Annotated in this window: 59 protein-coding genes and 1 tRNA gene (2 of these 60 only partly in view); 34 read left to right on the top strand and 26 right to left on the bottom strand. The window is 66.9% G+C overall.

The genetic code is table 11. The features are described 5' to 3' along the window. Positions 1-469, bottom strand: partial view of a ComF family protein gene (locus tag J2W23_RS12740; protein ID WP_307648987.1) — the 5' portion only. The gene continues 248 nt to the left of window position 1, outside the view; only the first 469 of its 717 coding nucleotides appear in the window; its start codon is at positions 467-469; its stop codon lies off the left edge, out of view. Between the two features lie 23 nt (positions 470-492). Between J2W23_RS12740 and J2W23_RS12735 the strand changes: the two genes are divergently transcribed. From J2W23_RS12735 to J2W23_RS12700, 8 genes are all read left to right on the top strand, one after another. Continuing rightward, a complete protein-coding gene (locus J2W23_RS12735; RefSeq protein ID WP_307648986.1) occupies positions 493-1,407 on the top strand; it encodes a biotin synthase in 915 nt (304 codons plus the stop codon). Positions 1,408-1,595: 188 nt separating this feature from the next. Further along, the gene (locus J2W23_RS12730) at positions 1,596-2,072 is read left to right on the top strand and encodes a DUF2244 domain-containing protein (RefSeq protein ID WP_176659830.1); all 477 of its coding nucleotides are present in this window, start codon (positions 1,596-1,598) and stop codon (positions 2,070-2,072) included. Between the two features lie 61 nt (positions 2,073-2,133). Further along, the gene (gene coxB, locus J2W23_RS12725) at positions 2,134-3,312 is read left to right on the top strand and encodes a cytochrome c oxidase subunit II (RefSeq protein WP_176659213.1); all 1,179 of its coding nucleotides are present in this window, start codon (positions 2,134-2,136) and stop codon (positions 3,310-3,312) included. Positions 3,313-3,355: 43 nt separating this feature from the next. Further along, positions 3,356-4,993 carry a cytochrome c oxidase subunit I gene (ctaD, locus tag J2W23_RS12720; protein WP_176659214.1) on the top strand — a complete coding sequence of 546 codons (1,638 nt, stop codon included), beginning with the start codon at positions 3,356-3,358 and terminating at the stop codon, positions 4,991-4,993. A gap of 13 nt (positions 4,994-5,006) precedes the next feature. After that, positions 5,007-5,123: a cytochrome oxidase small assembly protein gene (locus J2W23_RS12715; RefSeq protein WP_013543420.1), complete on the top strand. Its 117-nt coding sequence runs from the start codon at positions 5,007-5,009 to the stop codon at positions 5,121-5,123. Between the two features lie 29 nt (positions 5,124-5,152). After that, complete coding sequence (locus J2W23_RS12710) at positions 5,153-5,779, top strand: cytochrome c oxidase assembly protein (protein ID WP_176659215.1); 627 nt, start codon at positions 5,153-5,155, stop codon at positions 5,777-5,779. Next, positions 5,779-5,994, top strand: coding sequence for a DUF2970 domain-containing protein (locus tag J2W23_RS12705; protein WP_176659216.1), 216 nt, complete (start codon positions 5,779-5,781; stop codon positions 5,992-5,994). Before J2W23_RS12710 ends, J2W23_RS12705 begins: the two co-directional genes overlap by 1 nt. A gap of 60 nt (positions 5,995-6,054) precedes the next feature. Further along, positions 6,055-6,936 (top strand): cytochrome c oxidase subunit 3, encoded by an 882-nt coding sequence (locus J2W23_RS12700; RefSeq protein WP_307648985.1) that lies wholly within the window; start codon positions 6,055-6,057, stop codon positions 6,934-6,936. A 77-nt stretch (positions 6,937-7,013) separates the two neighbouring features. Here the strand turns inward: J2W23_RS12700 and J2W23_RS12695 are convergent, their stop codons facing one another. Next, a complete protein-coding gene (locus J2W23_RS12695) occupies positions 7,014-7,244 on the bottom strand; it encodes a twin transmembrane helix small protein (RefSeq protein ID WP_176659831.1) in 231 nt (76 codons plus the stop codon). Positions 7,245-7,271: 27 nt separating this feature from the next. Here J2W23_RS12695 and J2W23_RS12690 point away from each other — a divergent pair, with 27 nt between their 5' ends. The 6 genes from J2W23_RS12690 to J2W23_RS12665 are packed head-to-tail and all read left to right on the top strand — an operon-like array spanning position 7,272 to position 12,401. Continuing rightward, complete coding sequence (locus tag J2W23_RS12690; protein WP_176659218.1) at positions 7,272-8,114, top strand: SURF1 family protein; 843 nt, start codon at positions 7,272-7,274, stop codon at positions 8,112-8,114. Continuing rightward, positions 8,098-8,781 (top strand): hypothetical protein, encoded by a 684-nt coding sequence (locus J2W23_RS12685; protein WP_307648984.1) that lies wholly within the window; start codon positions 8,098-8,100, stop codon positions 8,779-8,781. Before J2W23_RS12690 ends, J2W23_RS12685 begins: the two co-directional genes overlap by 17 nt. Before the next feature lie 7 nt (positions 8,782-8,788). Beyond that, positions 8,789-10,018 carry a COX15/CtaA family protein gene (locus J2W23_RS12680; protein WP_307648983.1) on the top strand — a complete coding sequence of 410 codons (1,230 nt, stop codon included), beginning with the start codon at positions 8,789-8,791 and terminating at the stop codon, positions 10,016-10,018. Next, complete coding sequence (gene cyoE, locus J2W23_RS12675) at positions 10,015-10,920, top strand: heme o synthase (protein ID WP_176659221.1); 906 nt, start codon at positions 10,015-10,017, stop codon at positions 10,918-10,920. The genes J2W23_RS12680 and cyoE overlap by 4 nt, the downstream gene beginning before the upstream one ends. 19 nt (positions 10,921-10,939) lie before the next feature. Beyond that, a complete protein-coding gene (locus J2W23_RS12670) occupies positions 10,940-11,545 on the top strand; it encodes an SCO family protein (RefSeq protein ID WP_307648982.1) in 606 nt (201 codons plus the stop codon). Positions 11,546-11,558: 13 nt separating this feature from the next. After that, a complete protein-coding gene (locus J2W23_RS12665) occupies positions 11,559-12,401 on the top strand; it encodes a DNA alkylation repair protein (RefSeq protein ID WP_307648981.1) in 843 nt (280 codons plus the stop codon). 43 nt (positions 12,402-12,444) lie between these two features. Here J2W23_RS12665 and rpoH read toward each other — a convergent pair whose 3' ends face one another. Beyond that, a complete protein-coding gene (rpoH, locus tag J2W23_RS12660; RefSeq protein ID WP_307648980.1) occupies positions 12,445-13,386 on the bottom strand; it encodes an RNA polymerase sigma factor RpoH in 942 nt (313 codons plus the stop codon). Between the two features lie 98 nt (positions 13,387-13,484). After that, complete coding sequence (locus tag J2W23_RS12655) at positions 13,485-13,949, bottom strand: Mpo1 family 2-hydroxy fatty acid dioxygenase (RefSeq protein ID WP_307648979.1); 465 nt, start codon at positions 13,947-13,949, stop codon at positions 13,485-13,487. Between the two features lie 188 nt (positions 13,950-14,137). Between J2W23_RS12655 and J2W23_RS12650 the strand changes: the two genes are divergently transcribed. The 3 genes from J2W23_RS12650 to J2W23_RS12640 all read left to right on the top strand — a co-directional run bounded on the left by J2W23_RS12650 (position 14,138) and on the right by J2W23_RS12640 (position 17,229). Further along, a complete protein-coding gene (locus tag J2W23_RS12650) occupies positions 14,138-14,848 on the top strand; it encodes a response regulator transcription factor (protein ID WP_176659226.1) in 711 nt (236 codons plus the stop codon). Between the two features lie 18 nt (positions 14,849-14,866). Further along, entirely contained in the window at positions 14,867-16,702 is a 1,836-nt protein-coding gene (locus tag J2W23_RS12645; protein WP_307648978.1) for an ATP-binding response regulator, read from the top strand. Positions 16,703-16,947: 245 nt separating this feature from the next. Next, positions 16,948-17,229: a hypothetical protein gene (locus J2W23_RS12640; RefSeq protein WP_307648977.1), complete on the top strand. Its 282-nt coding sequence runs from the start codon at positions 16,948-16,950 to the stop codon at positions 17,227-17,229. A 137-nt stretch (positions 17,230-17,366) separates the two neighbouring features. Here J2W23_RS12640 and ftsY read toward each other — a convergent pair whose 3' ends face one another. Next, a complete protein-coding gene (ftsY, locus tag J2W23_RS12635; protein WP_307648976.1) occupies positions 17,367-18,608 on the bottom strand; it encodes a signal recognition particle-docking protein FtsY in 1,242 nt (413 codons plus the stop codon). Between the two features lie 29 nt (positions 18,609-18,637). Here ftsY and J2W23_RS12630 point away from each other — a divergent pair, with 29 nt between their 5' ends. Together J2W23_RS12630 and J2W23_RS12625 are read left to right on the top strand one after the other, a co-directional pair. Then, on the top strand, positions 18,638-20,089 hold the full coding sequence (locus J2W23_RS12630; RefSeq protein WP_307648975.1) for a M16 family metallopeptidase: 1,452 nt from the start codon (positions 18,638-18,640) through the stop codon (positions 20,087-20,089). A 20-nt stretch (positions 20,090-20,109) separates the two neighbouring features. Beyond that, positions 20,110-21,453, top strand: coding sequence for a M16 family metallopeptidase (locus J2W23_RS12625; protein WP_176659231.1), 1,344 nt, complete (start codon positions 20,110-20,112; stop codon positions 21,451-21,453). Between the two features lie 3 nt (positions 21,454-21,456). Here the strand turns inward: J2W23_RS12625 and J2W23_RS12620 are convergent, their stop codons facing one another. Next, positions 21,457-22,365, bottom strand: a complete 909-nt coding sequence (locus tag J2W23_RS12620; protein WP_307648974.1) for a LysR family transcriptional regulator ArgP — start codon at positions 22,363-22,365, stop codon at positions 21,457-21,459. Positions 22,366-22,441: 76 nt separating this feature from the next. Between J2W23_RS12620 and J2W23_RS12615 the strand changes: the two genes are divergently transcribed. From J2W23_RS12615 to pcp, 7 genes are all read left to right on the top strand, one after another. Next, positions 22,442-23,077, top strand: coding sequence for a LysE/ArgO family amino acid transporter (locus J2W23_RS12615; protein WP_307648973.1), 636 nt, complete (start codon positions 22,442-22,444; stop codon positions 23,075-23,077). Positions 23,078-23,115: 38 nt separating this feature from the next. Then, positions 23,116-23,772, top strand: coding sequence for an RsmD family RNA methyltransferase (locus J2W23_RS12610; RefSeq protein ID WP_307648972.1), 657 nt, complete (start codon positions 23,116-23,118; stop codon positions 23,770-23,772). A 43-nt stretch (positions 23,773-23,815) separates the two neighbouring features. Further along, a complete protein-coding gene (coaD, locus tag J2W23_RS12605; RefSeq protein ID WP_042582798.1) occupies positions 23,816-24,319 on the top strand; it encodes a pantetheine-phosphate adenylyltransferase in 504 nt (167 codons plus the stop codon). A 6-nt stretch (positions 24,320-24,325) separates the two neighbouring features. Continuing rightward, entirely contained in the window at positions 24,326-24,988 is a 663-nt protein-coding gene (gene pxpB / locus J2W23_RS12600; RefSeq protein ID WP_307648971.1) for a 5-oxoprolinase subunit PxpB, read from the top strand. Next, on the top strand, positions 24,985-25,983 hold the full coding sequence (locus tag J2W23_RS12595; protein ID WP_307648970.1) for a 5-oxoprolinase subunit C family protein: 999 nt from the start codon (positions 24,985-24,987) through the stop codon (positions 25,981-25,983). The genes pxpB and J2W23_RS12595 overlap by 4 nt, the downstream gene beginning before the upstream one ends. Before the next feature lie 67 nt (positions 25,984-26,050). Further along, complete coding sequence (pxpA, locus tag J2W23_RS12590) at positions 26,051-26,791, top strand: 5-oxoprolinase subunit PxpA (RefSeq protein WP_176659237.1); 741 nt, start codon at positions 26,051-26,053, stop codon at positions 26,789-26,791. A gap of 41 nt (positions 26,792-26,832) precedes the next feature. After that, on the top strand, positions 26,833-27,489 hold the full coding sequence (gene pcp, locus J2W23_RS12585) for a pyroglutamyl-peptidase I (protein ID WP_307648969.1): 657 nt from the start codon (positions 26,833-26,835) through the stop codon (positions 27,487-27,489). A 14-nt stretch (positions 27,490-27,503) separates the two neighbouring features. Here the strand turns inward: pcp and J2W23_RS12580 are convergent, their stop codons facing one another. After that, a complete protein-coding gene (locus J2W23_RS12580; RefSeq protein WP_176659239.1) occupies positions 27,504-28,214 on the bottom strand; it encodes an alpha/beta fold hydrolase in 711 nt (236 codons plus the stop codon). Positions 28,215-28,370: 156 nt separating this feature from the next. Here J2W23_RS12580 and J2W23_RS12575 point away from each other — a divergent pair, with 156 nt between their 5' ends. Together J2W23_RS12575 and J2W23_RS12570 are read left to right on the top strand one after the other, a co-directional pair. Then, positions 28,371-29,024: a Yip1 family protein gene (locus J2W23_RS12575; protein WP_307648968.1), complete on the top strand. Its 654-nt coding sequence runs from the start codon at positions 28,371-28,373 to the stop codon at positions 29,022-29,024. 31 nt (positions 29,025-29,055) lie between these two features. After that, a complete protein-coding gene (locus tag J2W23_RS12570; RefSeq protein ID WP_307648967.1) occupies positions 29,056-29,751 on the top strand; it encodes a histidine phosphatase family protein in 696 nt (231 codons plus the stop codon). Positions 29,752-29,761: 10 nt separating this feature from the next. On the opposite strand, the gene J2W23_RS12565 is transcribed toward J2W23_RS12570, so the two are convergent. Together J2W23_RS12565 and J2W23_RS12560 are read right to left on the bottom strand one after the other, a co-directional pair. Beyond that, a complete protein-coding gene (locus J2W23_RS12565) occupies positions 29,762-31,138 on the bottom strand; it encodes a tetratricopeptide repeat protein (protein ID WP_307648966.1) in 1,377 nt (458 codons plus the stop codon). Positions 31,139-31,178: 40 nt separating this feature from the next. After that, positions 31,179-31,577, bottom strand: a complete 399-nt coding sequence (locus J2W23_RS12560; RefSeq protein ID WP_176659243.1) for a tautomerase family protein — start codon at positions 31,575-31,577, stop codon at positions 31,179-31,181. Between the two features lie 111 nt (positions 31,578-31,688). Here J2W23_RS12560 and J2W23_RS12555 point away from each other — a divergent pair, with 111 nt between their 5' ends. Both J2W23_RS12555 and J2W23_RS12550 read left to right on the top strand, forming a co-directional pair. Beyond that, on the top strand, positions 31,689-32,558 hold the full coding sequence (locus J2W23_RS12555; protein ID WP_307648965.1) for a LysR family transcriptional regulator: 870 nt from the start codon (positions 31,689-31,691) through the stop codon (positions 32,556-32,558). A gap of 49 nt (positions 32,559-32,607) precedes the next feature. Continuing rightward, positions 32,608-33,231, top strand: coding sequence for a YitT family protein (locus J2W23_RS12550; protein WP_307648964.1), 624 nt, complete (start codon positions 32,608-32,610; stop codon positions 33,229-33,231). Here J2W23_RS12550 and J2W23_RS12545 read toward each other — a convergent pair. From J2W23_RS12545 to J2W23_RS12515, 7 genes are all read right to left on the bottom strand, one after another. Then, a complete protein-coding gene (locus J2W23_RS12545) occupies positions 33,216-34,634 on the bottom strand; it encodes an amidase (protein WP_307648963.1) in 1,419 nt (472 codons plus the stop codon). The genes J2W23_RS12550 and J2W23_RS12545 overlap by 16 nt on opposite strands. Positions 34,635-34,657: 23 nt before the next feature. Continuing rightward, positions 34,658-36,145, bottom strand: a complete 1,488-nt coding sequence (locus J2W23_RS12540) for an ABC transporter substrate-binding protein (RefSeq protein ID WP_307648962.1) — start codon at positions 36,143-36,145, stop codon at positions 34,658-34,660. A gap of 222 nt (positions 36,146-36,367) precedes the next feature. Then, positions 36,368-37,861, bottom strand: coding sequence for an ABC transporter substrate-binding protein (locus J2W23_RS12535; RefSeq protein WP_307648961.1), 1,494 nt, complete (start codon positions 37,859-37,861; stop codon positions 36,368-36,370). Between the two features lie 109 nt (positions 37,862-37,970). Continuing rightward, complete coding sequence (locus tag J2W23_RS12530; RefSeq protein ID WP_307648960.1) at positions 37,971-38,801, bottom strand: ATP-binding cassette domain-containing protein; 831 nt, start codon at positions 38,799-38,801, stop codon at positions 37,971-37,973. Beyond that, positions 38,798-39,787 (bottom strand): ABC transporter ATP-binding protein, encoded by a 990-nt coding sequence (locus J2W23_RS12525; RefSeq protein ID WP_013543373.1) that lies wholly within the window; start codon positions 39,785-39,787, stop codon positions 38,798-38,800. Before J2W23_RS12525 ends, J2W23_RS12530 begins: the two co-directional genes overlap by 4 nt. A gap of 5 nt (positions 39,788-39,792) precedes the next feature. After that, positions 39,793-40,671, bottom strand: coding sequence for an ABC transporter permease (locus tag J2W23_RS12520; RefSeq protein WP_307648959.1), 879 nt, complete (start codon positions 40,669-40,671; stop codon positions 39,793-39,795). Continuing rightward, positions 40,668-41,618 (bottom strand): ABC transporter permease, encoded by a 951-nt coding sequence (locus J2W23_RS12515; protein ID WP_176659251.1) that lies wholly within the window; start codon positions 41,616-41,618, stop codon positions 40,668-40,670. Before J2W23_RS12515 ends, J2W23_RS12520 begins: the two co-directional genes overlap by 4 nt. Positions 41,619-41,722: 104 nt before the next feature. Here J2W23_RS12515 and J2W23_RS12510 point away from each other — a divergent pair, with 104 nt between their 5' ends. After that, complete coding sequence (locus tag J2W23_RS12510; RefSeq protein ID WP_176659252.1) at positions 41,723-42,013, top strand: YfhL family 4Fe-4S dicluster ferredoxin; 291 nt, start codon at positions 41,723-41,725, stop codon at positions 42,011-42,013. On the opposite strand, the gene J2W23_RS12505 is transcribed toward J2W23_RS12510, so the two are convergent. The 8 genes from J2W23_RS12505 to J2W23_RS12470 all read right to left on the bottom strand — a co-directional run bounded on the left by J2W23_RS12505 (position 41,999) and on the right by J2W23_RS12470 (position 48,549). Beyond that, positions 41,999-42,493 carry a hypothetical protein gene (locus J2W23_RS12505; protein WP_307648958.1) on the bottom strand — a complete coding sequence of 165 codons (495 nt, stop codon included), beginning with the start codon at positions 42,491-42,493 and terminating at the stop codon, positions 41,999-42,001. The two genes, J2W23_RS12510 and J2W23_RS12505, sit on opposite strands and share 15 nt — an antisense overlap. Before the next feature lie 35 nt (positions 42,494-42,528). After that, entirely contained in the window at positions 42,529-43,161 is a 633-nt protein-coding gene (pth, locus tag J2W23_RS12500) for an aminoacyl-tRNA hydrolase (protein ID WP_176659254.1), read from the bottom strand. Positions 43,162-43,234: 73 nt separating this feature from the next. Next, entirely contained in the window at positions 43,235-43,909 is a 675-nt protein-coding gene (locus tag J2W23_RS12495) for a 50S ribosomal protein L25/general stress protein Ctc (RefSeq protein WP_176659255.1), read from the bottom strand. A gap of 90 nt (positions 43,910-43,999) precedes the next feature. Further along, positions 44,000-44,974 (bottom strand): ribose-phosphate pyrophosphokinase, encoded by a 975-nt coding sequence (locus J2W23_RS12490; RefSeq protein WP_042582779.1) that lies wholly within the window; start codon positions 44,972-44,974, stop codon positions 44,000-44,002. A 176-nt stretch (positions 44,975-45,150) separates the two neighbouring features. Then, positions 45,151-45,227, bottom strand: a tRNA-Gln gene (locus J2W23_RS12485). Positions 45,228-45,296: 69 nt separating this feature from the next. After that, positions 45,297-46,187 carry a 4-(cytidine 5'-diphospho)-2-C-methyl-D-erythritol kinase gene (gene ispE, locus J2W23_RS12480; RefSeq protein ID WP_176659256.1) on the bottom strand — a complete coding sequence of 297 codons (891 nt, stop codon included), beginning with the start codon at positions 46,185-46,187 and terminating at the stop codon, positions 45,297-45,299. Then, entirely contained in the window at positions 46,184-46,561 is a 378-nt protein-coding gene (locus J2W23_RS12475) for a lipoprotein insertase outer membrane protein LolB (RefSeq protein ID WP_307648957.1), read from the bottom strand. Before J2W23_RS12475 ends, ispE begins: the two co-directional genes overlap by 4 nt. Positions 46,562-46,701: 140 nt before the next feature. Then, positions 46,702-48,549, bottom strand: a complete 1,848-nt coding sequence (locus J2W23_RS12470) for a tetratricopeptide repeat protein (protein WP_307648956.1) — start codon at positions 48,547-48,549, stop codon at positions 46,702-46,704. 70 nt (positions 48,550-48,619) lie between these two features. Between J2W23_RS12470 and mutM the strand changes: the two genes are divergently transcribed. From mutM to mutY, 3 genes are all read left to right on the top strand, one after another. After that, complete coding sequence (gene mutM / locus J2W23_RS12465; RefSeq protein ID WP_307648955.1) at positions 48,620-49,432, top strand: bifunctional DNA-formamidopyrimidine glycosylase/DNA-(apurinic or apyrimidinic site) lyase; 813 nt, start codon at positions 48,620-48,622, stop codon at positions 49,430-49,432. A gap of 88 nt (positions 49,433-49,520) precedes the next feature. Beyond that, positions 49,521-51,488, top strand: a complete 1,968-nt coding sequence (locus tag J2W23_RS12460; protein WP_307648954.1) for a dynamin family protein — start codon at positions 49,521-49,523, stop codon at positions 51,486-51,488. A gap of 37 nt (positions 51,489-51,525) precedes the next feature. Beyond that, positions 51,526-52,569: an A/G-specific adenine glycosylase gene (mutY, locus tag J2W23_RS12455; RefSeq protein WP_307648953.1), complete on the top strand. Its 1,044-nt coding sequence runs from the start codon at positions 51,526-51,528 to the stop codon at positions 52,567-52,569. Between the two features lie 2 nt (positions 52,570-52,571). Here mutY and rapZ read toward each other — a convergent pair whose 3' ends face one another. Both rapZ and recN read right to left on the bottom strand, forming a co-directional pair. After that, positions 52,572-53,447 carry an RNase adapter RapZ gene (gene rapZ / locus J2W23_RS12450; RefSeq protein WP_307648952.1) on the bottom strand — a complete coding sequence of 292 codons (876 nt, stop codon included), beginning with the start codon at positions 53,445-53,447 and terminating at the stop codon, positions 52,572-52,574. An 82-nt stretch (positions 53,448-53,529) separates the two neighbouring features. Further along, positions 53,530-53,879 carry the end of a DNA repair protein RecN gene (gene recN, locus J2W23_RS12445; protein ID WP_176659261.1) on the bottom strand. It continues 1,333 nt past the right edge of the window, so the window shows 350 of its 1,683 coding nt (coding positions 1,334-1,683); its start codon lies off the right edge, out of view; its stop codon occupies positions 53,530-53,532.

The following is a 53,879-nucleotide window of genomic DNA, read 5'->3' as shown; positions in this document are numbered from 1 at the left end:
GCGTCGCGTCGGTCTTGGCCGGCGCCATGCGGCGCGCGAGCTCAAGCGACTGGTTGAAGCCGCGCTCGCGCAGGCGGCCGGGCGCGAGCGGCATCGGCAGCACGATGTCGCACTGCTCCAGCGCCGGCTCCACCCAGGGCGCACTGCGCAGCAGGGTCGCGAAGGGGCCGGCCCAGCCGGCATCGCCGCGGAACTTGAACCGGGCGATGGCATCGGGCCAGGGCCATGCATAGGTGCAGGCCGCGAGGCAGGCGTCCAGTGGTGGCGGATGCAGCACGCAGTCGCCGCACCGAGCCACGCCTTCGGGCACCGGCAGGGCACAGCCGCTGCAGCGCATGGCGGGCGGCGCGAAGCGCGAGACGCAGGCGTCGCACACCGGTTGCGAAGGCCAGGCGCGGCAGACCTCGCACTGGCTGGGCAGCCGCGCGAGCAGGGAGGTGAAAGGCCTCAGGGCCCGGTGGTTCAGCATGGTCTCAATATACTCACGGCCCCATGGCCACCGACCCCGCAAGAAGACCGCCGACCATCGACCTCACGGCGGCCGCACGCTGGCGCCGGCTCGCGCCTGCCGAGGGCTCGCCATGGCTGCACGAGGAAATCGGTCGTCGCATGGAAGACCGGCTGCAATGGATCAAGGCGCAGCCCCGCACCTGGGCCGACTGGGCGCCGCTGCGAGGCGGCCTCGAGGCGCACGAACTGGTGGCACGCCGCTATCGCGATGCGGCTTCCTATGTGATCGAACCCGAACCGGTCCTGGCCGCCAGGACCAGTGAGGCGCTGGCTGCGCCCTGGTGGAGCGCGCGCCGCTGGCAGGGCGGCAAGGCCCGCTTCGACGTGCCGCCCGAAGACGGCGTCGACCTTCTCTGGGCCAACATGTCGCTGCACATGGCGGCCGACCCCGAGGCGCTGATCTCGCAGTGGCACCGGCTGGTCGCGACCGACGGCTTCCTGATGTTCTCGTGCCTCGGCCCCGACACCGTGCGTGAACTGCGGGCGCTGCATGCCCGCCTCGGCTGGCCTGCGGCCGGCCACGAATACACCGACATGCACGACTGGGGCGACATGCTGGTGCACGCCGGCTTCGCCGAGCCCGTGATGGACATGGAACGCATCGTGCTGACCTGGGCCACGCCCGAGGCGGCGCTGGCCGAGTTGCGCACGTTGGGCCGCAACTTGCACCCGGGGCGTTTCCCGGCCTTGCGCGGCAAGACCTGGCACAAGGCGCTGAAGGGCGCACTGCCCGAACTCGCGCCGGCCGAGGGCGGCAACGGCCACATCGCGCTGACCTTCGAGGTGATCTACGGCCACGCCTTCAAGCCGACGCCGCGCGTCTCGCTATCGGCCGAAAGCGCGGTGTCGCTGCGCGAAATGCGCTCGATGCTGCAACGAGGTCGCCCCGGCGCCTGATTGCCTAGTAGTAGTGACCCGTAGGCGTCCCACAGGGCCTGCGAGCGCCGGTATCTACCCGCTACAATCCGCCGTTGCGTGAAACTCGCGGGTATTGTCCCGCGATCGAGGGGCTGTCGGATCCCGTTTGTACGAGGGCGTACGAGGGATTTGGCGACCATCGACGCACCGATTTGCTGAACTCGCCCGTGTCGAATTCCGTGTTTCGTTTTGCCACCGTTTCAGGCCAGAGCATCCACTGGTTCCTGAAGCGGAACTGCTCGGTGACCCCGAGCCAGCTGGGCTGGCTCTACGCGTCGCTGTGCGTGGTATCGCTCGGTATCGGTACGGTGTTCTGGCTGCACGGTGCGCCGCTGGTTCTGCCATTCGCCTGGCTCGAGCTGGCCGCGGTGGGTTTCGCATTCATGCTGTACGCGCGGCATGCGACCGATGGAGAACGGATCGCCCTGCAGGGCGGCCGGCTGGTCGTGGAGCTCGAGGATGGTGGGTACTACGAACGCACGGAATTTCTTCCGCACCAGGTGCGGATCGAACCGCAGACCAGCGATCGCTCGCTGATCGAGGTCTCGGGGCAGGGGCAATCAGTCAGGGTGGGGCGCTATGTACGCCCGGAGTTGCGTGCAGCACTGGCGCGCGAGATTCGCATGGCGTTGCGTGGCGCTTGAAGCGGCTTGCGCAGCGCTGCACGGTTGGGTTTGTCGAAAAAATTGAAGAAACGTGAACACGATGAAGAGCATTTGGCGCAATAAGTACAGGCCGGCGAATCTGTTGCTGGCGGCCGGCGCGGCTTTCAGCAGCGCGGCGCACGCAGTCAACGATCTGCCCGGCGGCCCTTCGGTTCGCCAGTTGAATCTTCCGGTCGGTGTGACCAAGATCGCGCAGGAGCAGCATCTGCTCCACACGATCATGATGATTCTGTGCACGGTCATCTTCGTCGCCGTGTTCGCGGTCATGTTCTATTCGATCTGGAAGCACCGCAAGTCGGTGGGCCACAAGGCTGCCAACTTCCATGAATCGGTGGTGGTCGAGGTCATCTGGACCATCGTTCCCTTCCTCATCGTGATCGTGATGGCGCTGCCCGCCACCAAGGTGCTGGTGGCCCAGAAGGACACCACCAACGCCGACCTCACGATCAAGACCACGGGTTATCAGTGGAAGTGGGGCTACGACTACCTGAACGGCGAAGGTGAGGGCCTGGCTTTCATCTCCACGCTCGACAGCTCGCAGCGCGCGATGTCCGATGCAGGCGCCAAGGGCGCGATGCCCGACGACTACCTGCTCAAGGTCGACAACCCGCTGGTGGTGCCGGTCAACAAGAAGGTTCGCATCATCACCACCGCCAACGACGTGATCCACGCGTTCGCCGTGCCGCAGCTGGGCCTGAAGCAAGACGCGATTCCCGGCTTCGTGCGCGACACCTGGTTCCGCGCCGAAACCGTAGGCGACTACTACGGCCAGTGCCAGGAGCTGTGCGGCAAGGAGCACGCCTACATGCCGATCCACGTGAAGGTGGTTTCGTCGGCCGACTACACGACCTGGGTTGCCGCCAAGCGCAAGGAAGCTGCCGCCAAGCTCGACGATCCGACCAAGGTCTGGGCGCTGCCCGAGATGCTGGTGCGCGGCGAGAAGGTCTATGCCGCCAACTGCGCCGCCTGCCACCAGGCCAACGGCAAGGGTGCAGGCCCCATCAAGCCGCTCGACGGCTCGGCCAAGGTGGTCGCTGCAGACCACAAGGTGCAGCTCGAAGTGCTGCTCAACGGTCAGAACAACGGCGCGATGCCTTCCTGGAAACAACTGAGCGATACCGATCTCGCGGCAGTGGCCACGTACACCAAGAATAGCTGGTCGAACAAGACGGGCCAGCTGGTGCAGCCGGCCGAAGTGCTGGCCCTGCGCGGCAAGTGATACGGCAGCGCCCCGCGAAGAAGAAATTGCAAGGAACAACGAAATGAGCGCAGTCCTCGACCCCCACGGTCACGCCCACGGCGACCACGCACACGACGAGCATCACGACCACCACGCGCCCACCGGCTGGCGCCGCTGGGTGTTCGCGACCAACCACAAGGACATCGGCACGCTCTACCTGCTGTTCAGCTTCACCATGCTGATGGTGGGCGGCATCCTGGCCCTCCTGATCCGTGCCGAGCTGTTCCAGCCCGGCCTGCAACTGGTGAACCCCGAGCTCTTCAACCAGTTCACCACCATGCACGGCCTGATCATGGTGTTCGGCGCCATCATGCCGGCCTTCGTGGGCTTCGCGAACTGGATGATCCCGCTGCAGGTGGGCGCCTCCGACATGGCGTTCGCGCGCATGAACAACTTCAGCTTCTGGCTGCTGATTCCCGCGGCGCTGATGCTGGTGGGGTCGTTCTTCATGCCCGGCGGTGCGCCGGCCGCAGGCTGGACGCTCTATGCGCCGCTCACGTTGCAGATGGGCCCTTCGATGGACGCCGGCATCTTCGCGATGCACATCATGGGCGCCTCCTCGATCATGGGCTCGATCAACATCATCGTGACCATCCTCAACATGCGCGCCCCCGGCATGACGCTGATGAAGATGCCGATGTTCTGCTGGACCTGGCTCATCACCGCCTACCTGCTGATTGCAGTGATGCCGGTGCTCGCAGGCGCCATCACGATGACGCTGACCGACCGCCACTTCGGCACCAGCTTCTTCAACCCCGCCGGCGGCGGCGACCCGGTGATGTACCAGCACATCTTCTGGTTCTTCGGCCACCCCGAGGTCTACATCATGATCTTGCCGGCCTTCGGCATCATCAGCCAGGTCGTGCCGGCCTTCGCCCGCAAGAAGCTCTTCGGCTACGCCTCGATGGTGTACGCCACCTCGTCGATCGCCATCCTGTCGTTCATCGTGTGGGCGCACCACATGTTCACGACCGGCATGCCGCTCACCGGCCAGCTGTTCTTCATGTACGCCACCATGCTGATCGCTGTGCCCACGGCCGTGAAGATCTTCAACTGGATCGCCACGATGTGGCAGGGCTCGATGACCTTCGAGACGCCCATGCTGTTCGCGGTCGGCTTCATCTTCGTGTTCACGATGGGCGGCTTCACCGGCCTGATCCTCGCGGTCGCGCCGATCGACACGCAGCTGCAAGATACGTATTACGTGGTGGCCCACTTCCATTACGTGCTGGTGGCCGGCTCGCTGTTCGCGATGTTCTCGGGCTTCTACTACTGGGTGCCCAAGTGGACCGGCGTGATGTACAACGAAACGCGCGGCAAGGTGCATTTCTGGTGGTCGCTGATCTCGTTCAACGTGACCTTCTTCCCGATGCACTTCCTGGGCCTCGCGGGCATGCCGCGGCGCTATGCCGACTACCCGATGCAGTTCGCCGATTTCAACGCGCTCGCGTCGGTCGGTGCCTTCTTCTTCGGTTTCGCCCAGCTGTATTTCTTCCTCTTCATCGTGCTGCCGACCATGCGCGGCAAGGGCGAGAAGGCTTCGCAGAAGCCGTGGGAAGCCGCTGAAGGCCTCGAGTGGGAAGTGCCGTCGCCGGCACCGTTCCACACCTTCGAGAACCCGCCCAAGCTCGATCCGACCGCCACCAAGGTGATCGGCTGATCGACCGCACGAAATGACGACGCCAGAGCAAAGAAGGAACAACCGTCGCATGGGGCTCACGCTGGCCTCCATCGCGGTGATCTTCTTCATCGGCTTCATCGTGCGCATGGTTTTCTTCAGCGGTCGCTGACCGCTGGCCAACGAACCGGAGCAGCTCGCATGAGTCTCGGCCAACGCATCCGCCGCGCCAATGTCCGTATGGTGGGCAAGCTCGCCGTCGTGACCTGCGGCATGTTCGCCTTCGGCTATGCGCTGGTGCCGATGTACCGCGCGATCTGCGAGATGACCGGCATCAACATCCTCGCGCTCTCCGAGCTCGAGGTGCCGGGCGGCGCGAGCGGCGGCAAGAACGTGCGCGTGCCCGACAACACGCAGGTCGACATGACCCGCACGATCAAGGTCGAGTTCGACTCCAACGTGCGCGGCGGTCTCTGGGACTTCAAGCCCGCCGAGCGGACCATCGAAGTGCACCCGGGCCAGCTCAACACGGTGATGTACGAGTTCCAGAACGTGCAGAACCGCCGCATGGCCGCGCAGGCCATTCCGAGCTACGCACCGCAGCAGGCGGCGCCCTACTTCAACAAGCTCGAGTGCTTCTGCTTCAACCAGTACACGCTCGATCCGGGCGAGAAGAAGCAGTGGCCGGTCGCGTTCGTGATCGACCCGAAGATCTCCAAGGACGTGAAGACCATCACGCTGTCGTACACCTTCTTCGAGGTGGGCGGCAGGACGCCGGCGGCACCGGTGGCCGCAGTCACAAGCACCGCCAGTGAGCCGCGCTCGTGATGACCGTTCCGCCATCGAACAAGCCGAAGGCCACGCTGTGGGACACGGTGAAGGCGGTGGGCTGGTCGTTCTTCGGCGTTCGCAAGAACAGCGCCTACCAGGAAGACCTGGGCAAGCTCAATCCGTTGCACATCATCGCGGTGGCATTCGTCGCGGTGATCGTCTTCGTCGTCGGGCTGGTGCTGCTGGTGCGGCATGTGGTTGCCACGGCCTGACGAAACCCACGATAACCAGAATCCATTGAATCGAGAGAAGAAAGAAAGCCAGGAGCTGATATGAGTTCAACCACCCACGGCACCACGCCCTACTACTTCGTGCCCGGACCATCGGCCTATCCGGTCATGGCCGCGACCGGCCTGTTCTTCGTGATCCTCGGTGCGGCGCAATGGATCAATGGCCACGAGTGGGGCGCCTGGTCGCTCGCAGCCGGCATGGTCGGCTGGCTCGCCACGCTCTTCGTGTGGTTCCGCGCGGCCATCGGCGAAAGCGAGAGCGGGCAGTACGGCCACAAGATCGACCTCTCGTTCCGCTGGAGCATGAGTTGGTTCATCTTCTCGGAAGTGATGTTCTTCGGCGCCTTCTTCACGGCGCTGTGGTGGGCCCGCACCCATGCGCTGCCGACGCTCGGCAGCCTGGACAACGCGATCCTCTGGCCCGACTTCAAGGCCGTGTGGCCGAGCGTGGCCGCCGGTGCGACCGCTTCGCCGGCGGACATCGTCGAGCCGTTCCAGACCGTGGGCCCGTTCTGGCTGCCCACGATCAACACCGCGCTGCTGCTCAGCTCGGGCGTGACGCTCACCATCGCCCACCACGCGCTGCGTGCCGGCCATCGCGCGCAGACCATCCGCTTCATGTGGCTCACCGTGCTGCTGGGTGTGATCTTCCTGGGCGTGCAGGGCTACGAATACCACCACCTGTACACCGAACTGAACCTGAAGCTCAGCTCGGGCACCTACGGCTCGACCTTCTTCATGCTGACCGGCTTCCACGGGCTGCACGTGTTCATCGGCATGCTGATGCTGCTGTTCATCACGCTGCGGTTGCAGAAGGGCCACTTCACGCCCGAGCGCCACTTCGGCTTCGAGGGTGCGGCCTGGTACTGGCACTTCGTGGACGTGGTGTGGCTGGGTCTCTACATGCTGGTCTACTGGCTTTGAGCGAAGAGCCTCGCGTCATTCCAGAAAAAAGGCGCCGCAAGGCGCCTTTTTCATGGTTCTCCTGGAACGAGCACCATCTACTTGCCGAGCGGGAGCCCGGTGGGCTGGATGTAGCCGAGTTTCCAGGCGAGCAGCATGCAGAGGAACAAAAACACCGACAGGCCGATCCGAAAGGTGAGCGCGCGCGCCATGCCGCCGCTCTTGGCGCGCCCATTGCGCCCGTCCTTCAGCATGAAGTACAGCGCAAATCCGAGGCTCGCGAAGATGCCCAGGAACACCAGGGCGATGAAATATTTCATGACCCGCATTATCGGCCGCACGCCCCGTCCTCTCCAGTGATCCCCGAACCCCTGAACAGCGAAGCACCGCGCCGCCGCGGCCGCTTCTGGCTCCTCACCATCGTGACCATCCTGACGCTGGCCGCCACCGTCTCGCTGGGTCGCTGGCAGCTCTCGCGGGCCGCGCAGAAAGAGGCGCTGCAGGCCAGCATCGATGCCGAAAAGCAGAAGCCCGCGCTCGACCAGGCCGAGTTCCTCGCACTTCCTCAGGCGAGCGATGCGCTGCACCGTCCGGTGCGCCTGCGTGGCCTCTGGCTCACACCGCAGACGGTCTACCTGGACAACCGCCAGATGCACGGCGTGCCCGGCTTCTACGTGCTGACGCCGTTCGCGCTCGAAGGCACCGAGCAGACGGTGATGATCCAGCGCGGCTGGGTGCAGCGCAATTTCGTCGATCGCACGAAGCTGGGAGCGGTCGAAACACCGACCGGCATCGTCGAGGTCACGGGGCTGATCGAGCCGCCGCCGAGCCATCTGCTCGAGCTGGGCGCATCGTCCACCGCGGCCGCCCCGTTGCCCGCTTCGGCGGCTTCCGCGCCTGCGCAGGCACCGGCCGCCGAGGGGTCTTCGGCCATCCGGCAAAATCTCGACCTGGAGGCGTTCCGTGCCGAAACCAAGCTGCCGCTGCGCACCGACGTGTCGCTGCAGCAGACCGGCCCGGCCTCCGAGGGCCTGCAGCGCGACTGGCCGGCCCCGGCGCTGGGCCTGGAGAGGCACTACGGTTACGCATTCCAGTGGTTCGGCCTTTCGGCCCTCGTCGTCATCCTCTATGTCTGGTTCCAATTCATCACCCCCTTCCGCCGCTCGCGGCGCCGCGCACGCGATGAGCGCCGCTTCTGACGAGCCGCTGGGCCTGACGGTGCACTCGATGCCGTCGCCCAACCAGGCGCTCGACGGCGCTGAGGGCCGGCGCACGGTCGTCGGGCGCTGGAAGATGATCGCGGTGCTGCTGATGTGCGCCGCGCCGGTCATCGCGTCGTACTTCACTTACTACGTGATCCGCCCCGAAGGCCGCAGCGTCTACGGCGAGCTGATCAATCCGCAGCGCGAACTGCCCAGGTTGACCGCCACTGATCGCAACGGCGCGACGGTCGACATCACCACCCTCAAGGGCCAGTGGCTGCTGGTTGCGGTGGCGGACGCCGCCTGCGATGCGCTGTGCGAGCAGCAGCTCTACCTGCAGCGGCAACTGCGCGAAAGCCTCGGCCGCGAGAAGGACCGCATGGACCGCGTCTGGCTCGTGAGCGACGCCGCGCCCGTGCCCGAGCGTCTGAACAACGGCCTGCATGGCGCGACGGTGCTGCGCGTGCCGGCCGACCAATTGACCAAGTGGCTCGCGCCGGTTTCGGGGCATACCCTCGCCGAACATCTCTTCGTGATCGACCCCATGGGCAACTGGATGATGCGTTTCCCCGCGCGCATGGACGCCGCGGGCGCGAGCCGCGCCAAGCGCGACCTCGATCGCCTGCTGCGCGCCTCGTCCTCGTGGGACGAACCCGGCCGCTGACCTGCCCATGACCGACACGAGTTCCCTGTACGACCTCACACCGATCGCCTGGCTGATGGCGGCCGGCGTGCTGATCGCGCTCGGGCCGCTCATCTGGGTGTGGCGCCGCAACGCGGGGCATGGCCCGGCGCGGCGGCTGCATGCGCTGACGGTGCTCACGCTGTTCCTCACCTTCGACCTCACGCTGTTCGGCGCCTTCACACGCCTGACCGATTCGGGCCTCGGCTGTCCCGACTGGCCCGGCTGCTACGGCAATGCCAGCCCGGTCGGCGCGCGGCACGAGATCGCGATGGCGCAGTCGGCCCAGCCGACCGGGCCGGTGACGCACAGCAAGGCATGGGTGGAGATGGTCCACCGCTATCTGGCAACGGGCGTGGGCGTGTTGATCCTTGTCCTTGCGGTCGCAACCTGGATCGTGCAGCTGCGCCAGGCATGGAAGGGCGCACCGCCTGTGGACGGCCGCGACCATGCGGCGCTCAGTGCCTGGTGGCCTACGTTTACCCTGGTCTGGGTCAGCCTGCAGGGCGCTTTCGGCGCGATGACCGTCACCTGGAAACTCTTCCCCGCGATTGTCACGCTGCACCTGCTTGGCGCCATCGTGCTGCTCGCGCTGCTGTGCATCCAGGCGGTCCGCTACCGGCAGGTGGCCGCAGACCGCTTGCCGACCCCGGTGTCGCCGGCCTTGCGCAACGGGTTGATCGCGACCACCGTGCTGCTTGTGCTGCAGATCGCGCTCGGCGGCTGGGTCAGCACCAACTACGCGGTGCTCGCCTGCACCCAGTTCCCGACCTGCCAGGGCAGTTGGTGGCCGCCGATGAATTTCGCGCAGGGCTTCGAGATCTGGCGTCACCTCGGCGTGACCGGCGACGGCCAGCCGCTCGACTTCTCGGCGCTCACCGCCATCCACTACGTGCACCGTTTGATGGCCTATGCGGTCTTCGTCGCATTGGGCGTGCTCGCCTGGCGCCTGCGCCGCATCGAAGCGTTGCGCCCGCAGGCTCATTGGCTCGCCGGCCTGGCGTTGCTCCAGCTCGCCACCGGCCTCGGCAACGTCCTGCTCGGCTGGCCGCTGGCCGCCGCCGTACTTCACACCGGCGGCGCCGCGGCGCTGGCCGTGGTGCTGACCTGGGCGCTGTGCGAAAGCCGCCGTGAAGTCGCCGCAACCGCCACAGCGCGCGCCGACGACAATGCACGCGGTACCTCCACGACCCCTACCTCGAAGAAAGCCCCCGCGTGAGCACCCCGATTCCCGTTCAGCACACCAGCACCGCGAACGTGCTGCGCCAGTTCTACGCGCTGACCAAGCCGCGCGTGGTGCAACTGATCGTGTTCTGCGCGCTGATCGGCATGGTGCTCGCCGTGCCCGGAATGCCTTCGTGGTTCGACGTGCAGCGCGCTGTGCTTGCCTGCATCGGCATCTGGCTGGTGGCCGGTGCAGCGGCGGCGTTCAACTGCCTGGTCGAGAAAGGCATCGACGCCAAGATGAAGCGCACCGCGTGGCGTCCCACGGCGCGCGGGCAACTCAGCGACCTGCAGGCGCTGGTGTTCTCGGCGCTGCTGTGTGCAGCAGGTTCGGCGCTGCTGTGGTTTACCGTCAACCCGCTCACCATGTGGCTGACCTTCGCCACGTTCGTCGGCTATGCGGTGATCTACACCGTGATCCTGAAGCCGTTGACGCCGCAGAACATCGTGATCGGTGGTGCCTCGGGTGCGATGCCGCCGGTGCTGGGCTGGGCCGCGATGACGGGCGATGTCGGCCCCGAGGCGCTCATCCTCTTCCTCATCATCTTCCTGTGGACGCCGCCGCATTTCTGGGCGCTCGCGCTCTATCGCGTCGAGGATTACCGCAAGGCGGGCCTGCCGATGCTGCCGGTCACGCACGGCAACGAGTTCACGCGGCTGCAGGTGCTGCTCTACACCTTCATTCTTTTCGCAGCCTGTCTGATGCCCTTCATCTACGGCATGAGCGGCTGGCTGTACCTCGCGGTCGCCGTGGCAGTGAGCATCGGTTTCACGGGCTATGCATTCGCGCTCTGGCGCAACTACTCCGACACGCTCGCACGCAAGACCTTCCGCTTTTCGCTGATCCACCTGAGCGTGCTGTTCCTGGCGCTGCTCGTCGATCACTACCTCCATTGAATTGAATACCACTGCTCCCATGAACAAGCGCAACGCTCTCCAATTGATCGCCGGCAGCATGGCCATGGCGGCTCTGGGCGTGGGGCTCTCGGCCTGCGGCGAGACGAAGCAGAGCTTCAATGCGGTCGACATCACCGGCGCCGACTACGCCAAGGACTTCTCGCTGAAGGACGCCGACGGCAAGGTCCGCACCATGGCCGACTTCAAGGGCAAGGCGGTCGTGCTGTTCTTCGGCTATGCGCAGTGCCCCGACGTCTGTCCGACCACGATGACCGAGATGGCGCAGGTCAAGCAGCAGCTCGGCAAGGACGGCGACAAGCTGCAGGTGGTGTTCGTCACCGTCGACCCGGCGCGCGATACGCCCGAGGTGATGAAGGCCTACATGGGTGCGTTCGACCCGAGCTTCGTCGCGCTGATCCCGACGGCCGACGAACTTGTCGCGACCGCCAAGGACTTCAAGGTCTATTACAAGAAGGTCGACGGCAAGACGCCCACCAGCTACTCGATGGACCACTCGGCCGCGAGCTTCGTCTACGACCCGCAGGGCCGGCTGCGGCTCTATGCGCGCTATGGCGCGGGCGTGCCGTCGATGGTGTCGGACCTGAAGACGCTGCTCGGTTCCTGAGGAGGGCCGGCCTGTGGACGCCGCTGTTGCCGTTGTTGCGTCGGTCGATCACCTGAAGGGACGCAAGGGCGCCTTTCGCATCGCGCTCATTCCGCCTGAGGTGCTGCGCGCCCTGAACGACGGGCTGCTTGAGACCGTCAATCTCAACGAGTTCATGGCGCTCGAATTGCCGCAGCTCGCGCGGAGCGTTGCGGGCCACATCGGGCTCGATGCGGCGAGCGAACGGCTGGGGGACACCATCGCCATGCTCGGCGCCTTCAAGCCGATGCAGCGGCACACCCACATTGCCCGCGCGCTTTATGACCTGACGGCACTTCACGCTGAGCGTGACGCCGTCGCGCACCGGCTGGCCACGCATGCGAGCGACGTGGCGCGCTGCTGGGCGGCACAGTGGGTCACGTTGTCGGGACTGCCTTTGCCCGCGCAGCTCGAAGCAGTGCGCCGCTTTGCCGCCGACTCGCATTTCGGCGTGCGCGAGATCGCATGGATGGCGGTGCGCGACGCGGTCATCGCATCGCTGGACGAAGCGCTTTCACTGCTGCAGCCATGGGTGTCCGATGCCGATCCGAACATCCGCCGCTTTGCCAGCGAACTCACGCGTCCGCGCGGCGTGTGGTGCGCGCAGATCGAGGCGCTCAAGGCCGAGCCCTGGCGTGCCCTGCCGTTGATCGAGCCGCTGCGGGCCGACGGCAGCCGCTATGTGCAGAACTCGGTGGCGAACTGGCTCAACGACGCGAGCAAGACGCAAGGGGAATGGGTCGAGAAGCTCTGCAGGCGCTGGGTCTCGGAGTCGGACACCGACGCGACGCGGTACATCGCGAAACGAGCCTCGCGGACGCTCTCCAAGGGCCCATGAAAAAAGCCCGGCATTGCCGGGCTTTTTGCTGGAAGAGGGCGGCTTACGCGTAGTCCGCCAGTGCTTTCTTCATCTTCTTCATCGCAGCGACTTCGATCTGGCGAATGCGCTCGGCGCTCACGCCATATACCGCAGCCAGGTCGTGCAGGGTCATGCCGCCCGAGCCGTCATCGTTGACCTTGAGCCAGCGTTCTTCCACGATGCGGCGGCTGCGGTCGTCCAGCGCTTCGAGCGCGGTTGCGATGCCGTCGCTCGACAGGCGGTCGCGCTGCTGTGATTCGAGCAGGGCGGTCGGTTCCTGCGTGGCGTCGGCCAGGTAAGCGATCGGGCCGAAGGCTTCGTCGCCGTCGTCCGACGGACCCGGATCGAGCAGTACGTCGCCGCCCGACAGGCGGGTTTCCATCTCGAGCACTTCTTCCGGCTTGACGTTCAGCCGGGTCGCCATCTGCGACACCTCGTCGGGGCTTAGCGTGTCGCGGTGCGTGCCGTTGTCGGACGCGGCCAAGTCGGCCTTGAAGCCCTGCTTCATCGAGCGCAGGTTGAAGAACAGCTTGCGCTGAGCCTTGGTCGTCGCGACCTTGACCATGCGCCAGTTCTTCAGGATGTACTCGTGAATCTCGGCCTTGATCCAGTGCATGGCGTAGCTCACCAGCCGCACACCTTGGTCAGGGTCGAAGCGCTTCACGGCCTTCATGAGGCCGACATTGCCTTCCTGGATCAGGTCGCCGTGCGGCAGCCCGTAGCCCAGGTACTGGCGGGAAATGGAAACCACGAGGCGCAGGTGCGACAGGATCAGCGCACCTGCGGCGTCGAGGTCATTCTGGTCGCGCAGCTTGCGTGCGAAGCCCTGCTCTTCTTCGAGCGTGAGCAGCGGCAGGCGGTTGGCGGCCGAAATATAAGCATCCAGGTTGCCCAGCGGGGGGACCATCGACCATGGATTGGCGACGGCCAGCTGGTTGGCAGAGACTCCAGACAGCGTTGTCATCAGGGGAAACTCCTTTGTGTTGGCCATATTAGCACTCGGTTAGAGGGAGTGCTAAACCAAGGGTTCCCTTGAGTTTTTATCGTGTTGATAGCCAAAGACTACCAGCGTACGCCCATCTTCAGGAAAAGCTTCGACAAAACGAACAGCGGGCCGACCCAAAGATATTGGATGTCTTCGAAGAACGATGGTTTCTTGCCTTCGATCTTGTGGCCCACGAACTGGAATATCCAGGCCACAACAAAGATAGCGGCTGAAACCGGCAAAACAAGCCCACCCATCGCATGCACCAGCGCCAGGGCCAGCGCGGTGAGCACCAGCATCGTCACCAAGAAGGCCGGTGCGCGCAGCAGTGCGTAATAAACAAGGCTCGCTGCCACGAAAACATAGGCCACCCATGGGTGAATCGCGAAAAGCAGCCCGACGATGCTCAGCATGATGGCCGGAATGGCGATGTAGTGGATCAGCTCATTGGTCGGGTTGCGGTGGCTTTCCTCGTAGTGGGCGAGCAGCCGGTCGACCTTGCGGTCGCTTGATGCCAACGGGGCGGAAGCGGTGTGCATCATGGTGAGTCTCCTGAAGAAGCGCCGTTCGATGCGGCGAGAGTTCGATGGTGCCCACCGCGCTCGCGGATGGCAAGTGTGGCAAGCATCCGCAAATGCTACTGAAAAAGTAGCAATTCCGGCCCGGTGGGCGCACCGCGCCATGACTTAGGGCACTGTCGCAGGCCCTTTGCCCCGCTAAGATCAAACGCGTGACTCCCTTCGATTCTTCTTCCACGCCTCCGCCAGAGACAGGGGGGGCGGGTCTTCCGGTTCGTGCTCCGACTGCGATTCTGGTCGTGGACGACCACGACCTGCTCCGCCTGGGGGTCTGTGCGCTGGTGCAAGCGCAGGCCAGTTCTTCGGGCGGCCGCATCGAGGTCTTCGAGGCCGGCAACGTCACCGACGCCCTCGCGCTGTACGAGGCCCATCAGTCCGCCATTGGCCTCGTGCTGCTCGACCTTGCGCTGCCCGACACCCACGGATTGAGCGGCCTGGCCGAGTTTCGGCTGCGCTTTCCGGCGGCGCGCATCGTGGTGCTGTCCGGCACGGGCAACAGTTCGCTGGCGCAGGGCGTGCTCGCATTGGGTGCCAGTGCTTTTCTTCCCAAGTCGGCCGACCTGAAAGAGGTGGTGAGCTTCATCCGCGCCTGCGGCCTGCTGGATCCCGACGCTGCCGACAACCCGCCGCCCACCGTGCCGAAGGCGCTCACCGGCTATGCCGAGTTCGCCCATGCCAGCGCGTGGCAGGAGCTCACGCCGCGCCAGATGCAGGTGCTGCAGTGGGTGCTCGAGGGCAAGGCCAACAAGGAAATCGCCCAGCTCGCCAACCTGAGCGAGGGCACGGTGAAGAACCACGTCTCGACCATCCTGCTGCTGTTCGGCATGCGCTCGCGCGCTCAGTTGATCAGCACCTTGCACTGAGCTGCTGAGCAACCGGCCGTGGCGTCCAGCGACCCGTCCGCCGACCACACCCTCGGCCAGCGGGTGCTGCGCGAGCACGTTGCCTCTGTCTACGACACCTATATCGTCTCGACGCTGACCCATATGGCGTTCGTGGTGGTGTTCGGCTGCATCATCTATTCGCAGCTACGCAACCTGAGCCTGTTGTTCTGGATCGGCGGCCTGGTGATTGCCGACATCTACGTCTTCTTCACGCCGCGCTGGACCCCGCTGCGCCCTGCGCGGGAAAGCGCGTACTGGGCACGCAAGATCTCCCGCATGGTCACGCTGGTCAGCATGATCACGGCGGTGGTGCCCTGGCTCATCGTGCCCTACGACAACCTGCCGATGACCTCGCTGCTGATGGCGGTGATCGTGGGCAGCTGCGCCCGGGCGGCGCAGTCGCTCTGGCCGCTGAAGTCGGCACTCTTCGGCTACACGCTCCCGATGTCGCTGGGCCTGATCACCGCGCTGGCATGGCAGGGCGATGGCCTTCATCTTTTCCTGGCGGCGGCCGGCGCGGCCTACCTGCTGCTGACGCTGCGCGCGGGCATCGGCCAGCACAGGCTGCTGACCGAATCGCTCATGCTGCGCTTCGAGAACGAGGCCCTCGCCGCGCGCCTGGGCGAGCAGATCGCCGCAACCGAGCGCGCCAGCGAAGAGAAAACGCGCTTCCTCGGCACCGCCAGCCACGACCTGCGCCAGCCGCTGCACGCCATCGCACTTTTCGGCGCCGCCCTCGAGAACGAACTGCGCGACCGCCCCGAGGGCCGCAATGCCGAGCGCCTGATGCGGGCGGTGAATGCGCTCGGTGCCTCGCTGGACACCATGCTCGACGTCTCGCGGCTCGATGCGGGCGTGATCACGCCGGTGCCGCAGCCGGTGCAGCTGGACGCGCTGTTCCTGCCGCTCAACCACACCTTCTCGGCGCGCGCCGAGCAGAAACAGCTGCAGCTGCGCGTGCGCGCCAGCGGCCTGTGGGTGCACAGCGATCCGCAACTGCTGCACCGCATGCTGTCGAACCTCATGGACAACGCGCTCAAGTACACGGCCCACGGCGGCGTGACGGTGATAGCGCGCGAGCGCGGCGATTCGGTGTGGGTCGAGGTGCGCGACACAGGGATCGGCATCGCCGCCGAGCAGTCGGGGCGCATCTTCGAAGAGTTCTATCAGATCAACAATCCGGGCCGCGACCGCTCCCGGGGCCTGGGCATCGGCCTGTCGATCGTGCAGCGGCTGTCGCGGTTGCTCGGCCATCCGGTGCAGATGCATTCGCGACCGGGGCGGGGAACCCACTTCCGTGTCGTGCTGCCGGCCGCACGTGCGCAGGCCGGCGGGTTGCTGCCTTCTTCCTTTCCATCCGAGACGGCCGACGCATCGCAGCAGGCGCCGCAGCGCAGGGTCGCAGCGCCGCTGCCGGGGCGCGTGCTGCTGTTGGACGACGAACTCGAGATCCGCGAGGCCATGATGGGCCTGCTGCGCTCGCACGCGATCGATGCGCACGCCGTGGCCGACGAGGCCGGTGCTGCCGCAGCCTTGCAAAAAGCGCACGGTGAAGGCCGCCCGTTCGACTTGCTGTTGTGCGACTACCGCCTGGCCGATGGCGTAGACGGCCTCGATGCCGGCCTGCGCCTCAGCCAGGGGCCGGGCGAGGGGCGCGCCGAAATCCCGCTGCTGCTGATCACTGGCGAGACCTCGCCGGCCCGCCTGCAGCGTGTGCGGGAATCGCAGGTGCCGGTGTTGTTCAAGCCGGTCGTGGCGGCCGCGCTGCTCCAGGCGATGGCCGAACTGACCGCAGCGAAGCCGGCTGCCGAGCCGTCGCTGATCGACGTCTGAGAACATTCGTAGTAGTTAAATACCGATCGCCGAATAATCGCTCGTGTAAAGAGCGGTTGGCATGACTTTCGGCACTGGTGAGCGTTCACCCCATCCCGTAACTTCGTGGCATCGAACGGCTTTCGGCCGGTGCAGGCGGGCAGTTTCCGCCTCACGTTGAATCATCGAAAAAACGGAGAAGACCCAGTGAAATTCAAGCTTGCGGCGGTGGCCGTCGCAGTGGCGGCAACGCTTGCCCTGACGGCATGTGGTGGTGGCGCTATCGGACCGAGTACGTCTTTCCCGATGGCGGCGGCGTGATCTACACGAAGGACTTGTCGCAGGCGGCCACTTTCAGCTTCTACGGCCTCGCGCCCCAGGGCAACAGCACGGCCTTCATCCAGCAGGCGAACACCGAAGGCGCCAAGGGCGCGGGCCTCGTCGGCGGCATGGGGTTGCCCAGCGGCTCGATCCAGACGCTCTACTTCACGCCGGTCAATTGCAGCAGCGGGCCGCTGTGCATGCCGGTGTCGCTGTTCGGCCTCTGAGCCAGCCGGACACACCAGACACACACTCGCGCAGAGGCAAAAAAATCAGGGAACCAGGGGGAAAGGGAGAAGAGAAGAAGTGAAGAGCGGCCCCGGCGAAAGCGGGGGCCGCTTCTTTTTTTCCAGCGTCTGCCCAGTCAGCCGAGCAGGGCCTGCGCGAATTCGCGCGCGTTGAAGGTCTCGAGGTCTTCGAGCTTTTCCCCCACGCCGATGAAGTAAACCGGGATCGGCCGCTCGCGCGCGATGGCGCACAGCACGCCGCCCTTGGCCGTGCCGTCCAGCTTGGTCACGATCAGGCCGGTGAGGCCCAGTGTCTCGTCGAAGGCCTTGACCTGCGCGAGCGCGTTCTGCCCGGTGTTGCCGTCGATCACCAGCAGCACCTCGTGCGGTGCGCTGGCGTCGGCCTTGGTGACCACGCGCTTGATCTTCTTGAGCTCGTCCATCAGGTGCAGCTGCGTTGGCAGGCGGCCGGCGGTGTCGACCAGCACCACGTCCTTGCCGCGCGCCTTGCCGGCATTCACCGCGTCGAAGCTCACGGCCGAGGGGTCGCCGCCCTCGTTGCTCACGATTTCGACCGTGTTGCGGTCGGCCCAGATCAGCAGTTGCTCCCGCGCCGCGGCCCGGAAGGTGTCGGCGGCCGCCAGCAGCACCGAGGCGCCCTCGGTGGCCAGGTGCTTGGTGAGCTTGCCGATGGAGGTGGTCTTGCCCGCGCCGTTGACGCCCGCCACCATGATGACCGTGGGCGTGAACTGGCCGATGACCAGCGGTTTCTCGAGCGGGCGCAGCAGATCGGCGATGGCTTCGGCCAGCAGCACCTTGACCTGCGCCGCGTCGGTGGCCATCTGGCGCTTGACGCGGACCTTCAGGTCGTCGAGCAGGTACTCGGTGGCCTTGACGCCGGTGTCGGCCATCAGCAGGGCGGATTCGAGCTCTTCGTACAGCGCGTCGTCGATCTGCGCGTTGACGAACACGGCCTGGATGCCGGTGCCCGTTTTGCGCAGGCCGGTCTTGAGCTTGTCGAACCAGCTCTTGCGCTCGGGAGGCGCGGCTGCTTCGATGACGACGGGTGTCGGGGCAGCGACAGGAGCGGGGGCGGCGGGAGGAGGCGCCGGGATGGGCGCAGGCGCGGCAACCGGTGTTGGCGTGGGGGCTGGAGTCGGAGCGGGGGCCGGGGAGGGTGCTGGGGGTGCCGCCGGCGCAGGCGCCGGCTCTTCGGCTGCGGCCTTTCCGCCAAACCAGCTCGAAGGCGAGAACACCGAGCGAGCCGGTGCTGCCTCGGCAACAGGTGCGGGGGCGGCGGGCGTCGGTTCGGCTGGCGGGGGAGGCGCCGGCGCGACCGGGGTTTCGGCAGGCGGTTTTTTCTTGAAGAAACTGAACATCAGGAGCTTTTTACAATCCGACCCATTCTATGAAACACCTCTCGCCACGCAGTACTGCGTCTGGTGCGGTGCTGGCGGTGGCGCTGATGGCGTCCGGGGCCATGCATGCCCAAGCCCAGTCCACGCCGACCCCCGCTTCCACCTCCGCCACCACCGCGGCAGCTCCGGGTCCCCAGCAATTCACCCTCGCGAACGGCATGACGCTGATCGTCCAGCCCGACCGGCGCGCGCCCACCGCGGTGCAGATGGTCTGGGTCCGCGTCGGCTCCATGGACGAGGTCGACGGCACCTCCGGCGTTGCACATGCGCTCGAACACATGATGTTCAAGGGCACCAAGAGCATCAAGCCCGGCGAGTTCTCGCGCCGCGTGGCGCAACTCGGTGGCCAGGAAAACGCCTTCACCACCCGCGACTACACCGGCTACTACCAGCAGATTCCGGTCGGCAGCCTCGAACAGGTGATGAAGCTCGAGTCCGACCGCTTCGCCAACAACCAGTGGCCCGACGACGAGTTCAAGCGCGAGATCGAGGTCGTCAAGGAAGAACGCCGCCTGCGCACCGAAGACCAGCCCCGCGCGCTGCTCGGCGAACAGCAGAACGCCGCCGTCTTCATCGCCTCGCCCTACCACCGCCCGGTGGTCGGCTGGATGAGCGACCTGGACGCGATGACGCCTGACGACGCCCGCGAATTCCACAAGCGCTGGTACGTGCCCGCGAATGCGGTGCTTGTGGTGGCCGGCGATGTCGACGTCGCCAAGGTCCGCGCGCTGGCCGAGAAGTACTACGGCGTCATCCCGTCGCGTGCCGTGCCCACACGCAAGCCGCGCATCGAACCGGTGCAGCGCGGCATCCGCCGCCTCGAATTCAAGGCACCTGCCGAGCAGGCATATGTGTCGCTCGCCTACCGCGTGCCGCAGCTCGCGAACATCGACGACACGAACAGCGATTCGTGGGCGCTCGTGGTGCTCTCGGCCGTGCTCGACGGCTACGCCGGTGCGCGCCTGGACCGCGCGCTCACGCAGGGCCCCGACCGCGTGGCCGATTCCGCCGGCGCCTATTCGGGCTTCATCGGCCGAGGCCCGCAGCTTTTCGTGCTGGACGGCGTGCCTGCCCACGGCAAGAGCGCCGAAGTGGTCGAAGCCGCGCTGCGCGCCCAGGTGGCACGCATCGCCAAGGACGGCGTGGGCGAAGCCGAACTGGCCCGCGTCAAGACCCAATGGGTGGCGAGCGAAACCTACAAGCGCGACTCGGTGATGGCGCAGGCGCGCGAACTGGGCAGCAACTGGATCCAGGGCCTGCCGTTCGACGCGAGCGAACGCATCGTCGCCCGGCTGCAAGCCGTCACCGCAGCCCAGGTGCAGGCCGTGGCTGCCAAATACTTCGGCGACGACCAGCTCACGGTGGCCACGTTGCGTCCCCTGCCGCCCGAAGCCAAGCCCCGTGGCCGCGGCTTCGCGGCACCCGCAGGCGAGATGCGCTGAAAGACAGGTCCGGAATCTCCATGAACACTCTCAAGAAACTGGCGCTGCGCGCCGTGTTTGCCGGCACCGCCGTCCTCGGCCTGACCAGCGCGCAGGCCGCGCTCCCCATCCAGCACTGGGCGCTCCCGAACGGCGCCCGGATCTATCTCGTGTCGACCAACGCGCTGCCGATCGTCGACGTGCAGGTCGACTTCGACGCCGGCAGCCGGCGCGACCCGGCGCCGCAGGCGGGCCTGGCCAGCGCGACGTCGGCGATGGTCGAGAAGGGCGTGCGCGCCGGCAAGAACGGCGAGCCGGCGCTCGACCAGAACGCCCTGGGCGAAGCCTGGGCCGACCTGGGCGCGAGCTTCGACGTGAGCGCGGGCACGGACCGCATGAGCTATTCGCTGCGCACGCTTTCCGATCCGGCGCTGCTCGGCAAGGCCGTCGCGCTGGCCTCGCGCGAACTCGGCGAGCCCTCGTTCCCCGACGACGTGTGGCTGCGCGAGCGCGAACGCATCAACGCTTCCATCAAGGAGGCCAACACCAAGCCCGCGACCATCGCCGGCCGCGCGTTCGCGCAGGCCGTCTACGGCGTGCATCCGTACGGGCAAGAGGTCACCGAGGAAACGTTGGCGCGCATCGACACCGCTGCGATGCGCGAGCGCTACCAACAGCTCATCGTGCCGTGCCGCGCCAAGCTCAGCATCGTGGGCGCGGTCACGCGCGCCGAGGCCGAGTCGATCGCGATCACGCTGATGTCGCGCCTGCCCGCGGCCGACCGCTGCGCGCCGCTGCCCGCCATCGCGCCCGTGGCCGCGCTCGCCGGGCCGAAGGACGAGCGCATCCCGTTCGACTCCGCCCAGGCCCACGTCTTCATCGGCCAGCCCGGCTACCCGCGCAAGGACCCCGACCACTTCGCGCTCACACTCGGCAACTATGTGCTGGGCGGGGGCGGTTTCGTCTCGCGCCTGACCAACGAGGTGCGCGAGAAGCGCGGCCTCACCTACAGCATCTACAGCGGCTTCGCGCCGGGGCTCGATGCGGGCGCCTTCCGCATCGGCTTCCAGACCCGGCCCGACCAGGCCGAGGAGGCCGTGAAGATGTCGCGCGAAGTGCTGGCGAAGTTCGTGGCCGAAGGCCCGACCGAGAGCGAGCTGAAGGCCGCGAAGGACAACCTGATCGGCGGTTTTCCGCTGCTGCTGGACAGCAACCGCAAGCTCATCGGCAACGTCGCCAACATCGCCTGGCACGACCTGCCGCTGGACTATCTCGATACCTGGACCACACGCATGAACGCCGTCACGGCGGCCGACATCAAGGCGGCGTTTGCGCGCAAGCTGCAGCCCGCACGGATGGTGACGGTGGTGGTGGGCGGCAAGTAGCCGCTACGCCAGTGCGTGCGGGCCGCTTGTCGCGGCCGCACGCACCGCCGCGCCGAGCCGCTTGAGCAACTGCGGCGCCGCGCGCGCCTGCTGCCAGTAAAGCGGCACCGGCAGCGTCGAGCCGGGCACCAATTCCACCAGCGCACCTTCGCGGATCGCGTCGGCCACCATGCTGGCCGGATGCATGCCCCAGCCCATGCCCGCGCATGCCGCCTCGACGAACGCGTTCGACGATGGAATCCAGTGCCGCGGCGTCTCGACGTTGCGATGGCAGATGCGGCGTACCCAGCGCGCCTGCAAGCGGTCCTTGCGGTCGAACACCAGGCTGGGCGCGCTCGCCAGCGTTCGCGCGCCGACTCCCTTGGCGAAATGCCGCTTCACGAATTCGGGGTTCGCGGCCGCCACGTAGTGCATCGTGCCCAGCGCCTCGCTGTTGCAGCCGGCCACCGGCTCGGCCAGCGCGGTCACCGCCGCGAGCACGGCGCCGCTGCGCAGGCGCTCGGCCGTGTGGTCCTGGTCGTCCACCGAGAGATCGAGCAGCGCGGCTTCCTCCTGCACGGCGAAGGTCGTGGCCGCGGCCATGAACCAGGTCGCCAGGCTGTCGGCATTGACGGCCACGCGCACCGTGACGTGTTCGTGCGCCTCGCCCCCCATGCCGAGGGCGGGGAGGGCGTCGCGCAGTTCGTGCTCCAGCATGCCCACGCGCTCCACGTGCCGGCACAGCTGCAGGCCCGCTTCGGTGGCGACGCAGGGTTGGCCGCGCACCAGCAGCGCGCCGCCCGTGCGCTCTTCGAGCAGCTTCACGCGCTGCGAGACGGCCGAGGGCGTGACATTCAACGCGCGCGCGGCGCGCTCGAAACTGCCTTCGCGCACGACGGCAGCCAGGGCATTGAGGGCGGCGTAGTCGAGCATCTTGATTTAGCCAAACTGAATTGAAGTTAAGAGGTTTAGTTTGAATTAATACCTGACGCGCGGCAAGCTTGGGCCCATGTCTGCCGAATTCGCCACCACCGCTTTCTTCCACGGGCTCTTCATGAGCCTGGTGCTCATCGTCGCCATCGGCGCCCAGAACGCCTATGTGCTGCGACAGGGATTGCGGCGCGAGCATGTGAGCGCCGTGGTGCTGTTCTGTGCGGCCAGCGACGCTGTGCTGATCGGCGCCGGCGTGGCCGGCATGGCCGAGGCGCTGAGGGGCCGGCCGATGCTTGCGACGGTGCTCGCGGGGCTCGGCGCGGCGTTCCTGTGTGCGTACGGTTTGCGCGCGCTCTGGCGTTCGCGCCAGCCCGGCGCCCTGCAGGCGACGGCGCAGGGCGTTTCGCTCTCGCGCGCGGCCGTGGTGGCGCAGGCGGCGGGCTTCACGCTGCTGAACCCGCATGTCTACCTGGACACGGTGCTGCTCGTAGGCAGCGCGGGCGCGCAGTACGCAGGCTCGCTCAAGGTCTGGTTCGTCGCGGGCGCCTCGATGGCCAGCGTGCTGTGGTTCACCGCGTTGGGCTTCGGCGCGCGGTTGCTCGCGCCTGTGTTCGCGCGTCCGCGCGCCTGGCAGATGCTCGACGCGCTGATCGGCGGCACCATGCTCGTGCTGGCCGCGATGCTGGCGCGGCGTGCCTTGACGGGCGCCTGAGCGGCCGGTCGCCGATGCCGCGGCGTTAAGCTCGCCGCATGCCCCAGAAGAAAGCCGCCGCAGCCCCCCGTCCGCCCGCAGCCAAGCGCCCTGCGCGCCCAGCGCGACCCAGCGAGGTCCGCATCATCGGCGGGCAATGGAAGCGCACCCGTCTCGCGGTGGCCGACAAGCCGGGCCTGCGCCCCACGCCCGACCGCGTGCGCGAGACGCTCTTCAACTGGCTCGCGAGCCTGGCGGGCGCGGGCGGTGGCGAACTGCCGGGCTGGCATTGCATCGACGCCTTCGCGGGCACCGGTGCGCTCGGCCTGGAGGCGGCTTCACGCGGCGCGGCCAACGTGCTGCTGTGCGAGCAGGATGCGGGTCTGGTCGCGCAACTGCAGGCCGCGAAAACCAAGCTGTCGGCCGAGGCCGTGCGCATCGAGCGCGGCAACGGCGTCACGGCGCTGGAGCGCACGACCGCGGGCAGCCTGCACGCCGTCTTTCTCGATCCGCCCTTTGACAGCACTGCGCTCTACGAGCCTGCCCTGCGCGCCGCGGCGCGCGCGCTGCGCCCCGGCGGCGTCGTTTATCTCGAAGCCCCGCGCCAATGGAACGACGAGGAACTGGCAGCCTTCGGCCTCGCAAGCTTTCGTTACCTGAAAGCCGGTGCGGTGCATGCGCACCTGTTGCGGCTGGCCTCGGAGGGGACTGCATAATCCGCCGAACAAGCCGCACCGGCTGCATGAGGAACAAGCAACCATGGCCAGCAACGTCATCGCGGTTTATCCGGGCACATTCGATCCCATCACCCTCGGTCACGAGGACGTGGTGCGCCGTGCAACCCAACTCTTCTCCAAGGTGATCGTCGCCGTCGCGGCGGGCCATCACAAGAAGGCGCTGTTCACCCTGCAGGAGCGCATGGACATGGCCCGCGAGGCCGTCAAGCCCTACAGCGACCAGGTCACCGTCGAGAGCTTTTCGGGGCTCCTGCGCGACTTCGTGGTGGCGCGCGGCGGCAAGGCCATGGTGCGGGGCCTGCGCGCCGTGACCGACTTCGACTACGAATTCCAGCTCGCCGGCATGAATCGCTCGCTGATGCCGGATGTCGAGACCGTGTTCCTCACGCCCAGCGACAAGTACCAGTTCATCTCCAGCACCTTCGTGCGCGAGATCGCCATGCTCGGCGGCGAGGTCAACAAGTTCGTCTCGCCGAACGTCGAGCACATGCTGGCGGCGAAAGTTCGCAGCCTCGGCCGTGAATAAACCGCGATGAGCGGCTTGCCGCCACCCCGCCTGCATCTGCTCGGGGATGCAGCGCTCCTGTGCGAGCTGCCGGCGCCGGCCACGCTGGTGCAGCAGCAGCGCATCTGGGCGCTGGCCGCCGAAGCCCGCGAATGGCCCGGCGTCGGCGAAGTGCTGCCGGGCATGAACAACCTCACGCTGACCTTCGATCCGACCGCGATCGAACTCGATGCACTCACCGCGCAGGTACTCGAAGCCTGGCCGAAGCTTTCTGCCAAGGCCGTCGAAGGCCGGCTGGTCGAGATCCCCGTTGCCTATGGCGGCGAGCACGGACCTGACCTCGGCGACGTCGCGGCCCACACCGGCCTCACGCCGGCGGAAGTCGTGCGGCGCCACAGCGCGGGTGAGTACGTGGTGTACCTGCTCGGATTTCTCCCTGGCTTCGCCTTCATGGGCGGCCTTGCCCCCGAACTTGCCACGCCCCGCCGCGCGGAGCCGCGCACCGCGGTGCCCGCGCGCTCGGTCGGCATCGGCGGCGAACAGACCGGCATCTATCCGCTGGTGTCGCCGGGCGGCTGGCAGCTCATCGGCCGCACGTCGCTCGAGATGTTCGACCCGACGGCCGGGTCGCCCACCCTGCTGCGTCCGGGAGACCGCGTGCGCTTCGTCGTCGAGAGCGTGCAGACATGATCGTCGTCCAGAAGCCCGGCCTGCTGGCCTCGGTGCAAGACCTCGGGCGGCACGGCCATCGCCAACTGGGCATCTGTCCCGGCGGCGCGCTCGACGTGCTGGCGCTCACGCTCGCGAACCGGCTGGTCGGCAATGTGGATGGCGCCGCGGGCCTCGAACTCACGATGGGCGGCTGCGAAGTGCGCTTCGAGACCGACACGCGCATTGCGCTCGCCGGTGATGACTTCAGCGCGCAGCTCGACGGCATGCCGCTCTGGCCCTGCTGGAGCGTGCCGGTGGCGGCGGGGCAGGTGCTCAAGCTCCAGGGCGCGAACGCGTCTGGCGCGAAAAAGACGGGCCTGCGCAGCTGGCTCGCGATTGCGGGCGGCATCGACGTGGCGCCCATGCTCGGCTCGCGCAGCACCGACCTCAAGGCCGGCTTCGGCGGCCACGAAGGCCGGGCCCTGCGCAAGGGCGACAAGCTGCCGCTGGGCCCGTCGCGGCTCGACGCCGCACAGCGCGCACGCAAGCCCTTCGGCCTGCGCGGCCCCGACTGGGGCCCCGAAGAAGCCGACGGCGCTATCGCCCTGCGCGTGCTGCCCGGTCCCGAATTCGAACAGTTCACGCTCGCCGCGCGCGAGGTGCTGTGGGGCGAGCGCTGGCGCATCACCTCGCAGAGCAACCGCATGGGCAGCCGGCTCGCGGGCGCCGAACTCAAGCGCAAACGCGCGGGGGACATGCTCTCCTCGGGCGTGATTCCCGGCACGATCCAGGTGCCGCCCTCGGGCCAGCCGATCATCCTGATGGGCGATGCGCAGACCACAGGCGGCTATCCGCGCATCGGCGTGGTGATTCGCGCCGACCTCTGGAAGCTCGCGCAGGCGCCGCTCAACGGCAAGCTGCGCCTCGTGCAGGTCGACATGGCCGAGGCGCTGGCCGCGTGGGCCGAGCAGCAGCGCTACCTGGCGCAGGTGGCACAAGGCCTCGCCGTGGCAGGCTGGCCGGGTGCGGCATAGACTGTGCGAGCACACCGCCAGCGGGCCGCGCCGGTGCCGGCCCGTTGAAGAAGAAGGAACCTTCCCCATGCACATCGACCTCAATGCCGATCTCGGCGAAGGCGCCGGCAGCGACGAAGCGCTGCTCGGCCTCGTGAGCTCCGCCAACATCGCCTGCGGCTGGCACGCGGGCGACGCCAAGACCATGCGCCAGTGCGTGCGCTGGGCCATCGAACACGGCGTGGCCATCGGCGCGCACCCGAGCTTTCCCGACCGCGAGAACTTCGGCCGCAGCACCATGCACCTGCCGCCCGACGAGATCGTCTCCAACGTGCTCTACCAGGTCGGCGCGCTCGCCGCGATCGTCAAGGCCGAGGGCGGCCAGCTCGCGCATGTGAAGGCGCACGGCCAGCTCTACAACCAGGCGGTGAAGGAACCGGAGCTCGCCGATGCGCTCTGCGAGGCTGTGCGCCGCTTCGACCCCACGCTCAAGTTCTTCGGCCTCGCCGGCAGCAACATGATCGACGCCGCGCGCCGCGCCGGCCTCACGCCCGTGGAAGAAGTGTTCGCCGACCGCGGCTACATGCCCGACGGCAGCCTCGTGCCGCGCAGCCAGCCCGGCGCGCTGATCGAGAGCGAGGAGCAGTCGATCGCGCAGACCCTCTCGTTCGTGCGCGACCACCGGGTGACCGCCATCGACGGCAGCACGGTGGCGGTCAATGCACAGACCGTGTGCCTGCACGGCGACGGCGCGCATGCGCTGGCCTTTGCGCGCCGCATCCGCGAGCGGCTGCAGGCCGAAGGCATTGCCGTTCGCGCGATGGCTTGAACCGTGTGCACGGCATGCGCAACAAGACCGAAGCGAAACGCATGAGCGTCCTGCTGACCGGCTTCGACCCGTTCGACCGCAAAGCCATCAATCCTTCGTGGGAGGCCGTTCGCGCACTCGACGGCGTGAAGATCGGCCGCGCCACCGTGCATGCGCGCCAGATGCCGTGCGTTTTCGGCGACGCCATCGAGGCGCTGGCCAACGCCATGGACGAACTGAAGCCGCAGTTGGTGCTCTGCGTCGGCCAGGCCGGTGGCCGCGCCGAGATCACGCCCGAGCGCATCGCGATCAACATCGACGACGGGCGCATCGCCGACAACGCGGGTCACCAGCCGATCGACCTGCCGGTGGTGCCAGGCGCACCGGCTGCGTACTTCTCGACGCTGCCGATCAAGGCCATCGTGCGCGACCTGCGCGCGGCCGGCATTCCTGCTTCGGTGTCGAACAGCGCGGGCACTTTCGTCTGCAACCACATCTTCTACGGGCTGATGCACCGCATCGCGACGCATCCGGTATCCGGTTTGCTGGGCGTGCGCGGTGGTTTCATCCACATTCCCTACCTGCCCGAGCAGGCGGCGCGTTTTCCGGGTGCGCCGAGCATGTCGCTCGCCACGATGACCGAGGCGCTGCGCATCTCGGTCGCCACCGCGCTCGCGGTGAAACAGGACGTGGCCGAGACCGGCGGCCAGCTGCACTGAGAGGCTGAGCCTTTTCAGGCCGACGGAAACGTCTTCGCGAGCCAGGCGTTCAACGCCGCGTTGACGAAGTCGGGCTTCTCCATCGTCAGCATGTGGCCGCACTGCGGCACCCACACCACCTCGGCCTGCGGCAGCAGCGCCGCCATTTCTCGTGTGTGCTCGGGCGGCGCGAGCTTGTCGTCGTCGCCGCACATCAACAGCACCGGGGCGCGCAGCGAGGCCAGGTGCAGACGCGCATCGGGGCGCCGCATCACCGCGCGGTTCTGGGCGATGAGCTGGGCCGTGCCGGCATCCAGCACGATGTCGAGATAGCGCTGCACCAGCACCGGGTCGTCGGCCTGCGTGGGGTGGAAGGCGAAATAGACATTCGCCTCGATCACGTCGCGCGCCTCGCCGCGTTCGAAGAGTTCGATGGCGGCTTCGCGCATCTCGAACATGTCGGGCGGCTCGGGCCGCGCGCTGGTGCCCAGCAGGGCGAGCCCTGCGATGCGTTCGGGCGCCTGGCGGGCCGCTTCCATCGCGACCATGCCGCCCATCGACGCACCGCAGAGCACCAGCGGCCCCGCATGTTCGCGCAGCACGGCAGCGGCCATGGCTTCGATGGTGTCGTTGCGCGTCTGGACGTCGCTCACGCGGGCGTCGAATGCGGAGGGAAGGGCAGGCCGCTGGGCCTCCCAGAGGCGCTCGTCGCAGGCGAGGCCGGGCAGTAGAACGAGGTGGGGCATGGGGCGATTTTGCGCGATCGCGAAAGCCGGCATAACGGCATAGGTCACGGCATAGGCTTCATGGCCAGCAGCCATTGCGGGTCTTGATCGACATACTTTCGGGCGCTGCGCGACGCACTTCGCGCGCGCATTCGCGCTTCAAGTCGAGGACAACAAATGAACCTGGTTCAACGTGCGCAGGACATCCTGCTCAAGCCCAAGGCCACCTGGCCCGTGATCGATGCGGAGCCGGCCGATGCCGCTTCGCTCTACAAGAATTACGTGATGATCCTCGCGCTCATTCCCGCGGTGGCGAGTTTCATCGGCCTCTCGGTGGTCGGCCTCGGCGCCTTCGGTGTCAATTTCCGCGTGCCGATCGTCGCGGGGCTTGCCAACATGGTCGTGGGCTACGTGCTGTCGCTGGTGATGGTGTTCGTGCTCGCTCTCATCATCGATGCGATGGCACCGACCTTCGAAGGCACCAAGAGCCAGGCCGGCGCGCTCAAGCTGTCGGCCTATGCCAGCACGGCGGGCTTCGTCGGCGGCATCTTCAGCCTGCTGCCATCGCTGTCGGTGTTGGGCGCGGTGGCGGCGCTCTACGGCATCTACCTGCTCTACCTGGGCTTGCCGGTGCTGATGAAGTGCCCGCCCGACAAGGCCATCGCGTACACGGCGGTGGTGGTGATCTGCGCCATCGTCGGCGGCTTCGTGATCGCCTGGGTGCTGGCATTGCTCACGCCGTCGCCCGCGCGCGTCGGCATGGGCACGGGCATGGGTTTCGTGGGCGAAGCGGTGGCGGCCGTGCAACAGCTGGCAGCCGCAAAGACCTGAGCGTCACGCGCCCGGTGGAAAATGGGCGGCAATGCCAACGCCCAAACCCGACACCACCACCGACATCATCCTGATCCGTCACGGCGAAACCGCCTGGAACCGCGAGTTGCGCTTCCAGGGGCATGCGGATGTGCCGCTCAACGACATCGGCCATGAACAGGCGCGCCGCATCGGCCTGAGGCTCGCGGGAGAAACGGCGCAGCACCTGATCAGCAGCGACCTCATGCGCGCCCAGCAAACAGCCGCCCCGGCGGCGCTGCAGCTGTCGCTGCCGGTGGTCACTTCGGCGGGGTTGCGGGAGCAGTACTTCGGCATCGTCGAAGGCATGCGCTCCGACGAGATCCAGAGCCTGCATCCGCGCGCGTGGGAAGAGTGGCTGGAGTTCCGCGAAGACCACGCGATGCCCGAAGGCGAGACGGCACGCGAGTTCCATGCACGCATCGTCGCGGCGCTCGGCACGATCGCCACCGCCCACAAGGGGCAGCACCTGATCATCGTCACCCACGGCGGTGTGCTCGACATGGTGTGGCGCACCGCGAAGGGGCTGAGCCTGAGCGGGCCGCGCCGGAGCGACATTCCCAATGCGGGCTTCAACCGCATCCGCATCGCCGATCCGGCTGCGCCGGATGCGATCGAGATCGTCGAGTGGGCCGACACACGCCACCTCGCCGATTTGCCGCCGCAGCCGGCCTACGACCAGACGCGGCACCTGAAGAGCAAGGGCTGAGGCGCTTCGTTCAGGCTCTTGCCGGCACGCTTCCAGCGGCGAGTTGCCCAAGGCCGAGCCGTGCATAGACGGACCCCGCCTGCCGCCGCAGCCGCAGCGACTCGGGCTGGCCGTTGAGCTGCTGCTGCAGGATGCCTTGTGCCGCAGCGAGTGTCGACTCGCTGCCGGTGCGCACCAGTGCATCGAGGTACACCTGCTCGAACAGATCGCGCTGTGCGTGGCTGCCGCCGATCTCGATCATGCGCGGCAGCGCGACGCCGAGCCCCTCGATGGCACCTGCGAAATCGCCGCGCGCATGGGCCACAAGTCCGTGCGCGGCTGGCACGCACACCCGTTGCCAGGCGGCGCGCGTCGAGGGCGGTGCGCCGGGCGCGAAGGCCTCGATGTTGCGCAGCAGCACGTCGGCCTCGGCCCGCCCGGCGCGCGCGAGGCCGTAGAGGTATTGCAGGTCGAGGAAGGGCAGCACGTGGTCGGCCTGGCGCTGCAGCAGGTAGCCGGCCACGTCGTCCCAGCGCGCACCGACGTCGATGCCTGCGAGCTCCAGCCGCGCGAGGAGTGACACGGCGCCGATCTGGTCTTGCGAGTAGTCCTTCACCACGCCCCAGGCATGCGCGTCGTACACCGCGAGCGCCTCGGCGTCGCGGCCCAGGTCGATGAGGAAGAGCGCCACATGCCACCAGTTGTGTGTGACCATGAAAGAGTTGAGTCCGACCCAGGTGTCGCTCACGCTCTCCATGAACGCCAGGCCTTCGGCGAGCCGGCCCTCGGTGAGCATCACATGCGCGAGCGCGTGGTGCGCCCACGGCTCCTTGCGGCACATGGCGATGGCCAGCCGCGCGCTGGCCTCGGCCTCGCGCATCAGGTGGCATTGCTCGTAGCCGAAGGCAGCCATGCCGTGCACGTAGGGCACGTCGGCGGCGGAAGGAAGCACCGCGAGCGCGAGCCGCAGCATGCCGGGGCAGTCACCGGTGTTGAAGCAGTGGTACTGGCCCAGCTTGACCGAGACGAGGTCGCGCGGAAATTCGTGTGCCTGTTCTGCATGCAGCGCGATGGCGCGGGCGATGTCGCCATCGGCCCATGCGTCGATGGCCGCGATGTAGCGTTGCTCGCGCGGCGTGGCACGCGCAGCGCCGACACGGGCCTTCGCGAGAAACGGCCTTGCATTCGCCACGGCATCGCGCGATTCGGCAAAGAGGTGCAGCGTCGCGCAGTACGCCTGCACGATGGGGCTCGCATCGGTGTCGGCCAGTGCGATGAGGTTGACGGCGCGCGACTCGGTCGAGATGAATCCCATGACGAAGTCCTCGACCAGCGCGAGGCTGGCGGGGTCGTCCAGGGTGAGCGGATTGCCGAGGCTGTCGGCGGCGTGCGGGGTTCCGGAGGGCATGGCGGCATGGTGCCACGCCCCCGGGACACCGGGAAGGGCTTCAGACGCCGGCTTGCTGGTGGCGGTACTCCTGGGTCTTTCCGCCGTAGCCGTAGGCCGCGCCGCGCGCATCGATCACGTGGATGTACGACACCTCGTGCAGGTTCGGCCGGATCTTCGCCATGGCCGCATGCACCTCGCGCAGGTAGCGCGCCTTCTCGGCCTTGGTGTTGGTCTCGTCGGTGATGCTGATGTCCAGGTGAAAGGCCGACTTGCCCAGCGACGCCAGCGTCTGGCCGCCGATGAACCAGGCGTCGGCGGCGATGTACTGCACGGTGATGGCGATCACCGGCAACTGCTTGCCGAGCACGCTCTGGGTGAGTTCGGCGACGGTGTCGACGGTCTTGCGGGTGAGGACGGCGTCGGGTTCGCCGGAGAGGTGGACAACGATGTGGGGCATGGCGGACTCCTGTGGAATGAATGAACGATGGGGTGATTGTGGGATTCCGATGGTCATCGGAAAAGCGGGAAGATATGATGAGAGCCATCGGTTTATCGAATGGATGGAGCCATGCAGACCTTCGATCTCGAACAACTTCGCACCCTCGCGGCGGTGATCGACGCGGGCAGCCTCACGGCCGCCGCGCCCCGCGTGTTCCTCTCCCAGTCGTCCGTCAGCGAGCAGATGCGCAAGCTCGAGGAGCGCGCGGGCCAGTCGCTGCTCACGCGCAGCAAGGCCGGCGTCGCGCCCACCGAAGCGGGCACGCGGCTGCTGGCGTATGCGCGGCGCATCCTCGCGCTCAGCGACGAGGCGTTCCGCGACCTGCACGGCGAAACGCTGCAGGGTGAGCTGCGGCTGGCCGTGACCGACTACTTCCGTCCCGGCGATCTCACGCAGCTGCTCGGGCGCCTCGGCGAAAGCTATCCGCAGGTGCGGCTGAACGTGACCATCCTGAAGAGCGATGCACTGCGCGCCGCCTATGCCCACGGCGACTTCGACGTCGGCCTGGCGATGGACATCGCGGGCGCATCGTTGTCCTCGGCGCAGGGCGCGAAGGCCTCGCTGATCCGGCGCGAATCGCTCGCATGGCTGGGCGCCACCGGCCTGCGCGTGGCGCGGGGCGAGCCGGTGCGGCTGCTGGCGCTGCCGGACACCTGCTCGCTGCACCAGTTCACCGTGGCGCTGTTGCGGCGGCGGCGCGTGCCGTATGTGCTCGCTCACGTGGCGTCAGGCGTGGCAGGCTTGCAGTCGGCGCTGGCCGCGGGGCTGGGGGTCGCGTGCCTGAACGAATCCGCGGTGTGCGAGGGCGTGACCCGGCTGGCGCCGCCGCACGGCCTGCCGGCCCTGCCCAAGGTCGCGTTCCAGCTCCTGCCCGGGCGCCGGGGCGAGACGGCGTTCGTGACCCGGGCCCGCGAGATGCTGGCCACCCATCTGGCGTGAAGATGGTTTGAGGAGACCAGGGTGGCGCGGGATTTGCGTCATCCCCGCCATGGACGCGCCACAACCCAACAACCTGCCGCTGCTGCGCCATTCCCGTTTCGATGACGCGCAGGCGATCTTCTCGGGCACCTTGTTCGTCGCCATCGCGATGATGCTGTTCGGCCAGGCAGGCCTGCTCACGGGCGGCACGGCGGGCGTCGCGTTCATCCTGCACTACGCCACCGGCGTGAGCTTCGGCAAGCTGTTCTTCCTGGTGAACCTGCCGTTCTACTGGTTCGCCTGGCGCCACATGGGTCGCGCCTTCACGCTCAAGACCTTCTCGGCGATCGCGTTGCTCTCGGTAATGACCGATTGGGCCCCGCGCTACCTGTCGATCGATTCACTCCATCCGGCCTTTGCGGCGGTGTTGGGTGGCCTGCTGCTGGGCACGGGCTGCCTGTTCCTCGCGCGCCATCGCGCCAGCCTCGGCGGCGCGACGGTGTTGACGCTGTACCTGCAGGAAAAGCGCGGCTGGCCTGCCGGCAAGGTGCAGATCGGCATCGACTGCACGGTCGTGCTGCTCGCGCTGTTCGTGGTTCCACCGCAGCGCGTGGCGTGGTCGGTGATGGCTGCGGTGGTGATGGGACTCTTCTTGTGGATCAACCACAAGCCGGGCCGCTACGCCGCCACCTGAGAGGCTGAGGGACTGAGAGGCACCACAGGCCAGGGCCGCTGGGCCTCGCGAATCTGCTCGAACGCACGCGACACGCGCAGCACGCCGAGGTCGTCGAACCGGTGTCCCGCAATCTGCAGCCCGATCGGCAACCCGCTCGCCGAATACCCGCAGTTCACCGAAGACGCCGGCTGCTCCGACATGTTGAACGGCACCGTGAAGCCAATGTGCTCCAGCGGACGCAGCGGATCGTTGGTCGGCGAAGGCGCCTCCGCCGCTGCCGGCATGTTCGGCGACACGGGCGAGATCACGTAGTCGAAGCGCGCGCACGCCTGCACCGCCGCCACGCGCGTTGCATGGAACTGGCTGAAGCTGCGGAACACATGCTCGCCGCTGAACTCGGCCGCGCTCTCGGCCCATTCGCGGATGTAGGGCAGCACCTTGGCGCGCTGGTCGGGGCGCAGCGCCTTCATGTCCACCAGCGAGCGCATGCGCCACAGGTGGTCCATGCCGTCGAGCATGGCCTGCGACATGAAGGGCTGCATGGTCTCGACGATCGCGCCAGCTTTCTCGAACAGGCGGGCGGCGTGTTCGACCGCCGTCTGGATCTCCGGCTCGACCGCGAGGCCGCAGCCCGCATCGAGCAGCAGCCCGATGCGGAGGCCACGCAGGTGGTCGGGCGACACGTCGAAGGCGGCCCAGTCGATGTCCTGCGCCGGCAGGCTCATGCTGTCGCGCGCGTCGGGCTTCGAGAGCGCCTGCATCATCAGCGCGGCATCGCCGACGGTGCGGGTCATCGGCCCCGCGGCGCGGCCCATGTAGGGCGGATCGATCGGGATGCGGCCCAGGCTCGGCTTGAGCGTGAAGATGCCGCACCAGCTCGCGGGCAGCCGCAGCGACCCGCCGATGTCGGTGCCCAGGTGCAGCGGACCGTAGCCCGCCGCAGATGCTGCACCAGCGCCAGCGCTGGAACCACCGGGCGTCTTGCTCAGGTCCCACGGGTTGCGCGCGAGCTTGTGGAAGCTCGACAGGCCCGACGACAACATGCCGTAGTCCGGCATGGTCGTCTTGCTCACGATCACCGCGCCGGCTTCCTTCAGGCGCGCGGCCGGTGGCGCGTCGGCGGTGGCGGGCTTCAGGTCGACGGCGGCGGTGCCGGCGGGCATCGGGTCGCCGCGCGTGGCGATGTTTTCCTTGATGGTGGCCGGCACGCCGTCGAGCGGGCCGAACGCATCGCCGCGCTGCCAGCGCGCTTCCGACGCGCGCGCCTGTGCGAGCGCGGCCTCGGGGCGAAAGAGCCAGGTGGCCTGCAGGTGCGGCTCCCAGCGCTCGATGTGCGCGATCACGGCCTCTGTGACCTCCACCGGCGACAGGCGCTTGTCGCGGTAGGCGGCCGAGAGTTCTTGCGCGGAGAGTTCGTTCAACGGTGAGGAGGACACGTCGATCCCTATCCCCAGGACAGGGCCGACAGGTCGTTCACGAAGATCGGGTTCTCCTTCCAGAGGCCCTTCACGTTCTTCTTGGCGATCGTCGGGAACTGCGGCTGGTACAGGAAGCCGTTGGCCGCGTCGGTGGCCAGCATCTTCTGCGCATCGCCCAGGAGCTTGTTGCGCTCGGCGGCGTTGGCCGTGGTCTTGATCTTGTCGAACAGCGTGTTGAAGGCCTTCGACTGGTAGCCCCAGTAGTAGTCCGACTTGGCGTAGTTGCCCAGGTCGAAGGGCTCGACGTGCGAAATGATCGACAGGTCGTAGTCCTTGTTGCCGTAGGTGCCGCTCAGCCACTGCGCCCACTCGACGTTCTGCACCTTCACCACGATGCCGATCTTGGCGAGCTGGGCCACGATCACCTCGCCGCCCTGGCGCGCGTAAGGGGGCGGCGGCAGCGTCATCTTGAGCTCGAGCGGCGTCTTCACGCCGGCTTCTGCGAGCAGCTTCTTGGCCTTCTCGATGTCGAAGGGGTTGACGCCCGTGGTGTCGACGAAGCCCGCCGCGCCCGGCACGTAGTGGCTGCCGATCGGCACGCCCAGGCCGTCGGCGGCGCCTTCGATCACCGCCTTGCGATCGATGGCCGCGAGGATGGCGCGGCGCACGCGCACGTCGTCCAGCGGCTTCTTCTGGTTGTTGATCGACAGGATGGTCTTGGCGCGCGAACCCGCCAGGATCACCTGGAACTGCGGGTTCATCTTGAACTGCGGCACCACGCGCGTGCCGATGCGGGTGAACACGTCGATGTCGCCCGCCATCAGCGCGGCGGCCTGCGCGGCGCTGTCGGCGATGAAGCGGAAAGTCACCTTGTTGATCTTGGCAGTGGCGGGGCTGCGGAAGCCCTCCCACTTGCTCAGCGTGAGTGAGGAGCCCTTGGCCCAGGCGTCGAGCTTGTAGGGGCCGGTGCCCACCGGCTTGGTGGCGTTGCCGTCGGCACTCTTGGGCTCCACGATCACGGCCGTGGCCTGGCCCAGCACGAAGGGCAGGTCGGGGTCGATCTCCTTGTTGATGACCACCACGGTGTAGTCGTCCACCACCTGCGTCGCGAGGTTGGCGAAGGTGCGCTTGTCCTTGTTGGTGCTCTTCTCGCCGCCGGCGCGGTCGAACGAGAACTTGACGGTGGCGGCGTTGAAGGGCTCGCCGTTCTGGAACTTCACGCCGCGCTTGAGCTTGAAGGTGTAGGTCTTCAGGTCGGGCGAGATTTCCCAGCTCTCGGCCAGCAGCGGCGTGACGCTGCCGTCGGCGTTGATCTTGGTGAGCGTCTCCAGGATGTTGTATTGCACGATCTCGGCAATCGCGGCGGCGGCACCGGCCGTCGGGTCCAGGCCCGGCGGTTCGAGCGCCATGCCGATCACGATGGCGTCCTTCCGCCCTTGGGCCATGCTGGCCAGCGGGGTGGCCAGCGCGACGGTGGCGCCGGCGGTGGTGAGGAGGGTGCGACGGTTCAACATAGGTGGGTATCTCCGGAAAACGGCCAGGGTCGAATGACTGCTTCGGCGCCGACCGTGCCCCGAAGGGAGGCGCGGCGCCACGAAAGACAAGGCACGCAGCACGAAAGATGCCACGTGCGCAGCGGATCATTCTCTCGCAGCGGGTGGCCCGGCGAATGGCTTCGGGAGCGGTTTTTCCTCGGGACGTACCCGGATGCCGGGGCCTGGCGCGGGCCCTTCCCGCTAGGCCCAGTACAGCGCGGCGATGTCGTTCACGAAGATCGGCGCATCCTTCCAGAGACCGCGCAAGTTGCGCCCCGCCACGGTGATGAACTGCGGCTGGAACAGGAACACGTTGGCCGCGTCCTCGGCCAGCAGCCGCTGCGCATCGCCAAGGTAGCGCAGGCGCTCGGCCGCGCGCGGCGCATTGCGCGCCTTGTCGAAGGCCTCGTTGAATTTCGCCGACTGGTAGCCCCAGTAGTACTCGGGCTTGGTGTAGTTCACGAGATCGAAGGGCTCCACGTGCAGGATCAGCGACAGGTCGTAGTTCTTGTTGCCGTAGGTGCCGCTCATCCACTGCGCCCACTCGACGTTCTGGATCTTCGCGACGATGCCCACCTTGGCGAGCTGCGCGGCGATGAGCTCGCCGCCCTGGCGCGCGTAGGGCGGGGGCGGCAGCACGAGCTCCAGTTCGAGCGGCGTCTTCACGCCGGCCTCGGCCAGCAGCTTCTTCGCCTTCTCCACGTCGTAGGCGTTGATGGCCGTCGTGTCGATGTAGCCCGGCGCGCCCGGCACGTAGTGGCTGCCGATGGGAATGCCGCGTCCGTCCATCGCAGCCTCGATCACCGCCTTGCGGTCGATGGCCGCGGAGATGGCGCGGCGCACGCGCACGTCGTCCAGAGGCTTGCGCTTGTTGTTGATGGCCAGGATGGCCTTTCCGCGCGAGGCGTTGAACACCACCTGGAAGCGCTTGTCGTTCTGGAACTGCGGCAGGCTGCGCGACACCGAGGCGTGCGGGAACAGGTCGACATCGCCCGAGAGCAGCGCGGTGGTCTGTGCGGCCGGCTCCGAGATGAAGCGAAAGCTCACCTTGCGGATCTGCACGGCATCGGCGTGGCGCCAACCGTCCCACTTGGCGAGCACGATGGCCGAGCCCTTGGCCCAGTTGTCGAGCCGGTAGGGGCCGGTGCCGACGGGCTTGGTGGCGTTGGTTTCCACCGTCTTCGGCTCCACCACGATGGCCGACGCCTGGCCGAGCAGAAACAGGAGGTCGGGCTCGATCTCCTTGTTGATCAGCACCACGGTGTGCTCGTCGAGCACCTGCGTCGCGATGTTGGCGAAGGTGCGCTTGTCCTTGTTGGTGCTGTTGGCCGCGGCTGCGCGATCGAACGAGAACTTCACGCTCTGGGCGTTGAAGGGCTCGCCGTTCTGGAACTTCACGCCGCGCTTGAGCTTGAAGGTGTAGGTCTTCAGGTCGGGCGAGACCTCCCAGCTCTCGGCGAGCAGCGGTGTGACGCTGCCGTCGGAGTTGATCTTGGTGAGGGTTTCGAAGACGTTGTAGAGCACCACTTCGGAAATCTCGGCGCCGGCCTTGGCGGTGGGGTCGAGGCCCGTGGGCTCGAGCGTGAGGCCGATCACCAGCGTGTCTTTCTTCTTTTGCGCGAGGGCGGCGAGCGGCAATGCCAGCGATGTCGCGGCAGCGGCGCCGGTGGCGAGCAGGGTGCGTCGTTGGAGCATGAAGCGGTGTCCTTGGGAAGGGGCAAGCATCATCCGCGAGACGGGTGCCGTCGCGCAACCAGATGCTTATGACCCACTCATCCTACGAAGGACAAGCGACGCTTCGGTGTCAGGCCGCGAGCAGGGTGCCGCCGGTGGGCGTGCGCGGCACCGCGTCGAGCAGCGTGCGCGTGTACGGATGCTGCGCATTGCGGAACAGCTCGCCGGGTGGGCCCTGTTCGACGATGAGGCCCTTCCACACCACGCACACGTCGTCGCACAGATGGTTGACCACCGCGAGGTCGTGGCTGATGAGCAGGTAACTCACGCCGAACTGCTGCTGCAGGTCCTGCATGAGGTTGAGCACCTGCGCCTGCACCGACACATCGAGCGCGCTGACGGGTTCGTCGGCGACGATGAGCTTGGGCCGTGTGATGAGCGCGCGTGCGATGGCGATGCGTTGTCTTTGTCCGCCCGAGAACTCGTGCGGGTACTTGTCCATGTCGGTGGAGCGAAGGCCCACGGCCGCGAGCGATTCGGCGGCGCGTTCGCGTTGTTCTTTTCGCGACGCTTCGGCCAATGCTTCGAGCGGCTCGGCGACGATGCGCGCGACAGTCTGGCGCGGGTCGAGCGAACCGTACGGGTCTTGAAAGACCATCTGGAAATCGCGGCGCGCCGTGCGCAGTTCGCTCCTGGACAGCGTGTGCAGGTCGCGCCCGAGCAATTTCACGCTGCCGGAGGTGGGGGTGTCGAGCGCCATCACGAGGCGCGCGATGGTCGACTTGCCCGATCCCGATTCCCCGACGATGCCGAGGCTGCGGCCGGCTTCGACCTTGAAGCTCACGCCGTTGAGCGCCTTGACGGTCGGCAGCGGGCCGAAGAGCTTTTCGCGCGGCAGGTCGTAGTGCCGCACGAGATCGGTCACTTCCAGCAGCGGCGAGGCGAGGGCGGATTCACTCATGAGGCAACGGCGACCTTCGTCGCGATTTCTTCCAGCCGGATGCAACGCACCGCGTGATCCTGCGGCAGCATCGTGGCCGGTGGCCGGGTCGTCTGGCAGGCGTCGATGGTGTAGCTGCAGCGGCCGGCGAACGGGCAGCCCTTGGGCAGGTCGACCAGCTCGGGCACGCTCCCGCGAATGGTGGCCAGCCGTACGCCGCGCGGCGCGCCGAGTGCAGGGCGGGCGGCAAAGAGGCCCTGCGTGTAGGGGTGGGCACGGCGGGCGAAGACCGCCTCGGTCGGGCCGCTTTCCACGACGCTGCCGCCGTACATCACGAGCATCTTCGAGACGGTCTGCGCGATCACGCCGAGGTCGTGCGAGATCAGGATCAGCGCCATGCCGCGCTCTTGCACCAGGCTCTGGATGAGTTCGAGGATCTGCTTCTGGATCGTGACGTCGAGCGCGGTGGTCGGTTCGTCGGCAATCAAGAGGTCGGGGCCGCAGGCCAGCGCCATCGCGATGCCGATGCGCTGGCGTTGTCCGCCCGAGAACTGGTGCGGATACGCATCGAGCCGCGAGGCCGCATCCGGAATGCCCACGCGTTCGAGCAGCGCCAGCACTTCCTTGCGCGCCTCAGCCTTAGAGAGTCCGCGGTGCAGCCGCAGCGGCTCGCCGACCTGGCGCACGATGGTGTGCACCGGGTTCAGCGCCGTCATCGGCTCCTGGAAGATCATGCCGATGCGGTTGCCGCGGATCTGGCACATGTCCTTCTCGTCGCGACCGACGAGTTCGGTGTCGTCGAAGCGGATGCTGCCGGTGACCTTGGCGTTCGAAGGCAGCAGGCCCATGAGCGACATCACGGTGATCGACTTGCCGCAGCCCGACTCGCCCACGATGCCCAGTGTTTCGCCGCGCTCCAGCGTGAAGTCGATGCCGCGCACGGCCTCGGCCGGGCCGCGCTGCGTTTGCAGTTCGATGTGCAGATCCTTGACTTGGAGAAGGGGCATGCCGCTTACCTCGCTCTCGCCAGGCGAGGGTCCAACAGATCGCGCAGCCCGTCGCCGAGCAGGTTCAGGCCCAGCACCGCCATCGCGATGGCCATGCCCGGGAACACGGCGAGCAGGGGCGACTGGAACATCATCGTCTGCGCCTCGCTGAGCATGCGGCCCCACGACGGCTGCGGCGGCTGCGTGCCGAGGCCGAGGTAGGAGAGGGCGGCTTCGGCCAGGATGGCGATGGCGAAGCGGATCGTGATCTGTACGATCAGCACGGCCGAGATGTTCGGCAGCACATGCTGCATCGTGATCGAGAACGAACCCTTGCCGCAGGCGCGTGCGGCGGCGATGTATTCGCGCGACCAGATCGCGTTGGCCGAGGCGCGCGTGATGCGCGCGAAGGTCGGGATGTTGTAGATGCCGATCGCGACGATGGCGTTGACGATGCCGGCGCCGAACACCGCCGTCATCATGATCGCCGACAGGATCGCGGGGAAGGCGAGCGAGAAGTCGGTGAGCCGCATGATGGCCTCCTCGACCCAGCCGCGCTTTGCGGCGGCGAGCAGACCGAGCGCCGTGCCGACCACGAGGCCGATGCCCACGGCGATCACGCCCACGAGAATGGAGGCCCGCGCGCCCACGAGCAGCAGCGAGGCCACGTCGCGGCCGTAGGTGTCGGTGCCCAACCAATGCGAGCCCGTCGGGGGCTTGAGCTTGTTGGCCATGTCCATCTCGTAGGGCGACCAAGGCGTCCAGACGAGGGAGACGGCGGCGGCCAGCAGGAGCAGCAGCGTAAGCACGCCGCCGATGACGAAGCTGCGGTGGTGCAGCGCGCGGCGCCAGAAGCCCGGCACCTTGAGCGCGGCTGCGCTGGGCGCGACGACGGTGCTGCTCATATGTCGCTTGCCTTGATGCGCGGATCGATCACGGCATAGAGCACGTCGACCACGAAGTTCACGATGACCACGAGTGCCGCGAGCAGCATCACGCAGTTGCGCACGACGATCAGGTCACGGTTGCTGATGGCCTGGAAGATGAGGCGGCCCAGGCCCGGCAGGTAGAACACGTTCTCCACCACGATGGTGCCGGCCAGCAGCTCGGAAAATTGCATGCCCATCACCGTGATGACCGGGATCATCGCGTTGCGCAGCACATGGGTCCACAGCACCATGCGCTGCGACACGCCCTTGGCGCGCGCGGTGCGAACGAAGTCTTCGCGCATCACTTCGAGCACCGCCGAGCGCGTGATGCGCGCGAGGATCGCCGCCTGCACCACCGCCAGCGACAGCGCCGGCAGCAACAGCGACTTGAGGCCCGCGAAGATGCCTTCGCCCCAGCCCTCGAAGCCGCCGGCCGAGAACCATTGCAGCTGCACCGAGAACACCAGGATCAGCATGATCGCGAACCAGAAATTCGGGATCGCGATACCGACCTGCGCCATGCCCATGAGGCCCACGTCGCCCAGCTTGTTGTGGCGCGCGGCGGCGGTCACGCCCACCAGCAGCGCGATGACCACGGTGAAGGCCATGGCCAGCAGCGCGAGCGGCACAGTAAGGGCAAGGCGTTCGAGGATCAGGTCGATCACCGGCGAGCTGTAGGCGTAGCTGTCGCCGAGGTTGCCGGTGAGGAGGCCGCCGATCCAGTGCCAGTAGCGCGTCCACGCGGGCTGGTCGAGGCCGAGCTTGGCGGCCAGCGCCGCGACGGCGTCGGGCGACGCGTCGGGGCCCATGAGCATCTGCGCGGCGTTGCCAGGCAGGATCTCGAGCACGAGGAAGACGATGACCGAAGCGCCGATCAAGGTGCCGATCAGCGTGGCGAGGCGCTTGAATAGAAACAGACTCATGGGGCGGGGCGCAGCATAACCTGACTGCTGCAACAAATGTGCCGTGAATGTGGCCTTTGTCATTCACGGATGGAGACCGCCCCCGGTCCGCGGATAATCGGGGGATGGCCCTCATGATCACCGACGAATGCATCAACTGCGATGTCTGCGAGCCCGAGTGCCCGAACGATGCGATCTACATGGGTGCGGAGTACTACGAGATCGATCCGCACAAGTGCACGGAGTGCGTTGGTCACTTCGATGAGCCGCAGTGCGTGCAGATTTGCCCGGTCGCGTGCATTCCCCTGAACCCCGAGCATGTGGAAAGCCGCGAGACGCTGATGCAGAAGTACCAGCGCCTCACGGCGATCAAGGTGACGGCGGTTTCTTCGCCTGCTTCTTCAGCCGGCGTCTGAGTCGCGGGACCTCCGCTTCTTTTTCTTCGCCGGGGCGTCACCGGCCGATTTGCCGCTGCTGAAACTCATGGTCGATTTGCGTGGGTCGCCCGCCGCCTTGGTGGCGCGCTCGCGGGCTTGCTGCTCGGACAGGGCCATGCGCCGTTCGGCCATCGCGGCGCTTCGCGCCTCCCGTGCCGCCTGGCGATCGCGGTCGTAGGCTGCCTTCTCCAGAGACAGGCGGGAGCGCTCCAGCTTGTCGGCCTGCGCGCTGTTGCTTTTCGCGCCGGCTTCGGCGGCACGGCGATCCGCATCGCTGCGGGGGTCGTCCACCTTCACCGCCTTGCCGCCTTCGCAGGGGCGGTCGGAGTAGGTGTTGCCGCACCGCCAGGTCTTTGCGGAATCCTGGGCGGCCACGCCGGTGGAATAGACGCAGGCCGCTATTAAGAATATGGCCAGCCCGAATTTCCCCGCCCTCTTTTCTCTTCTTCTCGTCTTCATTTTTATTTCTCTCCCTCCTGCACTCCGGTTGCCGGCTAGGTGGCGGCAGGCGTGCCCCCGTCGCCGGGCTCCCGCCGCGGCGGCTTGGGCCGGGGCGGTTTGCTCGTGTGAATCTGCATGGTCGCTTTTTCCATCTCGCCGGCCACGAGCGCGGGCGCGGCATGCAGCGTGCGGACGATGGCGTCGTCGATCAGTTCGCGCTGTTCCTTCAATGGTTTCTTGAGCACCCAGTTGATCACCTCCGACTTCACGCCGGGATGCCCGATGCCCAGGCGCAGCCGCCAGTAGTCGCCGGTGCCGAGCTGCGCATGGATGTCGCGCAGGCCGTTGTGGCCTGCATGGCTGCCGCCGAACTTGAGCTTGGCCTGGCCGGGTACCACGTCGAGTTCGTCGTGCACCACAAGAATTTCCTCGGGCGCGATCTTGAAGAAGCGAGCGAGCGCCGCGACCGATTTGCCCGAGAGGTTCATGAAGGTCTGCGGCTCCAGCAGCCAGACGCTCTGACCGCCGATGCTGGCGCGCGCCGCAAGGCCGTGGTAGCCGCGCTCGGGCACGAGGTTGAGTTTCCAGTCGCGCGCGAGGGCGTCGATCCACCAGAAGCCCGCGTTGTGGCGCGTGGCTTCGTACTCAGGGCCCGGGTTTCCGAGGCCGACGAACAGCTTGATCATGGCGGGAATTATCTCGCCGCCCCCAAAGCAAAAGGCCCGCACACGGCGGGCCTTTTGCAGGGGACGGGAAGAATTACTTCTTCGCGGCGGGCTTGGCCGTCTTGGCGGCAGGCTTGCCACCGGCAGCCGGTGCGGCGCCTTCGGCAGCAGCTGCGCCTTCGGCGGCAGGTGCCGGCTCTTCGGCGACCAGCGGCGGCACGGCCGACACGATGACGGGGTTCGTCTTGCCGTGGCTCACGAACTTCACGCCCTTGGGCAGCTTGATGTCGTTGACGTGCAGCGTGGCGTTCTTCGTGAGACCGGAGAGGTCCACTTCGATGAACTCGGGCAGATCGGACGGCAGGCAGCTGATTTCCAGCTCGGTGATCACGTGGTTCACCAGGTTGTGCGCGGTCTTGACGGCTTCGGACTCTTCTTCACCCTTGAAGTGGAGCGGCACCTTCATGTGCAGGCGGGTCTTGGCATCCACGCGCTGGAAGTCGATGTGTTGCACCAGCTGGCGGAACGGGTGGTACTGCACGTCGCGCAGCAGCACTTTGCTGGTGGCGCCGCCGAGTTCCATTTCGAGGACCGACGAGTGGAAGGCTTCCTTCTTGAGGGCGTGCCACAGCGCGTTGTGATCGATTTCGATCAGCTGGGGCTGCAGGCCTTCACCACCGTAGACGATACCGGGCGTCTTGCCCGAGATGCGGAGACGGCGGCTCGCACCCGTGCCCTGCTTTGCGCGCTCAAAAGCGACGAATTTCATAACTAGCTCCTGTGAGAGTCCACCGCGACCAGTGCGACTCCGGTTCAAAAAGGCTTCTTCGAAAAAGAAGCCCGCTCTTTGGTTCTCAGGTCAGAACAGGTTGTCCTGGTCCGAGAACAAACTCATCACCGACTCGCCCTTGGCAATGCGCTGGATCGTCTCGGCGATCAGCGGTGCCACGGAGAGCTGGCGGATCTTTCCGCATGCGAGGGCCGCATCGGAAAGGGGAATGGTGTTGGTCACGACCACTTCATCGAGGGCCGAGCCCTTGGTGATTCGCTCGATGGCCGGACCCGAGAAGATCGGGTGCGTGCAGTAGGCGTAGACGCTCTTGGCGCCGCGCTCCTTCAGCACCTCGGCTGCTTTGACCAGCGTGCCGGCCGTGTCGATCATGTCGTCCATGATCACGCAGTTGCGGCCGTCGATCTCGCCGATCACGTTCATGACTTCACTGACGTTGGCCTTCGGGCGGCGCTTGTCGATGATCGCGAGGTCGCAGTTCAGTTGCTTGGCCAGCGCACGGGCACGGACCACGCCGCCGACGTCGGGCGAGACCACGATCAGGTCTTCGTAGTTCTTGGCGCGCAGGTCGCCCAGCAGCACGGGCGAGGCGTAGATGTTGTCGACCGGAATGTCGAAGAAACCCTGGATCTGGTCGGCATGCAGGTCCATCGTGAGCACGCGCTCGACGCCAACGGTTTCCAGCAGGTTGGCCACGACCTTGGCCGAGATCGGCACGCGGCTCGAACGCGGGCGGCGGTCTTGGCGGGCATAACCGAAGTAGGGAATCACGGCGCTGATCCGCTCTGCCGATGCGCGCTTGAGCGCGTCGACCATGATCAGCAGTTCCATCAGGTTTTCGTTGGTCGGTGCACAGGTCGACTGCACCACGAACACGTCGCGTGCGCGGACGTTTTGGTTGATTTCGACGGTGACTTCCCCATCGGAGAAGCGACCGACGCGTGCGGCGCCCAGCGAGGTGCCGAGGTTGTGCGCGATTTCTGCGGCGAGGCCGGGATTGGCATTGCCGGTGAAAACCATGAAATCAGGGTGATTAGCCTGCATGAGCGCGTCCCGGCAGTGCGAAATTGGCTTGGAGGAAGCCGCCAAAAGGTTTTGAGTCGTGGCAGCCCGTGGGCTGCCGATTATTGCAGCGGGTGTGCTGCAGAAGAAACACTGCGGCCATCAGGCCGCAGTTTTTAAAAAGCACTGCGGGGGTTAGACCGCAGTTTCAATAGATTTGGCAGGGGAGAAAGGATTCGAACCTTTGCATGCTGGAATCAAAATCCAGTGCCTTAACCAGCTTGGCGACTCCCCTACACGGGTCGATGGTTTGCACCATCAACCGATATATGTCGCGTCGGACCGCAAAAGCGATTCGACCATTTCAGGTTGCCCAACCTACCAGAGGATGAACAGCCAGGTTGCTGCATTGACGAACCTGCCAGCCCACGGGGGCTTCGACCAGTTCCGCTTCATGCGGCCCTTGCGGCAATTTCGCGAACACCGAACTTCCGGAGCCGGTCATCCGGGCCTTCAATCCTTGGGCGCCGAGCCATTCGATGGCATCGGTGACCGCGGGGCAAAGTCGCTGGGCAACCGGCTGCAGGTCGTTGTGGCCGAAGTCGAAAACCCTGTGACCTAAGTCCGCGAGGTTTGGGGCTTCAAGCTGTTCGCTATCTGCAGCAAAGCCCGAGATTATAGCAACAGGAGTTGAGCGTTCAAGATCATCTGCAGAAAAAATTAGGCGGGTATCCAATCCTTCGGTCGGCTTGACCACTGCGAAGCGTGCCGACGGCAGGGTGACGGGCGTGATTTCCTCGCCGATGCCCTCGACCCATGCGTGGTGTCCGCCAAGGAAGAAGGGCACGTCGGCGCCCAGTTTCAATCCGATTTGCGCGAGCCGCGACAAGGGCAGGTTCAGGTTCCACAGGCGGTTGAGCGCCAGCAGGCAGGTGGCTGCATCCGAAGACCCGCCGCCCATTCCCGCCTGAGCCGGGACATGCTTCGCGACGCCAATGTGTGCACCCTGGCCGGGCGCGGCGTGCGCCTGCAGTGCGCGGGCGGCGCGCAGGATCAGGTCGTCGGCGGGCAGTTCGGTCGTGAGGTCTTCGCGGGTCAGCTGGCCGTCGCGCCGCAGTTCGATGTGCAGCGTGTCGCACCAGTCGATCAGCATGAAGACGGACTGCAGCAGGTGGTAGCCGTCGTCGCGCCGGCCGGTGATGTGCAGGAACAGGTTGAGTTTGGCCGGTGCGGGAAGATCGTAGAGGGCCTTCATGACCGCTCGAACACGATGCGCAGGTCTGCCCGGGGGCTCGGGGACTCGCGCGTGGCCTGCAGGCGCCCGTTCGCGAGCTGGCTCAGCTCCGGACGCCAGCCGGGGACGTTTTCGTTGCGCCCGGCCAGCCAGCCGAACAGCGCACCGACGGGAATCGCCGCGCCAGTGGCGGCTTCGATCAGGGCATCGACGGATTCATAGCGGCGGGTATCGCTGCCGTTCTTGAGCAGGGCTTCGCCCGGCGACCAGTGCAATTGAGCAAGCGTATTGCCGATGGGGGTGGTGAGCGTGAGTTCGCCGGTATCGGGCGAGCCGCGCAACTCGAAGAGTGCGGAAAAGGTCTGGACCGGTTCGCTGTCGATGCGCAGCGACATCCGGCCGCTCCAGCTGTCCGAGCCTCGCGGCGCCGAGGAGCCCCCCGTCAATTGGGCGCAACCCGCTATCAAAAGAAGAGTGGCCCCGCCCGCCGCCAGAAACCCGCGGCGACCGGCCTGCAGCCCGGAGGTGAGCACGGTCACGGCTTGACGCGCAGGCGCTTCAGCGTTTCCTGCAGGGTTTCATTCTCGGCATCGCTCAGCAGTGCTTCCTTCCAGATCGTCACTGCGCGATCCTTCTGGCCGACGCTCCACAGCACTTCGCCGAAGTGCGCACCGATCTCGGGATCGGGCCGGGTCTTGTAAGCGGCTTCGAGGATGCGGATGGCCTCGGCTGTGTTGCCGAGCCGGAATTCGACCCAGCCCAGGCTGTCGGCGATGAACGGGTCTTCCGGTGCCAGCTGCACCGCCTTCTGGATCAGCGTGCGGGCCTCGTCGAGCCGGATCTTGCGATCGGCGAACGAGTAGCCCAAGGCGTTGTAGGCGTTCTGGCTTTCGGGCTTCAACTGGATCAGCCGGCGCAACAGCCGTTCCATGTCGTCCAGGCGATTCAGCTTCTCGGCCACCATGGCTTGGTCGTAGACGAGGTCGCCGTCGTCGGGCGCGGCAGCGGAGGCCTGGGCCAGCATGTCGTAGGCGGCCTGGTATTGCTTGGCGTCGCGCAGCAACTGCACTTCAGCAAGGAATTTCTGCTTCTTGTCGTCGGGCGTGCGCTCCGGCAGGGCGCGGATGATCTCGCGTGCCTGGGGCAGCTTGCCCTGGCGTGCCAGCAGGCCCGCGCGGCGGGTCTGGGCGAGGGTCAGGTCCTCGGTGCTGTCGATGCGCGCGAGCCAGCGTTCCGCACCCGCGAGGTCCTTGCGCCGCTCCGCCAACTGCGACAGGGCAAGGTAGGCCTGCGTCACGCCGCGTTTGCGATCGGCCGCGTCGGTGTCCTTGTTGCTCTGGCTCGAGGAGAGATCGATGTAGCGCTTGAGAGAGGTCTCCGCCGCGCTGTCTTGCCTGGCCTGCATCTGCAGGCTGCCGAGCAGCAACCAGGGCTCCGCCAGTTCGGGGCGCGCCGTGGTGAGTGCCTGCAGCTGCGTCTGGGCGTCGTTGTAGCGGCGGTTCTCGACCAGCACGCGCGCGTAGGCGATGCGCAGGTCGGGCGTGGCCTTGGTGTTGCTTGCGAGGTAGCGCGTCACGATTGGCTCGGCCAGCGGCTGGCTTGGATCGATCAGTTCGAGTGCCAGTGCGGGCGGGGCGTCGGAGGCCGGATCGACTTCCTGGCCCTTGCGCGCAGCCTCCAGGGCGCCGGAGTTGTCTCCGGCATTGAGGCGCAGCCGGCCCACGGTGGCCCAGGCAAGGCCGCCGGTGGTCGGGCTTTTGAGTTCGTCGACCAGTGCCCGCTCGACCACCGAAGCCGCCAGCTTCTTGTCGGAGGCGCGCGAATAGTTGCGCGCAATCACCGCCATCAGGAGCGGACGCTCGATCTGCGAGGTGGCAGCCACTTCGGCGCGCAAGGGCTCGACCGTTTCGCCGATGCGGTTGAGCGCAATCAGGATCTGCAATTCGATGCGCCTTGCATCGCGCGACGTGGGCAGCGCCTCTTGCCAGGCGCGGGCTGCGGCGAGGGCGGCATCTCCCGAACGCGATTGCAGCGCGATCTCGACTGCCCGCTGGAACAGCTTGCCGTCGCGCAGCCGGCGTGCCGCGTCGAGCACCAGCGCGTAGCCGGAGCCGGGGTCGCCGGAGCGGGCGGTCATCTCGCCCATCAGGATTTCGTAGAACAGGTCGGCGGTCAGCGCCGAGGGTTGCGGCGCGGGCTCGCTCGCGGGTTTGGGAGCTGTGGTTCGGGGCCGGACGGCGGGCCTCGACGGCGCGTTGCGCTCGATGATGGGCGCCGGACTGTTGGGGGCGGCGGGATCGGAGGTTTGCGCGTTCACCGCGCAAGCCAGCAGCACGAGAGATGCGGCCGCCGCAAGGCGGTGTCGGCGGGGCGATGGAATCATCGAATCATGATAATCGAGGCTTTTGAACGAGCGTCGCGTGGGGCTTCGTCTTCGCCGGAGTTTTACTTTCATGCCTGAGCTACCCGAAGTCGAAGTCACACGCCGCGGTTTCGCCGATCGCATCGCGGGCGCGCGCATCGAATCCGTCCGCATCGGAAAACCGTTGAGATGGGCCTTGATGGTCGTGCCCGAGGCGCTGGTCGGCCGGCATGTGCGCGAGGTGCGGCGGCGCGGGAAGTACCTGCTGATCGATCTGGACCAGGGCCTGCTGCTGTTGCACCTGGGCATGTCGGGCAGCCTGCGCTTCGACGCGGCGTTGCCGCCGCCGGGCACGCACGATCACTTCGACCTCGTCACCGATCGCGGCACCCTGCGACTGAACGATCCGCGCCGCTTCGGCGCCGTGGTCTATGTAGACGACGAGGGGGCGCCCTGGGCCATCAAGCTGCTCGGCGGGCTGGGCATGGAGCCGCTGGGCGATGCTTTTGATCTCGATGCCTTCCAGGCCGGGCTGCGAAAGCGCAAGACGGCCGTCAAGCAGGTGCTGCTGGCGGGCGATGTGGTGGTGGGGGTAGGCAACATCTATGCGTCCGAGGCGCTGTTCCAGGCCGGCATCCGCCCGACGCTGTCGGCTGCGCGCATCAGCCGGCCGCGGGCGGCCAGGCTTCATGCGGCGGTGCGCGAAATCCTGGCCAGGGCGGTGGAAAAGGGTGGCAGCACGCTGCGCGACTTCTCCAACGTGGACGGGCAAAACGGCTATTTCCAGCTCGAAGCCACCGTTTATGGCCGGGCCGGCGAGCCGTGTCGGGTCTGCGCAACGCCGATCCGGCAGCTCCGCCAAGGGCAGCGCTCCACTTATTTTTGTCCTAATTGTCAAAAGTAGCGCGTTGCGCCTGCGATTGAATACCCCATAAACAGGCGCTGCACGGTTTGCGATGCTATATTTGTAAGCTCTTTCTTACATATTTCCCTTGAGCCGCTCTTTCAACCAACAACTCGATCAGCACGGTGCGTGGCGGAGCAATTTCGCCCATCGGCTGCAGTGGCTGTCCCGCTGGCTGACCGAGAACGAGCTGCTCGACCAGGCCGTGGCCGAGCGCCTGCGGAGCCTCGAACTGCAGATCCGCACCAGCAAGGTGATGGTCGCGTTCGTGGCCGAGTTCTCACGCGGCAAGTCGGAGCTGATCAATGCGATCTTCTTTGCCGACTACGGGCGCCGAATCATGCCGGCAAGCGCGGGGCGGACGACGATGTGTCCGACCGAGCTGGGCTACGACCCCGCCATCGCGCCCAAGCTGCGGCTGCTGCCGATCGAAACCCGCCTGGAACCGCATTCGCTGACCCATTGGCGCGAAAAGTCGATCCGCTGGACCGAGATTCCGATCGAGGTCGGCAATGCCGAGCAACTGGCCCAGGCCATGGGCAAGGTCGCCGAAGTCCGCTGGGTGAGCAAGGACGAGGCCCGCGCCCTGGGCTTCTGGAACCCCGAGACACCCGACGACAACCCCGTGCAGGACGCCGAAGGCCGCGTCGAAATTCCACGCTGGCGCCATGCTGTCCTGAACATGCCGCACCCCTTGCTGGAGCAGGGGCTGGTCATTCTCGATACGCCTGGCCTGAACGCGATCGGCGCCGAGCCCGAGCTGACGGTGAGCCTGATCCCGCAGGCGCACGCCGTGGTCTTCATCCTGGGCGCCGAAACCGGCGTGACGCGCTCCGACCTCTCGATCTGGCGCGAACACCTGATCACCGAGGACGAAGGCGGCAACACGCGCTTCGTCGTGCTCAACAAGATCGACACGATGTGGGACTCGCTGAGCACCCACGCGCAGATCGAGATGCAGATCGAGCGCCAGCGCGACAGCGCCGCACGGCTGCTCGAAGTGCCGCTCGCGCAGGTGCTGCCGGTGTCCGCGCAGAAGGGCCTGCAGGCCAAGATCCAGCACGACCCCCGCCTGCTCGAAGCCAGCCGCCTGCCAGCGCTCGAAGCCCTGCTGGGCGAAGGCGTGCTCGGCAAGCGCGAGACCATGCTGCGCCTGGCCGTCGATGCCGGCATGACCGCGCTGCGCACCGAGGCAGAACGCATTTTGAAAGTGCGCCAGCGCGACCTGTCGGAGCAGGCGCTCGAGTTGCAGGGCCTCCGCGGCAAGAACGTCTCGGTGATCCGCCACATGCGCTCGCGCATCGACCAGGAGCACGCCGAGTTCGAGGGCAGCAACACCCGCATCCTGGCGCTGCGCTCGGTGCAGGGCAAGCTGCTGCGCGAGGTGTATGCCGTGCTCGGTCGCACCGCGCTCAAGGCCGACATGGTGCGGTTGTCGGCCGCGCTCAAGCGCCCCGGCATCAAGCTCAACGTGCGCAAGGTGTACGGCGAGACCTTCGATTCGCTGCGCAACAACCTGCGTGAAGTGCAGGCGACGACGGCCGAGATCCAGTCGATGCTGCACGCCACCTTCCGCCAGCTCAATGCCGAGCAGGGTTTCACGCTGCAGGCACCGGCCGAGCCCGATCTCACCGGCTTCGAGCAGGAGCTCAGCCAGATCGAGCGCAGCCACATCCACTACCTGGGCGTGGGCAACCTGCTCAAGCTCGCGCAGGCTGATTTCTGCGACAAGCTGGTTCGCGCGCTGGCCAGCCGCCTGCGTCTGGTCAACGAAGCCGCGATGACCGAGGTCGAGCGCTGGAGCAAGGGCGCGAGCGCGCAGATCGATGCGCAGCTCAAGGAGCGCCGGCGCAATTTCAGCAAGCGCATCGAGGCAATCGAGCGCATCCAGAACGCGGCGGGCAATCTCGACGAACGGCTGCTCGAGCTGGCTGCGCAAGAGACCAATCTGGCCGAGCTGCACGCCCGCCTGCGTGAGTTCACCTCGCTGATCACGCAGCAAGGCAAGCCACAGGCTGCTGTCGCGGCCGCCGTCAGCGAGTTGCGTGCGGCCTGAGCGCTTCGCTTCCGCGGCGGCAGCCGGTTCGCAGCAGATGCCGCCGGATTTCGCCGCGCAGATCGTCAGCTGGCAGCGCAGCCACGGGCGCAGCGAATTGCCTTGGCAGAACACCCGCGATCCGTACCGCGTCTGGCTGTCGGAGGTGATGCTCCAGCAGACGCAGGTCACGACGGTGCTCGGCTACTTCGCGCGCTTTCTCGAACGCTTTCCCGATGTGAAGGCCTTGGCTGCAGGCACCGAGGACGAGGTGTTCGGGCTCTGGAGCGGCCTCGGCTACTACAGCCGCGCGCGCAACATGCACCGCTGCGCGCAGGACGTCGTCGAGCGCTTCGGCGGCGAGTTCCCGCACACCGCGGCCGATCTCGTGACCCTGCCTGGCATCGGCCGCTCGACGGCCGCCGCGATCGCGGCGTTCTGCTTCGGCGAGCGCGTGGCGATCCTCGATGGCAACGTGAAGCGCGTGCTGACGCGCGTGCTCGGTTTCGGCGGCGACATGTCTTCGTCCGCACAGGAGCGCGCGCTGTGGGACCAGGCGACGCAACTCCTTCCGCGCGCCGAGGAGCGCGAGGCGATCGCGAGCTATACGCAGGGGGTGATGGACCTCGGTGCCACCGTCTGCCTGCCGCGCAAGCCCAGCTGCATGATCTGCCCGGTCAACAAGACCTGCGTGGGTCTGCGTGAAGGCTCGCCCGAGCGCTATCCCGTCAAGACCCGCAAGCTCAAGCGCAGCGCGCAGTCGCTCTGGGTATTGCTGGCGCGCGATGCAGAGGGGCGCATCTGGCTGGAAAAGCGGCCGGCGAAGGGCATCTGGGCCGGGCTTCATTGCCTGCCGGTGTTCGACAGCCGCGACGAACTGCTCGCTGTGCTGCCATCGGCTGCACAGCGCGGCGTGCAGGACCTCCCGCCTTTCGTCCACGTTCTGACCCACAAGGACCTGCACCTGCATCCGGTACTGCTGGAAGGCGTGCAACCGCAAGGCGACGTTGCGCGCTGGGTCGAAGCAGAAGAATGGGCCCGGCTGGGGCTGCCCGCGCCGGTGCGCAAGCTGTTGGAGAGCCGCGGCGCGACTCTGGGCTGAGCCTAGCTGGCGTCCAGCTCGCGGTGCCGCTTGAGCGCACCCCAGCGCGCGCCGAAGGTGTGCGCCAGCTGCTCCACAAGAAACACCGAGCGGTGTTGCCCGCCCGTGCAGCCGATGGCCACCGTGACGTAGCTGCGATGGTCGCGTGCCAGCGCGTCGAGCCAGTGCGACAGAAACTGCTCGATGTCGTCGTACATGCGCGCCACGTCTTCATGCTCGCGCAGCCATTCGATCACCGGTGTGTCGCGACCGGTGAGCGCGCGTAGGGCGGGCACGTAGTGCGGATTGGGCAGCATGCGCACGTCGAACACGTAGTCCGCATCCAGCGGCACGCCGCGCTTGAAGGCGAACGACTCGAACACCAGCGTGAGCGCGCTCTGCGGCGCGGAGATCAGCGCCTTGATGTAGCTCTGCAATTGCGCAGGGCGAATGAGGCTGGTGTCGATCACGTCGGCGCCGTCGCGCAGGTCGGCCAGCAGTTCGCGCTCCAGCTCGATGGCCTGCACCAGCACGCGATGCTGCTCGGGCACGTCAGTGCGGCCCTCCTGGAGCGAGAGCGGATGGCGACGGCGGGATTCCGAATAGCGGCGCAGCAGCGCGTCGGTGGTTGCGTCGAGGAAGAGCGATCGCAGCGACACGCCGTTACGGCGCAGCGCTTCGAGCTGCTGCGGAACGATCGGCAGCGACACGCCGCTGCGCACGTCCATCGCGATGGCCACGCGCGTGGCCTGCTGCTCATGCTGCAGCGCGATGAACGCGGTGAGGAGTTCGGGCGGCAGGTTGTCGACGCAGTAGTAGCCGGCGTCTTCCAGTGCATGCAGCGCCACGGACTTGCCCGAGCCCGACATGCCGGTGATGAGCACCAGGTCGAGGTTCATGGTGCCTCCAGCCGTTTCACGGATGTGTAAGCGTCGCCCCCCAAGGGGGCGTTCGCTTGCGTGGGGCGGTCCGGCGCTGCGCTCATGGCGTGGCCGCCGAGGTCTTGTGGCCCAGCATCTCGCGGGCATGCGCGAGCGAGGTCTGCGAGACCTTTTCGCCGCCCAGCATGCGGGCGATTTCGTTGGCGCGGGTGTCGTCGTCGAGGCGAGACACGCCGCTCTCGGTGCGCGGGCCATCCTTGCCGGCGCCCGCCGTCTGGCGCTTGGCCACGACGAGGTGATGGTCGGCGCAGGCGGCCACTTGCGGCAGATGGGTCACGGCCAGCACCTGGCGGTCGCGGCCCAGTTGCTTCATGAGGCGGCCGACGGTCTCGGCGACCGCACCGCCGACGCCGGCGTCGACCTCGTCAAAAATCAGCGTCTGTGCCGCGC

The organism is Variovorax boronicumulans (assembly GCF_030812215.1).
In the GTDB taxonomy this organism is placed as follows: domain Bacteria; phylum Pseudomonadota; class Gammaproteobacteria; order Burkholderiales; family Burkholderiaceae_C; genus Variovorax; species Variovorax boronicumulans_C.
The sequence above is the reverse complement of the archived record's forward strand: the minus strand, read 5'-3'. Positions and strand labels throughout refer to the sequence as shown.

What these genes read in the sequence shown, in the direction of transcription:
- J2W23_RS12525 (WP_013543373.1), bottom strand. Translation starts at nt 39,787, where the DNA reads ATGCCCCTTCTCCAAGTCAAGGATCTGCACATCGAACTGCAAACGCAG.
- J2W23_RS12670 (WP_307648982.1), top strand. Translation starts at nt 10,940, where the DNA reads ATGAACAAGCGCAACGCTCTCCAATTGATCGCCGGCAGCATGGCCATG.
- J2W23_RS12560 (WP_176659243.1), bottom strand. Translation starts at nt 31,577, where the DNA reads ATGCCCCACATCGTTGTCCACCTCTCCGGCGAACCCGACGCCGTCCTC.
- J2W23_RS12580 (WP_176659239.1), bottom strand. Translation starts at nt 28,214, where the DNA reads ATGCCCCACCTCGTTCTACTGCCCGGCCTCGCCTGCGACGAGCGCCTC.
- J2W23_RS12515 (WP_176659251.1), bottom strand. Translation starts at nt 41,618, where the DNA reads ATGAGTCTGTTTCTATTCAAGCGCCTCGCCACGCTGATCGGCACCTTG.
- J2W23_RS12540 (WP_307648962.1), bottom strand. Translation starts at nt 36,145, where the DNA reads ATGTTGAACCGTCGCACCCTCCTCACCACCGCCGGCGCCACCGTCGCG.
- rpoH (WP_307648980.1), bottom strand. Translation starts at nt 13,386, where the DNA reads ATGACAACGCTGTCTGGAGTCTCTGCCAACCAGCTGGCCGTCGCCAAT.
- J2W23_RS12615 (WP_307648973.1), top strand. Translation starts at nt 22,442, where the DNA reads ATGTCTGCCGAATTCGCCACCACCGCTTTCTTCCACGGGCTCTTCATG.
- J2W23_RS12700 (WP_307648985.1), top strand. Translation starts at nt 6,055, where the DNA reads ATGAGTTCAACCACCCACGGCACCACGCCCTACTACTTCGTGCCCGGA.
- pcp (WP_307648969.1), top strand. Translation starts at nt 26,833, where the DNA reads ATGAGCGTCCTGCTGACCGGCTTCGACCCGTTCGACCGCAAAGCCATC.
- J2W23_RS12715 (WP_013543420.1), top strand. Translation starts at nt 5,007, where the DNA reads ATGACGACGCCAGAGCAAAGAAGGAACAACCGTCGCATGGGGCTCACG.
- mutY (WP_307648953.1), top strand. Translation starts at nt 51,526, where the DNA reads ATGCCGCCGGATTTCGCCGCGCAGATCGTCAGCTGGCAGCGCAGCCAC.
- J2W23_RS12565 (WP_307648966.1), bottom strand. Translation starts at nt 31,138, where the DNA reads ATGCCCTCCGGAACCCCGCACGCCGCCGACAGCCTCGGCAATCCGCTC.
- J2W23_RS12570 (WP_307648967.1), top strand. Translation starts at nt 29,056, where the DNA reads ATGCCAACGCCCAAACCCGACACCACCACCGACATCATCCTGATCCGT.
- ftsY (WP_307648976.1), bottom strand. Translation starts at nt 18,608, where the DNA reads ATGTTCAGTTTCTTCAAGAAAAAACCGCCTGCCGAAACCCCGGTCGCG.
- J2W23_RS12620 (WP_307648974.1), bottom strand. Translation starts at nt 22,365, where the DNA reads ATGCTCGACTACGCCGCCCTCAATGCCCTGGCTGCCGTCGTGCGCGAA.
- pxpB (WP_307648971.1), top strand. Translation starts at nt 24,326, where the DNA reads ATGAGCGGCTTGCCGCCACCCCGCCTGCATCTGCTCGGGGATGCAGCG.
- ispE (WP_176659256.1), bottom strand. Translation starts at nt 46,187, where the DNA reads ATGAAGGCCCTCTACGATCTTCCCGCACCGGCCAAACTCAACCTGTTC.
- J2W23_RS12695 (WP_176659831.1), bottom strand. Translation starts at nt 7,244, where the DNA reads ATGCGGGTCATGAAATATTTCATCGCCCTGGTGTTCCTGGGCATCTTC.
- J2W23_RS12685 (WP_307648984.1), top strand. Translation starts at nt 8,098, where the DNA reads ATGAGCGCCGCTTCTGACGAGCCGCTGGGCCTGACGGTGCACTCGATG.
- J2W23_RS12510 (WP_176659252.1), top strand. Translation starts at nt 41,723, where the DNA reads ATGGCCCTCATGATCACCGACGAATGCATCAACTGCGATGTCTGCGAG.
- J2W23_RS12735 (WP_307648986.1), top strand. Translation starts at nt 493, where the DNA reads ATGGCCACCGACCCCGCAAGAAGACCGCCGACCATCGACCTCACGGCG.
- rapZ (WP_307648952.1), bottom strand. Translation starts at nt 53,447, where the DNA reads ATGAACCTCGACCTGGTGCTCATCACCGGCATGTCGGGCTCGGGCAAG.
- coaD (WP_042582798.1), top strand. Translation starts at nt 23,816, where the DNA reads ATGGCCAGCAACGTCATCGCGGTTTATCCGGGCACATTCGATCCCATC.
- pxpA (WP_176659237.1), top strand. Translation starts at nt 26,051, where the DNA reads ATGCACATCGACCTCAATGCCGATCTCGGCGAAGGCGCCGGCAGCGAC.
- ctaD (WP_176659214.1), top strand. Translation starts at nt 3,356, where the DNA reads ATGAGCGCAGTCCTCGACCCCCACGGTCACGCCCACGGCGACCACGCA.
- J2W23_RS12530 (WP_307648960.1), bottom strand. Translation starts at nt 38,801, where the DNA reads ATGAGTGAATCCGCCCTCGCCTCGCCGCTGCTGGAAGTGACCGATCTC.
- J2W23_RS12520 (WP_307648959.1), bottom strand. Translation starts at nt 40,671, where the DNA reads ATGAGCAGCACCGTCGTCGCGCCCAGCGCAGCCGCGCTCAAGGTGCCG.
- J2W23_RS12505 (WP_307648958.1), bottom strand. Translation starts at nt 42,493, where the DNA reads ATGAAGACGAGAAGAAGAGAAAAGAGGGCGGGGAAATTCGGGCTGGCC.
- coxB (WP_176659213.1), top strand. Translation starts at nt 2,134, where the DNA reads ATGAAGAGCATTTGGCGCAATAAGTACAGGCCGGCGAATCTGTTGCTG.
- J2W23_RS12630 (WP_307648975.1), top strand. Translation starts at nt 18,638, where the DNA reads ATGAAACACCTCTCGCCACGCAGTACTGCGTCTGGTGCGGTGCTGGCG.
- J2W23_RS12710 (WP_176659215.1), top strand. Translation starts at nt 5,153, where the DNA reads ATGAGTCTCGGCCAACGCATCCGCCGCGCCAATGTCCGTATGGTGGGC.
- J2W23_RS12705 (WP_176659216.1), top strand. Translation starts at nt 5,779, where the DNA reads ATGACCGTTCCGCCATCGAACAAGCCGAAGGCCACGCTGTGGGACACG.
- J2W23_RS12575 (WP_307648968.1), top strand. Translation starts at nt 28,371, where the DNA reads ATGAACCTGGTTCAACGTGCGCAGGACATCCTGCTCAAGCCCAAGGCC.
- J2W23_RS12610 (WP_307648972.1), top strand. Translation starts at nt 23,116, where the DNA reads ATGCCCCAGAAGAAAGCCGCCGCAGCCCCCCGTCCGCCCGCAGCCAAG.
- J2W23_RS12490 (WP_042582779.1), bottom strand. Translation starts at nt 44,974, where the DNA reads ATGCAGGCTAATCACCCTGATTTCATGGTTTTCACCGGCAATGCCAAT.
- J2W23_RS12595 (WP_307648970.1), top strand. Translation starts at nt 24,985, where the DNA reads ATGATCGTCGTCCAGAAGCCCGGCCTGCTGGCCTCGGTGCAAGACCTC.
- J2W23_RS12555 (WP_307648965.1), top strand. Translation starts at nt 31,689, where the DNA reads ATGCAGACCTTCGATCTCGAACAACTTCGCACCCTCGCGGCGGTGATC.
- J2W23_RS12535 (WP_307648961.1), bottom strand. Translation starts at nt 37,861, where the DNA reads ATGCTCCAACGACGCACCCTGCTCGCCACCGGCGCCGCTGCCGCGACA.
- pth (WP_176659254.1), bottom strand. Translation starts at nt 43,161, where the DNA reads ATGATCAAGCTGTTCGTCGGCCTCGGAAACCCGGGCCCTGAGTACGAA.
- J2W23_RS12680 (WP_307648983.1), top strand. Translation starts at nt 8,789, where the DNA reads ATGACCGACACGAGTTCCCTGTACGACCTCACACCGATCGCCTGGCTG.
- J2W23_RS12655 (WP_307648979.1), bottom strand. Translation starts at nt 13,949, where the DNA reads ATGATGCACACCGCTTCCGCCCCGTTGGCATCAAGCGACCGCAAGGTC.
- mutM (WP_307648955.1), top strand. Translation starts at nt 48,620, where the DNA reads ATGCCTGAGCTACCCGAAGTCGAAGTCACACGCCGCGGTTTCGCCGAT.
- J2W23_RS12495 (WP_176659255.1), bottom strand. Translation starts at nt 43,909, where the DNA reads ATGAAATTCGTCGCTTTTGAGCGCGCAAAGCAGGGCACGGGTGCGAGC.
- J2W23_RS12475 (WP_307648957.1), bottom strand. Translation starts at nt 46,561, where the DNA reads ATGTCGCTGCGCATCGACAGCGAACCGGTCCAGACCTTTTCCGCACTC.
- J2W23_RS12640 (WP_307648977.1), top strand. Translation starts at nt 16,948, where the DNA reads ATGTGGTGGTGGCGCTATCGGACCGAGTACGTCTTTCCCGATGGCGGC.
- J2W23_RS12550 (WP_307648964.1), top strand. Translation starts at nt 32,608, where the DNA reads ATGGACGCGCCACAACCCAACAACCTGCCGCTGCTGCGCCATTCCCGT.
- J2W23_RS12625 (WP_176659231.1), top strand. Translation starts at nt 20,110, where the DNA reads ATGAACACTCTCAAGAAACTGGCGCTGCGCGCCGTGTTTGCCGGCACC.
- J2W23_RS12470 (WP_307648956.1), bottom strand. Translation starts at nt 48,549, where the DNA reads ATGATTCCATCGCCCCGCCGACACCGCCTTGCGGCGGCCGCATCTCTC.